This is a genomic window from Jujubicoccus corallicola (assembly GCF_047345645.1).
GTDB lineage: Bacteria > Pseudomonadota > Alphaproteobacteria > Rhodobacterales > Rhodobacteraceae > JBLEFH01.
The window spans coordinates 1-50132 of the sequence record NZ_JBLEFH010000012.1 but is presented as its reverse complement, the minus strand read 5'-3'; the positions used below and the strand labels follow the sequence as shown (position 1 = coordinate 50132).

Annotated in this window: 53 protein-coding genes and 1 tRNA gene; 31 read left to right on the top strand and 23 right to left on the bottom strand. The window is 57.4% G+C overall.

Annotation, left to right across the window (positions count from 1 at the left end):
• The 5 genes from vgrG to ACMA5I_RS15620 all read left to right on the top strand — a co-directional run.
• Positions 1-861 (top strand): type VI secretion system tip protein VgrG (vgrG, locus tag ACMA5I_RS15640; protein WP_525887217.1); only part of this gene is annotated, 861 nt, incomplete at its 5' end.
• Between the two features lie 7 nt (positions 862-868).
• Positions 869-1687 (top strand): hypothetical protein, encoded by an 819-nt coding sequence (locus ACMA5I_RS15635; protein WP_525887216.1) that lies wholly within the window; start codon positions 869-871, stop codon positions 1685-1687.
• 279 nt (positions 1688-1966) lie between these two features.
• Positions 1967-2542 (top strand): hypothetical protein, encoded by a 576-nt coding sequence (locus tag ACMA5I_RS15630; protein ID WP_525887215.1) that lies wholly within the window; start codon positions 1967-1969, stop codon positions 2540-2542.
• Between the two features lie 97 nt (positions 2543-2639).
• Entirely contained in the window at positions 2640-2936 is a 297-nt protein-coding gene (locus ACMA5I_RS15625) for a PAAR domain-containing protein (protein WP_525887214.1), read from the top strand.
• Positions 2937-3409: 473 nt separating this feature from the next.
• Entirely contained in the window at positions 3410-4537 is a 1128-nt protein-coding gene (locus ACMA5I_RS15620; protein WP_525887213.1) for a hypothetical protein, read from the top strand.
• Between the two features lie 145 nt (positions 4538-4682).
• Here ACMA5I_RS15620 and ACMA5I_RS15615 read toward each other — a convergent pair whose 3' ends face one another.
• A complete protein-coding gene (locus ACMA5I_RS15615) occupies positions 4683-6590 on the bottom strand; it encodes a TniQ family protein (protein ID WP_525887212.1) in 1908 nt (635 codons plus the stop codon).
• Positions 6587-6829, bottom strand: a complete 243-nt coding sequence (locus ACMA5I_RS15610; protein WP_525887211.1) for a hypothetical protein — start codon at positions 6827-6829, stop codon at positions 6587-6589. The genes ACMA5I_RS15615 and ACMA5I_RS15610 overlap by 4 nt, the downstream gene beginning before the upstream one ends.
• A 326-nt stretch (positions 6830-7155) precedes the next feature.
• On the opposite strand from ACMA5I_RS15610, the gene ACMA5I_RS15605 reads away from it, so the two are divergent.
• The gene (locus ACMA5I_RS15605) at positions 7156-7737 is read left to right on the top strand and encodes a poly-gamma-glutamate hydrolase family protein (protein ID WP_525887210.1); all 582 of its coding nucleotides are present in this window, start codon (positions 7156-7158) and stop codon (positions 7735-7737) included.
• Between the two features lie 41 nt (positions 7738-7778).
• On the opposite strand, the gene ACMA5I_RS15600 is transcribed toward ACMA5I_RS15605, so the two are convergent.
• The 3 genes from ACMA5I_RS15600 to ACMA5I_RS15590 all read right to left on the bottom strand — a co-directional run bounded on the left by ACMA5I_RS15600 (position 7779) and on the right by ACMA5I_RS15590 (position 10934).
• Positions 7779-9815 (bottom strand): TnsB C-terminal domain-containing protein, encoded by a 2037-nt coding sequence (locus tag ACMA5I_RS15600; protein WP_525887209.1) that lies wholly within the window; start codon positions 9813-9815, stop codon positions 7779-7781.
• Positions 9812-10591 (bottom strand): restriction endonuclease, encoded by a 780-nt coding sequence (locus tag ACMA5I_RS15595; RefSeq protein WP_525887208.1) that lies wholly within the window; start codon positions 10589-10591, stop codon positions 9812-9814. Before ACMA5I_RS15595 ends, ACMA5I_RS15600 begins: the two co-directional genes overlap by 4 nt.
• Positions 10592-10727: 136 nt before the next feature.
• Positions 10728-10934: a helix-turn-helix domain-containing protein gene (locus tag ACMA5I_RS15590; protein WP_525887219.1), complete on the bottom strand. Its 207-nt coding sequence runs from the start codon at positions 10932-10934 to the stop codon at positions 10728-10730.
• 318 nt (positions 10935-11252) lie between these two features.
• On the opposite strand from ACMA5I_RS15590, the gene ACMA5I_RS15585 reads away from it, so the two are divergent.
• From ACMA5I_RS15585 to ACMA5I_RS15560, 6 genes are all read left to right on the top strand, one after another.
• Positions 11253-11702, top strand: coding sequence for a helix-turn-helix domain-containing protein (locus tag ACMA5I_RS15585; protein WP_525887207.1), 450 nt, complete (start codon positions 11253-11255; stop codon positions 11700-11702).
• The gene (locus tag ACMA5I_RS15580; RefSeq protein WP_525887206.1) at positions 11675-12079 is read left to right on the top strand and encodes a hypothetical protein; all 405 of its coding nucleotides are present in this window, start codon (positions 11675-11677) and stop codon (positions 12077-12079) included. Before ACMA5I_RS15585 ends, ACMA5I_RS15580 begins: the two co-directional genes overlap by 28 nt.
• Before the next feature lie 161 nt (positions 12080-12240).
• A complete protein-coding gene (locus tag ACMA5I_RS15575; RefSeq protein ID WP_525887205.1) occupies positions 12241-14283 on the top strand; it encodes a PHP domain-containing protein in 2043 nt (680 codons plus the stop codon).
• A gap of 25 nt (positions 14284-14308) precedes the next feature.
• The gene (locus ACMA5I_RS15570) at positions 14309-14560 is read left to right on the top strand and encodes a hypothetical protein (protein ID WP_525887204.1); all 252 of its coding nucleotides are present in this window, start codon (positions 14309-14311) and stop codon (positions 14558-14560) included.
• Between the two features lie 873 nt (positions 14561-15433).
• Positions 15434-16321 (top strand): AAA family ATPase, encoded by an 888-nt coding sequence (locus ACMA5I_RS15565; RefSeq protein WP_525887203.1) that lies wholly within the window; start codon positions 15434-15436, stop codon positions 16319-16321.
• Entirely contained in the window at positions 16318-16929 is a 612-nt protein-coding gene (locus ACMA5I_RS15560) for an HNH endonuclease (RefSeq protein ID WP_525887202.1), read from the top strand. The genes ACMA5I_RS15565 and ACMA5I_RS15560 overlap by 4 nt, the downstream gene beginning before the upstream one ends.
• Before the next feature lie 319 nt (positions 16930-17248).
• On the opposite strand, the gene ACMA5I_RS15555 is transcribed toward ACMA5I_RS15560, so the two are convergent.
• From ACMA5I_RS15555 to lgt, 6 genes are all read right to left on the bottom strand, one after another.
• Positions 17249-17325 (bottom strand) — tRNA-Pro (locus ACMA5I_RS15555).
• Positions 17316-17960: a GNAT family N-acetyltransferase gene (locus ACMA5I_RS15550; protein ID WP_525887201.1), complete on the bottom strand. Its 645-nt coding sequence runs from the start codon at positions 17958-17960 to the stop codon at positions 17316-17318. Before ACMA5I_RS15550 ends, ACMA5I_RS15555 begins: the two co-directional genes overlap by 10 nt.
• The gene (gene leuB, locus ACMA5I_RS15545) at positions 17957-19060 is read right to left on the bottom strand and encodes a 3-isopropylmalate dehydrogenase (RefSeq protein WP_525887200.1); all 1104 of its coding nucleotides are present in this window, start codon (positions 19058-19060) and stop codon (positions 17957-17959) included. Before leuB ends, ACMA5I_RS15550 begins: the two co-directional genes overlap by 4 nt.
• Before the next feature lie 57 nt (positions 19061-19117).
• Positions 19118-19879 carry a peptidoglycan editing factor PgeF gene (gene pgeF / locus ACMA5I_RS15540; RefSeq protein WP_525887199.1) on the bottom strand — a complete coding sequence of 254 codons (762 nt, stop codon included), beginning with the start codon at positions 19877-19879 and terminating at the stop codon, positions 19118-19120.
• Entirely contained in the window at positions 19876-20931 is a 1056-nt protein-coding gene (locus ACMA5I_RS15535) for a class I SAM-dependent methyltransferase (protein WP_525887198.1), read from the bottom strand. The genes pgeF and ACMA5I_RS15535 overlap by 4 nt, the downstream gene beginning before the upstream one ends.
• Positions 20928-21821, bottom strand: coding sequence for a prolipoprotein diacylglyceryl transferase (gene lgt, locus ACMA5I_RS15530; protein WP_525887197.1), 894 nt, complete (start codon positions 21819-21821; stop codon positions 20928-20930). Before lgt ends, ACMA5I_RS15535 begins: the two co-directional genes overlap by 4 nt.
• Positions 21822-21904: 83 nt before the next feature.
• Here lgt and ACMA5I_RS15525 point away from each other — a divergent pair, with 83 nt between their 5' ends.
• Complete coding sequence (locus tag ACMA5I_RS15525; protein WP_525887196.1) at positions 21905-22147, top strand: accessory factor UbiK family protein; 243 nt, start codon at positions 21905-21907, stop codon at positions 22145-22147.
• Between the two features lie 13 nt (positions 22148-22160).
• Here the strand turns inward: ACMA5I_RS15525 and ACMA5I_RS15520 are convergent, their stop codons facing one another.
• On the bottom strand, positions 22161-22322 hold the full coding sequence (locus tag ACMA5I_RS15520; protein WP_525887195.1) for a hypothetical protein: 162 nt from the start codon (positions 22320-22322) through the stop codon (positions 22161-22163).
• Between the two features lie 24 nt (positions 22323-22346).
• Here ACMA5I_RS15520 and ACMA5I_RS15515 point away from each other — a divergent pair, with 24 nt between their 5' ends.
• The 5 genes from ACMA5I_RS15515 (at position 22347) to ACMA5I_RS15495 (ending at position 25717) form a co-directional block, all read left to right on the top strand.
• Positions 22347-22847: a type III secretion system chaperone family protein gene (locus ACMA5I_RS15515; protein WP_525887194.1), complete on the top strand. Its 501-nt coding sequence runs from the start codon at positions 22347-22349 to the stop codon at positions 22845-22847.
• Positions 22848-22914: 67 nt separating this feature from the next.
• Positions 22915-23748 (top strand): pyrroline-5-carboxylate reductase, encoded by an 834-nt coding sequence (gene proC, locus ACMA5I_RS15510; protein WP_525887193.1) that lies wholly within the window; start codon positions 22915-22917, stop codon positions 23746-23748.
• 106 nt (positions 23749-23854) lie between these two features.
• Positions 23855-24358: a TIGR01841 family phasin gene (gene phaP / locus ACMA5I_RS15505; protein ID WP_525887192.1), complete on the top strand. Its 504-nt coding sequence runs from the start codon at positions 23855-23857 to the stop codon at positions 24356-24358.
• 70 nt (positions 24359-24428) lie between these two features.
• Complete coding sequence (locus tag ACMA5I_RS15500; protein WP_525887191.1) at positions 24429-24767, top strand: tRNA-binding protein; 339 nt, start codon at positions 24429-24431, stop codon at positions 24765-24767.
• Positions 24767-25717 (top strand): 2-hydroxyacid dehydrogenase, encoded by a 951-nt coding sequence (locus tag ACMA5I_RS15495; protein ID WP_525887190.1) that lies wholly within the window; start codon positions 24767-24769, stop codon positions 25715-25717. The genes ACMA5I_RS15500 and ACMA5I_RS15495 overlap by 1 nt, the downstream gene beginning before the upstream one ends.
• A gap of 9 nt (positions 25718-25726) precedes the next feature.
• On the opposite strand, the gene ACMA5I_RS15490 is transcribed toward ACMA5I_RS15495, so the two are convergent.
• The gene (locus tag ACMA5I_RS15490; RefSeq protein ID WP_525887189.1) at positions 25727-26317 is read right to left on the bottom strand and encodes a thymidine kinase; all 591 of its coding nucleotides are present in this window, start codon (positions 26315-26317) and stop codon (positions 25727-25729) included.
• 170 nt (positions 26318-26487) lie between these two features.
• On the opposite strand from ACMA5I_RS15490, the gene ACMA5I_RS15485 reads away from it, so the two are divergent.
• Entirely contained in the window at positions 26488-26934 is a 447-nt protein-coding gene (locus tag ACMA5I_RS15485; protein WP_525887188.1) for a hypothetical protein, read from the top strand.
• A gap of 5 nt (positions 26935-26939) precedes the next feature.
• Here the strand turns inward: ACMA5I_RS15485 and carB are convergent, their stop codons facing one another.
• Positions 26940-30239 carry a carbamoyl-phosphate synthase large subunit gene (gene carB, locus ACMA5I_RS15480; protein WP_525887187.1) on the bottom strand — a complete coding sequence of 1100 codons (3300 nt, stop codon included), beginning with the start codon at positions 30237-30239 and terminating at the stop codon, positions 26940-26942.
• A gap of 144 nt (positions 30240-30383) precedes the next feature.
• Here carB and pabB point away from each other — a divergent pair, with 144 nt between their 5' ends.
• From pabB to ACMA5I_RS15460, 4 genes are all read left to right on the top strand, one after another.
• Positions 30384-31445, top strand: coding sequence for an aminodeoxychorismate synthase component I (gene pabB, locus ACMA5I_RS15475; protein WP_525887186.1), 1062 nt, complete (start codon positions 30384-30386; stop codon positions 31443-31445).
• Between the two features lie 67 nt (positions 31446-31512).
• Positions 31513-33288, top strand: coding sequence for an aspartate--tRNA ligase (gene aspS, locus ACMA5I_RS15470; RefSeq protein WP_525887185.1), 1776 nt, complete (start codon positions 31513-31515; stop codon positions 33286-33288).
• Entirely contained in the window at positions 33285-33941 is a 657-nt protein-coding gene (locus ACMA5I_RS15465; RefSeq protein WP_525887184.1) for a GNAT family N-acetyltransferase, read from the top strand. The genes aspS and ACMA5I_RS15465 overlap by 4 nt, the downstream gene beginning before the upstream one ends.
• A gap of 30 nt (positions 33942-33971) precedes the next feature.
• Entirely contained in the window at positions 33972-34658 is a 687-nt protein-coding gene (locus ACMA5I_RS15460; RefSeq protein WP_525887183.1) for an EI24 domain-containing protein, read from the top strand.
• Here the strand turns inward: ACMA5I_RS15460 and ACMA5I_RS15455 are convergent.
• Both ACMA5I_RS15455 and ACMA5I_RS15450 read right to left on the bottom strand, forming a co-directional pair.
• A complete protein-coding gene (locus tag ACMA5I_RS15455; protein ID WP_525887182.1) occupies positions 34655-35668 on the bottom strand; it encodes a glycosyltransferase family 2 protein in 1014 nt (337 codons plus the stop codon). The two genes, ACMA5I_RS15460 and ACMA5I_RS15455, sit on opposite strands and share 4 nt — an antisense overlap.
• 391 nt (positions 35669-36059) lie before the next feature.
• Positions 36060-36755 carry a response regulator gene (locus tag ACMA5I_RS15450; protein WP_525887181.1) on the bottom strand — a complete coding sequence of 232 codons (696 nt, stop codon included), beginning with the start codon at positions 36753-36755 and terminating at the stop codon, positions 36060-36062.
• A 143-nt stretch (positions 36756-36898) separates the two neighbouring features.
• Between ACMA5I_RS15450 and mce the strand changes: the two genes are divergently transcribed.
• Positions 36899-37303 carry a methylmalonyl-CoA epimerase gene (mce, locus tag ACMA5I_RS15445; RefSeq protein WP_525887218.1) on the top strand — a complete coding sequence of 135 codons (405 nt, stop codon included), beginning with the start codon at positions 36899-36901 and terminating at the stop codon, positions 37301-37303.
• Positions 37300-37566 (top strand): DUF1467 family protein, encoded by a 267-nt coding sequence (locus ACMA5I_RS15440; RefSeq protein WP_525887180.1) that lies wholly within the window; start codon positions 37300-37302, stop codon positions 37564-37566. The genes mce and ACMA5I_RS15440 overlap by 4 nt, the downstream gene beginning before the upstream one ends.
• 54 nt (positions 37567-37620) lie before the next feature.
• On the opposite strand, the gene ACMA5I_RS15435 is transcribed toward ACMA5I_RS15440, so the two are convergent.
• Positions 37621-38748 (bottom strand): lytic murein transglycosylase, encoded by a 1128-nt coding sequence (locus tag ACMA5I_RS15435; RefSeq protein WP_525887179.1) that lies wholly within the window; start codon positions 38746-38748, stop codon positions 37621-37623.
• Positions 38749-38963: 215 nt separating this feature from the next.
• Between ACMA5I_RS15435 and ACMA5I_RS15430 the strand changes: the two genes are divergently transcribed.
• From ACMA5I_RS15430 to ACMA5I_RS15405, 6 genes are all read left to right on the top strand, one after another.
• Positions 38964-39500: a fasciclin domain-containing protein gene (locus ACMA5I_RS15430; protein WP_525887178.1), complete on the top strand. Its 537-nt coding sequence runs from the start codon at positions 38964-38966 to the stop codon at positions 39498-39500.
• A gap of 242 nt (positions 39501-39742) precedes the next feature.
• Positions 39743-41077 carry a tyrosine-type recombinase/integrase gene (locus ACMA5I_RS15425; RefSeq protein WP_525887177.1) on the top strand — a complete coding sequence of 445 codons (1335 nt, stop codon included), beginning with the start codon at positions 39743-39745 and terminating at the stop codon, positions 41075-41077.
• Positions 41074-41988, top strand: a complete 915-nt coding sequence (locus ACMA5I_RS15420) for a hypothetical protein (protein WP_525887176.1) — start codon at positions 41074-41076, stop codon at positions 41986-41988. The genes ACMA5I_RS15425 and ACMA5I_RS15420 overlap by 4 nt, the downstream gene beginning before the upstream one ends.
• A 411-nt stretch (positions 41989-42399) precedes the next feature.
• Positions 42400-42645: a PC4/YdbC family ssDNA-binding protein gene (locus ACMA5I_RS15415; RefSeq protein ID WP_525887175.1), complete on the top strand. Its 246-nt coding sequence runs from the start codon at positions 42400-42402 to the stop codon at positions 42643-42645.
• Complete coding sequence (locus ACMA5I_RS15410) at positions 42642-43526, top strand: DUF7146 domain-containing protein (protein WP_525887174.1); 885 nt, start codon at positions 42642-42644, stop codon at positions 43524-43526. The genes ACMA5I_RS15415 and ACMA5I_RS15410 overlap by 4 nt, the downstream gene beginning before the upstream one ends.
• Complete coding sequence (locus ACMA5I_RS15405) at positions 43526-45037, top strand: DUF3987 domain-containing protein (protein ID WP_525887173.1); 1512 nt, start codon at positions 43526-43528, stop codon at positions 45035-45037. Before ACMA5I_RS15410 ends, ACMA5I_RS15405 begins: the two co-directional genes overlap by 1 nt.
• Positions 45038-45354: 317 nt before the next feature.
• On the opposite strand, the gene ACMA5I_RS15400 is transcribed toward ACMA5I_RS15405, so the two are convergent.
• From ACMA5I_RS15400 to ACMA5I_RS15375, 6 genes are all read right to left on the bottom strand, one after another.
• Positions 45355-45543 carry a hypothetical protein gene (locus ACMA5I_RS15400; protein WP_525887172.1) on the bottom strand — a complete coding sequence of 63 codons (189 nt, stop codon included), beginning with the start codon at positions 45541-45543 and terminating at the stop codon, positions 45355-45357.
• A gap of 187 nt (positions 45544-45730) precedes the next feature.
• Positions 45731-46642, bottom strand: coding sequence for a LysR substrate-binding domain-containing protein (locus tag ACMA5I_RS15395; RefSeq protein ID WP_525887171.1), 912 nt, complete (start codon positions 46640-46642; stop codon positions 45731-45733).
• Positions 46643-46729: 87 nt separating this feature from the next.
• Positions 46730-47686, bottom strand: a complete 957-nt coding sequence (locus tag ACMA5I_RS15390; protein WP_525887170.1) for an alpha/beta hydrolase — start codon at positions 47684-47686, stop codon at positions 46730-46732.
• Positions 47687-47742: 56 nt separating this feature from the next.
• Positions 47743-48204, bottom strand: coding sequence for a (R)-mandelonitrile lyase (locus ACMA5I_RS15385; protein ID WP_525887169.1), 462 nt, complete (start codon positions 48202-48204; stop codon positions 47743-47745).
• An 18-nt stretch (positions 48205-48222) separates the two neighbouring features.
• Positions 48223-48972 (bottom strand): carboxymuconolactone decarboxylase family protein, encoded by a 750-nt coding sequence (locus tag ACMA5I_RS15380; RefSeq protein WP_525887168.1) that lies wholly within the window; start codon positions 48970-48972, stop codon positions 48223-48225.
• 414 nt (positions 48973-49386) lie between these two features.
• Positions 49387-49926: a recombinase family protein gene (locus ACMA5I_RS15375; protein WP_525887167.1), complete on the bottom strand. Its 540-nt coding sequence runs from the start codon at positions 49924-49926 to the stop codon at positions 49387-49389.
• Between the last annotated feature and the right edge of the window lie 206 nt (positions 49927-50132).

Below are 50132 nucleotides of genomic sequence, written 5' to 3'. Positions count from 1 at the left end.
TGGGTGCGGGTGAGCCAGAACTGGGCCGGGGCTGGCTGGGGCGGTCAGGTGATCCCGCGCATCGGTATGGAGGTGATGGTGAGTTACCTCGACGGCGATCCGGATCGGCCCGTGGTGACGGGCGTGGTGCCGAACACATCCAAGCGCGTGCCTTATGAACTCCCAAAGCACAAAACTCGCATGGTCATGCGCTCACAGACGCATAAAGGTGATGGGTTTAATGAGCTACGGTTCGAAGATGAGGCGGGGCAAGAGGAGATCCGCATACACGCACAAAGAGACATGAATACAGTGGTGTTACATGATTTAACCGAAACCATTCAAGGTAATGCTCGACGAATCACTTATGGAAATACGACTGGCGAATTTTTAGGGGGTGCTCAACTGTCTTTTGCAAGTGGGGTTTCTCTCAACATAGGCCCTACGAGCTATTCGAGCATATTGAGACGAAGCGAAGGCAGCCTTATAGGTAAAAGTTCATCAAAATGGGGAAGTCAATTTCGTCCAGGGCTTGCATCCAACATGAAGAAGGGCGAGCTTTCAGTAAATATAGATAAAGCTGTATCTATTACATCAGGATCTAGCATTTCGCTACATTCCTCAAAGTCTGCCTCAATATTTTCTGCAGGACGCGTAGTTCTGGAGGCCCTTAAGGGTATGACCTTTAAGGTTGGTAAGATTTTTAGAGTTGATGCTGGTGAATACGGGATTATCAGAGCAGGGAGAGCAATTGAACTGCGAGCTGGTCACAGTAAAATCCGCTTGGATTCGGATGGACGAATTGAGATTGACGGAACGGATATCAAGATAAATGGGCAATCCGCGATCGCCGCAAAAGCACCGCGGATTGATCTGAACTAGGTGGTGAATGGAAAATAATATTGAACTTCAAAAAGTAGAAGAAGGGCAACAGCTTAACGGTGAAGAGCAGCAACGATTGGTAGACCTTTGTGCGATTCTAGATATTCCGATAGAAAGGACAACTCCAAATCCTGCAGCAGCTCTTGTAGCACTTGTCCACTTATTCGCACTTCCCTGTGTGGAGGATGAAGAAGAGTTTGATGAGTTTGGAAACGCCATACTAGATTATATTGATGATTATTTTGTTTTTCCTGAAAGGTGGCATGGTCTTCATCCCAGAAAGAGGACGCAAAATCGTCCTCATGATATGGGGGATGGAGCTTTTTATAACTCTGTGAAACATAGAATTAATCAAATGGATTGGTTTCCATGGATGTTTTTCGAGTTACGTAAATCTCCAGAAGAATTGGCGGATTTATTTGAAACTTTAGCTTGGATTGCAGTAGCGTTAAAAATTTTAGGTGGGGCGGCTGGATTAGATGCTGCAACATCCTTCGGCGCTGGCGTTGGACAGGGATTTGAAAAAAAATCCGTTCGAGCTGGTATTGAAAGAGCAGCTCAATCACTCATCGGGCAAAATGCTTTTTCACGTGGTATTTTATCCCGGCTTGGTAAAAGCCCTTTCTCCCCAGTGAGCATCGCTTTGGCTGTTGGCGGCGCAGCCGCTTACATGATTGTTATTGATATGATGGAAGACATAAGAGAGGTTATTGAATACAGATTTCAATCTGGTGAAGTTAGCGATGAGATATATAATAGAGTTTTTGGGGAATTCCATTTCGATGCCGCTGATATAAATAAGTATGGCCCATGGGAAGGTATTTAATATGATTTACTGGATTTTAAACTTATTATCCGTTTTCGTATCCATTATAATATTATCTCAATTTATTAGCCCTGATAACGATTATGTATTTTTGGCTGGATTTATTTTTTTCTTTATTATTAGGTGGTTTTTATTTTATTTGTATGAATTTTTTTTTCGTAAATAATATAGATATAGTTTATTTAATATGCTGATGTGTATTTTTAATAAATATTTCTGGATACTTATTGAATCTCCGAAGCTCGATAGCTGTCTCGAGCTGGGAGATCAATAATCAATATGATGTTACGAAAGAACCTAGTCGCTACGGCTGCTGCCCTTGTTGTCCTCTATGTCCTCTTCGGGCTGCTTGATTTTGGTCTTGCGGTTCTGAAAAGCAATCGCTGTGTAACGGCGAGTGAGCGTGCGGACATGAGCGAAGCACGTCAAAGTGTTCTATCTCTTATCGAAACCGGCAAGCCCGATGACCTGCATTTGGCCGCGCTTTCACTTTATTCCGAAGATTTGGTTGCTGACGCTCAAACACCTCTGGGCCTACGGGACCTTTGTTTGGCAGAGCAGATCCATAGATCAGCGGCTGAAATGGGTAGTGCGGAATCGCTTGATTGGCTGAAACAGTTCTACTCCGAAGTAAATTTTCCGATGATAGGAAATGGCGAAAGCTACAGGAATAATTGCGCGGCTGAAGCTTGGAACGCGTGGCAGATGGGGCAGCCAATACCATCTAGGCCATTCAGTTTCACACGCTACGCCTACTTCTGGAGTAGTTCTTGTAAAATGACTTATTTCGGGCGATCCGAAGCAGATAGAGTATTCCTCAACGGTGTGAGGTGCGCGCTAGGCAAACTCAGCTGATTATCAGCGGTATTAAAGCAAGACTTAGAGAATATAGGGTGATATTTTCTAAATTTTACGTTCCATCGGATTGTCTAAATTTACGTAGGTTGAGTTAATGCCCTCAGCATGCCGCAAAACAGACATTGGCGCAGGTCACGACAAATGTCCTGATACTGGCGCGATTTCGGGGAGTCCCGATGTCGAGATTAACGGTCTGTCAGCGCTACGTGTCGGCGATGCGCTTGAGAGGCATGGTTGCCCTAAGCACAAGTCGCATGGCAGGGCCGTTACAGAGGGATCGCCAACCGTATTTGTGAATGGCATCCCGCTTGCGCGGGTTGGGGATGCGATAGATTGCGGTGGTGAGGTGGCGCAAGGTTCGAGTGATGTGTTTGCGGATGATAACATCTGAAATTTCCAGGTGCGTAACGAGCATCTAAATTGCGTCCGAGTTATCTACGCCGAGCTGCGCGATGATGACAGGCATAGATTGTCTCAGTCGCGGCTGATGTCTGCGAGTCGCCCAGAGTGCTCGTGTGTCATATTCTCTGGTAGATGATCAAAGCTTTAGCCCTCTGCCATCATTGCTAGGCAGAAGCAGTGGTTTTTCGTTTGAACACCTCGGATGCCCACGGCGATGAGGCGAGCATCTTTAAGCGTATTTTCTCGGGAGCGGTTGGTCGGATCTCAGAACCAGTCTCCCTAATTAACAAATTTTCGCAGAAGAAAGCCCTGTTATTGACGATCTAGATTGCTTCGAAATGAAAATTTGCAAAACCGCAACTTATGAGGCAATCGGTTGCGGGCAAGTAATATAGGGTTGCCCAAGCCAGATGCGGCAATGGTTCTTGCATGAGGCAGCTATTAATTTCCTAGGAGATATCAATGAACCCCCACGAATTCCTACGATTGAACGCTGCATGCGCCGCTTCACCCACCCGGTTTTGTATATCGCTTGATGAGGGCGATCCTGATGATCCATTTTCAATCATTCTAAGCTATGATGGTCGCTTTGATCAGCCGTGGAGCCGTACGAATGCACCGCGAAAGATTGTCGCCATTGAAGTCTTGAAAGAAAGTTCGGGCACTGTGAGCTATGCCGCAATTTCGGACGAAGGCGATATTTATGTCATAGATGACACCGAGGTTCGCTATGAGAAAATTGCTGGAGCAGGTCTCTATAGCGAAGATTCAGTGGGCTACGGGCCTATTTCTGGTGCTGCCGGAGAAGGAAATCATATGTGGGTCTTCGGCTTCGGAGGTCAGTTTTATCGTTTGAATTCTGGGGGGTGGCAAAAGATCGACATTGAAGACGAAGCCGTAGCGCGATTTTCAATTGTTGGGGGCCAAGTTGACGCTTCGGGTTCGGGCTGGTTTTGCGGGTCCGTCACACCTCCGTTGCTGGTCGAGGATTACAAACCTGATCCAACTTTGAATGCGCAAATCGATGCCGCCGCCGCTGCAGGTGATCTTGAAAAAGTGATGAAGCTGATGGATCAACTCGGCAACCAAATGTCTGGAGGGTCAGATGGAGCGACCGAACCGCTCCTGCTCCGAAATGAAGCGGGTTCGGTAAATCGCGTATCAATAGATGAGGAATCCGTTCAATTACTCACGGACATATATGTAGAAAGCCCAAATCGCGTTTGGCTCATTGGCAGTGAAGGCGCTGTATTATTTGGCAATCTGGAATCCGGCTTCCGCATGGTTCCCTATGCCGAGCAGATAAATGATGTTCTCATTTCCATGGATCGCTTCAACGATCAGTATATCTTGGCTTCGGATTTTGGTCTATACACATTTGATGGCCATAAAATGGATCGTCTGAAACCTAAATTGCCGTCTTCAAGTGTGAATCAAAATACGCCCAACCCATTAAGCATCAAAAGTGTTGGCGAGGTTCTCATGTATTTTGACCAAAAGCACGGTGTCTGCCGCTGGGATGGCGAGACGTGGGATTGGATTGATATCCCAGATGCATTGTTGGAGCGAGATTTCAAAGGGCTTCCGTGAAAGTTGGAAATCCATCAGGTTCACTTTCTTTGTGTCCTTTGCTTCTCCGAAAATTAGGCTGCGAAGGTGTTTTGCATCGCCCTATCTCTTAGATGGCTTCATCATTGGAGCTCCCAATCTAGAACCAGAAACAGGTGACGATGTTTCAATATCCTGCATCGTCGCTATCCACTTCCCGCTGGATCGATTGCTTGATCGCCTTTTTACGCGCAGTCCGTTGCTGCGAGTCTGAGACGTTTAAGTGCGGTATGACCTCATCCTTCCTGTAGATCTTCCGCAACGCTAGGCCCTCATTAATCTCGCTCAAGCCCTTGCCTCGTACCACCCGCCTTATGTCTTTCGCGGACTGTCCATGTTTCCGCGCGATGGCTTCTGCTGTGCCATAAGCGGACTCGAAGCGCTGCAGCGATTCCGCGGTGATATAGTCGCGCGTGACACGGGTGTGGCTGTGCCGCATGCGCTGCAGGTCGATGTAGCCCGCGTCGATCAGCCAGTTCAGCGTCGCCGCATCGATGAAGAGCCGCCTTCGTGTCTCGGTTTTTGAATACCCATTGGGCGCGGTGGTTTCACGAAGGGCCAAGATATCGCCCGGGTCGACGAGCAGCGTATCGAGGCGCAGCGCCTTGCTGCGCCGAGCTTTTGCCTTGAGCGTTCCGTCCAGCAACAGGCGCACGATATCCGGCACGCTGCAGTTCGCTTTGCGGGTTGCAAGCTCGATCGTGCAGAGGTTTTGGGGCGTCTTAGACATGTGCGGCGCTTGTCCGCCAATCTGCGTGGGCAAGGCGTCGAGGTCAGGCCGATAGAATCCCTCGCGCTTCCAGCGGCCAGTGCCGTCGGCGGGTTCGAGAACGCCTGCGTTTTGCAGTTGCTTGAACATCGCAAAGCTGCATCCCAGGGCTGCGGCGGTTTGTGTTTGATCGAGATAGTTGTCCTTCTCGGCCTTCAACTCATCCACGAGCGCGCGGGTGAGCGGGGTTTTCAGAGTAAATGCGCCGGTCTCGTCGCGCGCCGCCAGCCCGCGCCGGATCAGAATTTCTTTGAGGAGCGAGTCGCGCATGCCGATCTGGCGGCAGGCAGTGCGGATCGAGAGCACACGCGGCCTGTCGATCATTTGGCCCAGAATGATCGTGCCGGGCCGATAAGGATAATTATCCAAAAAGTAATCCCGCACGATGTCGCGAAGCGGATCGAGATCGGCGCGCAGCTTGCCATCCGCCCCCAGAAGCCGTTGCACCTCCCCGTTGCTCGGATGGGGCTGATTGCCGCCCCGTTTGGGCGTTTCGCGGTTGAAGGTATCGAGCGCGGCGCGGATCGCTGGCGGACCGCGGCGCAGCACGTCAAAGCCCGTCGCCATCGCGTCACGCCGCGCCTCCGCGCTCAGCGATGAGGCGCGCTGATCACGGCCATACTCCATGAGCGTGCCAAAGGCTTCGCAGGCTTTGACGAAGCCGGGGAGGTCAAGTTGATCGCACCAGAGACCAGCAAGATCGCCATAGGCGCGGGCGGTGAGATAGTGATCGAGCGGATCCGCGGCTTTGACATCAATAGAGTGGGTTGGCTTCCCCTCGGGCGAGAGGCGGCGCAAAAAAGCGGTGCTATCGAACGGCGCGGCGCGCGTGGTTTTGGGCCGGTGGCTCTGCAAAAGGGTGCCATGGGCCGTGCAGCGCCGGATTTGCAGATACTGCCAGTGCAGGGGAAAGACCACCTGCCAGGTGGGGCCGCTCTCCAGCCCGTCCGCGAGACAGTGCGGGCAATAGCGGATCTCGCCGCGCCCCAGGGTCTCGGTGTTGAGCACCTCGCGGCCCACGAGATATTTCATGGTAGAGGTTTTGAGGATGGTCGTCCGGGCAAAGCTTGCGGCCGGCAGGCGCGCCAGGCGGCAAAGCTGCGCCACCGATGCCGGATCGCCGGTGGAGAGGGCGGGCAGATCGAGCCCGACATCCTGACTAAAACTCTCCATGTCGGGGGCAAGGTTCCGGGCGGCGAGGCGCGAGAGATAGGATGTCGGCGTCTCGCGAGGAGACGCCGACAGTGTCAGGGAGAGCGTGCTCAAAGCTCGGGGTCCCGGTCCAAAAGCGCGCGTACATCGAGCCGGTCGTAATCGTCGATCACGAAGGGATTGAGCCCGTCGATACAGCCGGAGCGCCGTGCGAAGGTCCCGGCAAAATGCGCGAGACCGACAGCATCACTGCCCTCCCGCAGCGCATCTTCAAGAGTGTCGATGGTGATCTCAATCGCAAGGCCGAACTCGCGATCTGCGGCGTAGATGAGGCGCAGCGCGATGTCGGTCATCTGTGAAGGCTCGGGAATAGTCACCCCGGCGGTCTCCGCCTAGACCGCGATCATGTCGCGGACCGCATCCACATCGGCAAGAGGCTTGAGCCGCGGCAGTGCCACAGGCAGAACCCGCCGCGCCAGCTGCGTGTCGTGATTGAGCAGTTCATGAGCACAGATGCATGAAAAAAATGTCTGAAGAGAAAGTAGCTTATAATTTTACGCCTATTATCCTGTAGGTTATTCGAGCGAACCTTTATTAGAAAATTTTGAAATGGCCTTTGATCGAATGAGGTCGCTGGCTATATTTTAGAAAGTATATTTTTCGAAGTGGAATTTTGATGATGGCCGACCGCTACAACTCTTTTTATGAGCTTTCCGCCAAAGAGAAGCTAGATATTGATTATAAAATCCGGGTTTCAGACTGTTCCTCAGACGTGTTGATATTGGCACCTCACGGAGGGTTTATAGAGCCAGGGACTTCTGAAATTGCTGAGAAGCTGGCGGGCGATAATTTCTCGTTCTACGCGTTTGAGTCTCTAAAGAGGAAACCTCACAGCCATTTTCATATAACCTCCCATCGTTTCGACGAACCAAAAGCGCTTTCGCTTGTCTGTCGATCTCTGATCGCGGTTGCGATTCATGGGAGAAGCAACGATGGGACCGAAGTGGTTTGGCTGGGTGGTTTGGCCACTGCACTGCGTGACGCCATCGGAGCCTCTCTGCGAAAAGCTGGCTTCTCGGCTGAGTTTAACCAACGGCTTGCGGGTCTTGAGCCTAACAATATTTGTAACCGTGCGCTCTCCGGTAAAGGAGTTCAACTCGAGCTTCCAAGATCGCTCCGCGATCGATTGATGGCAGATCCCAATCTTCTACAAGCCTTCGCAGATGCTGTTCGAACCGCTCTATATCAATCGATAGAATGAATATCTTGATCGCAAAAAAATCTCTAAGCTGACTTTTCTCCTTAGCAGCTGTTAGCCACCTCGCCTGTTACGGCGCTGTCTCCACCCGAGGCCGCCGAGCCTTCGGGGCCGATCTCAAGCCCGAGAAAGAGATGCCGCTCGGCGCGGTCAAGATCCGCAGCGCTAAGCTCTAACGGCATCACCTTGCGAAGGGCGCGCGCCTTTGCGTCGATGGCGCGGATCTTCTTGCGCGCCTCGGCAATGACGCTTTCGGAGAGGCGGGCCTCGTTGCGGTAGTGCGTGCGCAGCGCGCGCACGATCTGCTCCCACTCTTCAAGAGACAGCCCCCAGACCGCGGGGCTTACCGCGCGGGCGACATACCAGTCGGCGCCGATGAGCACCGAGACATACGTGATGTCGAGCGGGTCGAGCTTGATACGGATGTCTTTCTGGCGGCCATGCAAGAGAAGCGCCTGCAGCTCCGGGCATGTGTAGTTGATGTCGAAGGCGCGCACACCATGCCGGTCCAGCTTGCGCGTGACCTCATGGCCGAAGACGACCCGGGCCTGGTTCGCATCGGGCGGCGGCGTGACGCCTTGCGTGCGGGCGAGCCGTGCCCAGGCATTGGCCGGGGTCTCGCCCTTGAGCCCGCCATGGGGCGTGTTGTGGTAGATATCGACGATGAAGAGCGTGAAGATCTGTGCCAGTTCATCATCTGTGAGCGCGGCCACCGTCTCGGAGGGATAATCGCCGCGCGCGACCGGATTGCTGAAGGTGCGGCCGATCAGAAGCGGCACGAGCTGCATGCCAAGACTGCGAAAGAGCCGCTCGATCCGGGCGCGCAATTTTGGAACGCCCGCCACAGGGGCTTCAGAGGTGGCGCCGAGATCGGCAACAGCGGTTTTGAACCGGATGTCGACGAAGCTCGGCCCCTGATCCGAGCACACCGCGCCCGGTCCGCCATATTGGTCCCAGGGGGATGTGCAGCCTGCCGCCTCGGCAATGGCGCTCTTGTCGCGCGTGGCCAGCCTTAAGGTCTCGATCGCATTGGCTGTGTTGGGGCTTTTGGTAAGGCGAAAGCCCAGAATGCAGCGTGTTGCGCAGTCGATGATCACGCAGATCCAGCGCCGCCCGACATCGAGGCGGGCGCGCTGATCTTCGCTCAGATAGTCAAGCGCACCGCTTTCCCCGAGAAGCGTCATGAGATCGATCTCCCAGTCATCAATCTCAAGGCGCTGCAGCGCATGCTCTGCAGGAAGGCCATTCTCGTAAAAACTGAACTTGTGCCGCGCGACTTCAATACCCTCACGCTGCGCCAACACCTCAAACGGATCAAGGCAGGCGATCCGGCGGCGAATGGTCCGGCCGGAGGGTAGGATCAGGGGCGCCGCGCCCCGTGCGGCCCGCGCGCGGTTCTCATCCTCGAAGAGGTCTTTGGTGTGCGCGACCACCGACGTGATGCTCGGTCCGCCGCGCACCAGATAGGTGGAGATCCCTTCGGTGATCAGCCGCTCGGCCTCGGGGCAGAACGTTTTGGGCTGCAATGGATGCGCGCGCCGTTTGCGCAAAAGCGCGAGTGGCGTCGCACCGCCGCGCTCGTAACGCTTGGTCCAGCGCAGCAGGCTTTTGGGCGAGGGCGCGTCGCGCAACGTGGCTTTGCGTCCGGCCCGCGCGGGCGCGCGCCCGTGCTGACTGCGCAGCGCCGCGGCGTTTACGCGCTCGGTGAGCAAGGGCATGAAGCGCGCGATGGCACGCTCATTGCGCTTCACATCGCCCTTTTGAACGGCAGCGAGCAGTGTGCAGACCCAGCTTTCTTTCCAGAAGATCTCTTCACGCGGCGCGTCCGGCAGCGAAGCGACATAGCTCAGGTCATTGCGCAGGCGGCGCTGGACCGAGGATGAGGCAAAATACCCGCGTTTGAGCGCGACATCGGGCCCTGCCAGAAGCGCGATAAACGCCTCATGCGAGAACGGCAGAAGGATCTGCGGATCGTCGAGACGTTGCAGCACCAGGCCGCTCGCGTCTTGGCTCTGCGCATGATGATCTGCGCCGGAGATGCAGACACAATCGGTGTCAGACAGCAGGAAGCGCACACTCATGCCCGACCCTCCGCGATGATGGTGGAGGAGGGCAGGATCGCGCCCGGCGTGAGGGTGCGGGCGCGGCCCGCATAGATCGCCCGGAAGACGGCGCGAAAGCCGCGCCCTTCGAGCCCGCTTTGCAGGGCAAGCTCTGCGATCTTGGTCTGGGTTGTCAGATCTGCCAGTAAGGCTGTGATGGTCGCATCCGCCTCAGGATCCGCGGTCCGGCGGAACGCATGGAGCCGCTCGGCATTCTGCGCTGCGGCTCTGGTAAAGGAGCGATCCGTGATCAGCACGATCTCATGGGCGAAGCTGAGCGGCATGGCCGCGCGGACCAGCTGCAGCTCCTGGCGCAGATCTGTCCGCTCGGCGATCGCCCAAGGCTTCACCTCGATTGCGATCCGGTGCCCGCATCGCTGGGTCAGCAGAAAGTCAAAGACATGATTTCTCTTGCGACCGTCTGCGCGGGTATAAGCTACGGGCGCGGGCTGCTCGACAATGTTCAGCGTTTCGGGCCGCGCGAGCAGCAGATAGAGAGCCCGCTGTTCCAGCTTGCTCTCGCAAAACATATATCTGGGATGCGCTTCGGCGGGCGTTTGCACCGCGATCATGCTCCGTCCGCTCGCTTTTGAGCGCGCGGATGGCACGCGCGTCGCGCGGCTCTGCGCCGGCGGGCGGTAGCTGCGCGCGGTCTCGACAGGGTTTTGGGTGTGTTTGATCTCGTTGGTCATCTCTTTCGGCCCGGCGACGCGGCACAGAGCCGCCATCGCGCAAGGGCTCTCCTCCTTGCTCATGGAAAAAGGCGTCACGCGCCGCAGAATGCGGCACATGCGCTTGACTTTTGGGAGCTGACGCGGGAGGATTATGTATCGAAGCACAAAATCGATAGCGGCCTCAGAGCATCAGCTTTGGGGTCGTTTCCTTTCTAAGTCATGGCTTTACCTCCTGAGATGTCGTGTCATGATACCGATCCGGCCAAAGCGCCATTGGGCTTGTGTCCAATTTACGAGCGATCAAGCCTTCGATCAGACGGCTCGAGCGGTATCCTTGCGATACCATCGAGGCCATGCTCAAACTGCAGCCCGCTTCCTCGGCAATGCTGCTCAACGTGATCCGTCGCGTCTTCAGGGCCCGCATAATGCGGTCGTGGCGTTCTAGATCTACATGCGGTGTCTTACGCAACATATTGTGGGGCTGCCCGTCTGCTGAGTGGAACCTTAACCGAACGCTACATTTAGCGAGTGCAGCTTTCAACATATTTATTTCCTTTGGCGTTAGGATGCGCACTAATGCGCATTTTGAGGTTGCTGTTCTGTTGCATCAGTGCATTATCGTTTTCGCGCTTTGTCGTTTCGGCGCATTGGCGCTTTGGCGCGTTTACGTGGACGATGCTTGGCCGGTGAGAGGGTGCATGCACATTTCTTTGCCGGGCCAGAGATTTAAAATAGGATGAGCATGGCTGACAGAGATAGACCGCGCCAGTCAGAGACGGCTTCAGAGGATGATGTCTCAATCGGTGCGCGTCTTGCGCTCATTCGGGCCAGTCTGGGGATGACGCAAGTCAACTTTGCCAAAAGTATAGATGTCTCTCTGCGCTCCTATCATCACTATGAGAAGGGAACACGAAGCCTCTCGGCAGATATTTTACGAAAGCTCAGAGCCGAGTATGGTCTCAATATGAATTGGCTCTTGCTTGGACAGGGCTTGCCCTATGACGGAGAGGATACCGCGGCGGCGGTGGACTTCATCGAGGAATTGAACGCTTATTTGCTCGCCTCCCAAACAACGCTCTCCCCAGAGAGCCAAAAGCGCATTTTTGCAAAATGGCTAAAGTCACTTCGCGAGGGCTATCGCACGGATATGAGAGAGGTGAAAGCATGGGTCGATCTGCTGAGCGACGGATAGATCGCAGCTGGTCCTTCGGCGTCCCGGATGCGGTGGAGCTTCTGCGATTGGAAGAATGCTGGGAGCATGAATTTGCGCGGACCAAAATAGCTATGCGCGCGCTTCATCTATTCGCGGTATCCTATGGAGTATCTTACGTCAAATTTTGGTTCTTTGTGTCTCTTTCCGATGCCTATACCTATGAACTGATCATTTTTATCGTGTCCGCCATCCTTGTTCTGCCTTCACTTGGGTTGTTTTTGTTCCGCTGGCGGCAGCTCTGGACGCGTTACCGCGCGATCGCCAAATTGACGGGCCATCCCGGCACCGTCGAGGGGGCCGCGCGCAAGGATCGGATCGCACTCTTTCTGGAGTTTCGGCAAGCCTGTGGGCGGTGATGTCTGCTGGCCGCAGATGACACACGCTACTTCATGATTGGGCGATTAGGGCGGGAAGCAGACGTTCGCTGCACCGTGCACCATGTTCGGCGAAAGAATCAAAACAGACATTGAAACTTCATGTTATGAGCAGTTTGGCGGTACAATTCTGAGCTGCAGGTATGTATCATTCGATTATGAAAAAAATCGACCTGCATATTCACACTGTTGCTAGCGCCTCCGACGCACCCTTTGAGTTCGACCTAGATAAGTTGCTGAACTATGTCTTCGATGCGAAACTGGATGCAATCGCCATCACTAATCACAACCTCTTCAGAAAAGAGCAATTCTCAGAAATCGCTTCGAAGGTTGGCATTCCCTGTTTTCCTGGTATCGAGATTGACCTAGAGAAGGCACAAATCCTTCTCTATGCAAATGGTAGTGACCTAGATACGTTTTCAAGTCGGTGCGACCAGATCGAAAGTCACTTTAGCATCACCGACCTCTCGATAACCTTTGAGCAGCTACAAGCGATCTTCGGGGACCTATCCGATTACCTGATAATTCCTCATTACGACAAGAAACCCGCGATCCGACCTGAAACACTGAAAAAGTTTGGAGAATCCATAACTTCTGGAGAAGTAAGCAGTGCGAAAAAATTCATTTACAGCATGAAAGATCGAGAGCGGCTTGTTCCTGTTTACTTCAGCGATTGCCGGATTTCAGAGCGGTTGACGTCATTGCCCACACGTCAAACCTTTATCGACTGCGGACAGATAACTTTTGGTGCGATACGCACTTGTCTCGCTGACAAAACAAAAGTTGCGTTATCTGCCTCAGACGGAAATTCCTTGTTTCAGGTCTTCGAAGATGGCCAGATGCTGTCAACAGGACTGAACGTCGTCCTTGGAGAGCGTTCCTCGGGCAAATCACACACCTTGCGGCGTCTGGCCAATGCGTTTGAGCAAGTAAAGTTCATTGAGCAATTCTCAATCGTCTCAAGGGATGAGGAGGAAGACAAACGTAAGTTCAATGAGCATCTCAGCCGAGGGAATAGCTTGCATTCACGGGACTATCTGGCCACGTTGAGTGTGGTCGTCGACGACGTCCTCAATGTTGATCTCTCCGATGGTGAGCGGCGGATCGAGACATATCTGGAGTCTTTGCTGAGATACGCAAATGAAATTGACAAGCTGGACGCGTTTTCCCGAGCAGGTTTGTATCAAGAGGAGCCATTCGATGAAGTCGAGCAAACAGGCCTGGCCGACCTAATCAAGTCCACTAAGAACCTTGTTCGCAACGAAGAATTCCGAGATATCATCGAGCGACACCTGAAGCCAGACAGCCTAAGGGCTCTATACGTAGAGTTGATGCATCTGTACAAGCAACGTGATTTTGAGCTGCGAAAGAAGCAATGGGTCAACGAATTGATCAGGGAGATAAAGGGCAAGTTAAAGGTTAGAAGTGCGACACCGAGCGTTTCCGAAATCGATCTTTACCACACAGCGATGAACCGGAGAAAGGTGGCTAAGTTTAACCGCATTGTTCGACAAGCACGTAAGGAAAGGGAAATTTCCCGGAAGCCTCTAAGAGGCTTCGAAGTCGTTGCCTCGGTTGGCCCTTTTAGTGGCGCCGGAGAGCTGAAAGCGGTTAGCAAGTCGCAAGTAGCATTTAGTGAGGCTTTCAAGTCTTACGCTGATCCATACGCTTTTCTGCAAGCTTTGAAAAACATCGATGACCGGGTGCCCGCATCGGATTATCACAAGTACTTTGTGAATATTGACTATAAGATTCTGAATAAGGATGGGTTTCCTGCATCGGGAGGCCAACGCTCCGAATTCTTCTTACTTCAGGAAATCGAAGATGCGAAAGACTCTGATATTCTGCTGATCGATGAGCCTGAGTCTTCCTTCGACAATCTGTTTCTGAAGAATGAAGTCAACGCGATCATAAAGTCTCTGTCCCAGACCATGCCTGTTGTCGTTGTCACACACAACAACACCGTGGGAGCGTCGATACGGCCAGATTATGTCTTATGCACTACAAAAGAGATGGTCAATGGAAAGGCATCTTGGCGCATCTACTCGGGTTATCCCTCAAACCCGAAGCTTCATGCGGTTGATGGATCAACCATCAACACGCGTGATACGTTTCTAGACGCGTTGGAAGCAGGGAAAGACGCTTACAACGAAAGGCAAGCAGGCTATGAAAATATTCAAAATTGAAAATGGTACAGCTCAATTCTGGAGCGTGAAACAGCAGAAGAACTTGCCTATCGACCAGATCGATAAAGCAGAACTTCTGAGCCTGCTTGAGTTCTTCCTTGAGAATGATGCTGAGATGGACAAGATCGATGGAGAGAACCTTCAGAACCAGGCACAGCTCATAATCTACCGAAGCATTTTCGAGAAATTTGAGGTGCTTGACCGGAACAAGTCAAAGTTTAGAGATGAGAGCGACCGGCTGTACTTGGAAGAGCTCCAGAAATATCAACCAAAGTAACTGATTCGACCGAATGCAGCACAGAGACTGGTTTCGCTTCTTATGCTCGCAACAGCCCTGACAAGGGGCGGAAGGTCACGTAGGGCCCAATACACTAAAGAAAACAAGGATTTCCACGGAAACATAAGCCTCCCTGAAAAGCCTATGGTGTGTAAACTAAATTCATACAAACGATTAATCGAGTTGGCACTCGTGCTCGAAAGTAGGACGCATGACCTTTAGACTGGAACGCATTGAGGCAACTCAACGCAAACGAAGCCACGAGCTTGATAAACGGAAGGATCAGAAGGGCGGATGGTCAAATAGTGACCCGATCAGTTTTATTTTGGCTCCGCCGGAAGCTGCAAAATTCGGCGGTAACTGGTTTTCTGTGATCATTGGAAAGAATGGCGTCGGCAAGAGTCGCATACTTGCATCGATAGCTGAGGCCTTCTCAGTCGAAGCTGGGGAGTTTTCTAGGTCCAGAAACGACAGTATGGATTTGGATATCTCCTACTTCGCTAACGGCGAACGCCACAGTTTCGGATCAAGCCAAAGTTCTTCCAGCAGTAACAGAAGGTCCGGCTATGATAGCCATTTTTCGCCCTCTGGGCCATCTAGAGTGATCTGCAGCACGATGACGCCTTTCGACAAGTTTAGGCTGTCCAGAGATGTCATTAGAGACCGAATGCCTTCAGTACGAGAGGAGGAGCAACTCAGTGGCGAGACGTTCTACTCTTACACCGGGTTTCGTGATAGCAATGGTAGAACCAATTTTAGGTCCTCAGTTTTTCGATCTCTGAAGGGGATATTTTTGCGGAGCGATCACTCGCTCGACCGATTGCAAAAGCTAAGGAGGTATTCTTCTTCTTAGGGTACGAGCCGGAGATCGAGTTGCATTTCAGCTTAAACTCGCAATCCAGAAATTCGCGCCTCATTTACGAAATTCAAGCCGGACACGTTTCTATTGACACTTTAGAAACGTTTTCCTCAGGTTTCCGCCCATCCAAAATCCAGCTGTTATATGAGCGGGAACCAAACGCCACTGAGTTACTACAAGAGGCCCTGGTTCACGTCCTGAAGCATAGTGAAGGCCAAAAAGGAGGATCGTTCCGAGTATCCGTAAATGCAAGTCCAGAAGAAAGAACGCTTCTGTCGAATGCGTTTCTGTTGAGAGATCTGCGACTCATTAACTTCCGCGATGTGATGATAAACCGCGCGAAAGACCGAAGCATGATCAATATCTTGGACGCGAGTTCCGGTGAGATATCGATAGTCGCAGGTATGCTAGGGGTTGCCTCTAACATTGAGGACAACTCTTTGATTTTGATAGATGAACCGGAGATCAGTCTGCATCCTGAATGGCAAGAGCAGTATGTCGAGCTCCTCAGGAGCACGTTCTCTCCGTTCTCCGGTTGTCACTTCGTCATTGCCACTCACTCCCCGATAATACTCTCGGACATCGGTAGCGAGGGAAGCCACGTAGTCAGCCTTTCTGAGAATGAAATCTCGAAACAAAAAGCCGAAGTATACGCAGGTGCATCCGTGGATCAGTTGTTGGTCACAGCGTTCGGGGTCGTCGGGAACGAGAACCTTTTCCTAAAGCAAGAAGCGATCAAAACACTGAACCACTTAGTGCGAGGTTCCACCTCGGACGATAGCTTGTTGGAAAGGCTAAAGTTCCTTGAAAGCGCTAGGGTGGCAATTGGTGATGATACCGAGCTCGCCAAACTTATTGATGATTTGTTGGAAGCCGCTTCAGATGTTGGAAAATTCGGATGAAGAGGTCGGACGTTTTTTCTAATGCGACGTTAGCGGTTGTCGATAGTTTTGAGGCGAAGGCAAGAGCAGATCAACTGCCTGAATATTGGGAAAATGACCTAGTAAAGCCAGCACGTAGGGAAGCCAAAACATACTTCATTAGAAAACAAAATAGATGCTGTTGTTATTGTAAGCAGAAGACTTCCTCCAAGAATTTCAAAGTATGGGACGTTGAACACGTCCTCCCTAGAAGCTCAAATCCTGCCTTTATGTTTGAACCGCAAAATCTGGCTGTTTCTTGCCCAGACTGCAACACGGCGAAGAGCAACAAAGAGATCTCAAAATCTAAGAATTACAAGAGGTTCCCGAGATATTCCAACTCATATACAATCGTACACCCCCACTTTGACAGATATGAAGATAACATCCATGTGGTCGGATACATCTACACGCCCAAGACCCCCAAGGGTAAGGAGACGATTATTGCGTGTGACCTTCTTCGATTTGCGGAACGCTTTATTGATTGGGAGAACCCTGCACAGGTCGCTGAGTTAGATGCTGACCTTTCCGAGGTGGCGGCTGATAGCGAGAAGCTTAAGAAGCTTCTGACGTTTGCAGCAACGCTCTAAGTTCTTTGCCCTAGTTGGTATAGCAACTCATGATTCCAATAACGCACTCATTCCGGAAACTTAGTTGTTTCGCTCGTATTCGCAGATGCAGTCAATCTCAGAAAGACAGACTTCGATACCATCGCCGATATCGAGCAAGCGCAGCGAATATCTCATTCGACGGGCCGCGCCGCGGCATTGGGATTGTGTAGCGCATGTCGGCTCAGGGCCGAAAGCCGAAACCTCTAAAACCACCAATCGATGATGCCGCTCAATCGCCACTCTGAGGACAACTTCTGTCCAAAAAGGTCAAATAGAGTGTCAATTCACAGCGGGGAAATGGTCGGAGTGAGAGGATTCGAACCTCCGGCCCCTGCCTCCCGAAGACAGTGCTCTACCAGGCTGAGCTACACTCCGACTTGGGCGCTTGCGTAAACGGATTCTTCGGCGGGTGCAAGCGGGTTTCTCTCCCAAAACTGCGCCATGCGCAGATGGGCCGCGAAGCCGTAGTGGAACGGGCGGGCATAGGCGGGCAGGGCGCGGCGGTGACGGGTTTCGAAGCCGAGACGCTGGTAGAGGGCGGCGGCGCGCGGGTTTGTGTCGATCACATCAAGGGAGAGGCCGCGCAGGTTTTGGGCTTCGGCTTCGGTTTTCAGATAGGCGATCAGGGCGGCGCCGAGGCCGCGGCCCTGATGGGCGGGGTCGATGGAGAGGGACTCGATATAGAGCGTGTCCGGCTCGGGGTCGGCGTGGAGCAGCATGAGCCCGGCGGCGCGGTAGGGGCCGAGACGGAAGAGGCCGCCCATCATGGTTTCGTTGAAAAAGCCGTTGCCGTCATCGGCGGCGGATTTGCTGGCGCCGATGCCGACGAGGCGCTCGCCGAGATAGACGCCGGTCATGAAGCTGAGGTCGAAGACGTCAGCAAAATAGGCGCAGGCTTTGTCGCGCGGGCCGAGGAAGCCGAGCTTCGCGCCGAAGGCGGTGTAGAAGAGATCGACGGCGCGAGAGCGGTCCGCTTCAGCGACAGGGCCGATGCGGACCGGGGCGCTCACAGGCTGGCGTCGAGCGCTTTGAGGATCGCGTCGCCCATGCCGGTGGTCGTGACGGGTTCCGCGTCGCCCTTTTGCATGAGGTCCGGGGTGCGCACGCCGTTCGCGAGGACCTTTTCGACGGCGTCTTCGAGGCGCGTGGCCTCGTCGCCCGCATCGAAGGAATAGCGCAGCGCCATGGCGAAGGAGAGCACGCAGGCGCAGGGGTTGGCCTTGCCCTGGCCCGCAATGTCGGGCGCGGAGCCGTGGACCGGCTCGTAAAGGGCTTTCGGTTTGCCGTTCGCCATCGGCGCGCCGAGGGAGGCGGAGGGCAGCATGCCGAGCGAGCCCGTGAGCATGGCGGCGCAGTCCGAAAGGATGTCGCCGAAGAGATTGTCGGTCACGATCACGTCGAACTGTTTCGGGGCGCGGACAAGCTGCATCGCGCCATTGTCGGCATACATATGCGACAGTTCGACCTCGGGGTAATCCTTGGCCACTTCAATGACTTCCTCGCGCCAGAGGATGCCGCTTTCCATCACATTCGCCTTTTCCATGGAGCAGACGCGCTTGTTCCGGCGCATGGCCAGCTCAAAGGCGGTGCGAGCCACGCGGCGGATCTCGTCGGTCGTGTAACGCTGCGTGTTGACGCCGATGCGACCGCCCTGATTGTCGTCCATGATCCCGCGCGGCTCGCCGAAATAAACGCCGGAGGTCAGCTCGCGGACGATCACGAGGTCGAGGCCGGAGATGACGTCTTTTTTCAGCGAGGAGAAATCGGCCAGCGCGTCGAAGCACTGGGCGGGGCGCAGGTTGGCGAAGAGGTCCATTTCCTTGCGCAGACGCAGAAGGCCGCGCTCGGGTTTGACCGAGAAATCAAGCTGATCATATTGCGGGCCGCCAACCGCGCCGAGCAGGACCGCGTCCACCTCTTGCGCTTTCGCCATGGTCTCATCGGTGAGCGGCGTGCCGTGCTGGTCGTAGGAGGAGCCGCCGACGAGACCTTCGCTGATCTCGAAATCCATGCCGCGATTGGTCTCGAACCATGTGATGATGCGGCGGACCTCGGCCATGACTTCGGGGCCAATACCGTCGCCGGGCAGGATGAGAACAGAATGAGGCATGGGGCGCTCCCGTTTAGACGTTGTTTGCAAGGGTAATGGCGCGCGGGTTTCGCGGCGTCAAGATATTGGCTGCGCGCGGATCACCGAGATGAGGCGGCCATAATCCGGCTCGTTTTGGTGGGTCGTGCGGCGGTAGGAGAAGAATTTGCCGGGGTTGGAATAGGTGCATTCGCCGATCCACTCGGCATCCGCAATCTCTTCCTCGCGGCGGAGCGTGTCGAGGATGAAGCTCGGCAGGTTGAACATCAGCCGGTCGCCCTTGCCGCCGGAGAAGAAGCGGGCGTAGCTGGGGTCTTCATCCATGAAGCGCTCGCCGAAATCCGGGCCGACCTCATAGGCGTTCTGCGAGATGGTGGGGCCGAGAACGGCGCGGATGCGGGCGCGGTCCGCGCCGAGGTCTTCCATTCGGCGGATGGTCGCGCCGAGGACGCCGCCAAGCGCGCCTTTCCAACCCGCATGCGCCGCGCCGACGACGCCCGCTTCCGCGTCGGCAAAAAGGACCGGGCCACAATCGGCGGTGAGAATGCCGAGGGCGATGTCGGAGTTATTGGTCGCCATGGCGTCCGCTTCAGGCCGGTCCATGCCCGGCTCCGCGATCACGCAAATGTCGGAATGGATCTGGTGGACGGAGAGCAGATTTTCGGGCGTTACGCCAACCGCCTTCGCGACGCGCGCGCGGTTTTCATCGACATTGGTAGCCTCGTCCTGACTGCCGCGCCCGCAATTGAGTTCCGCATAAAGCCCGGTCGAGACCCCGCCTTGCCGGGTGAAAAAGCCGTGGATGACAGGCAGGTCGGCGGTGAGCTGGGTCAGGGTCATGCGATCTCTCCGGGATCAAATCCAATGGCGTCCGCGCCCTTCGGCAGAAGCGCGGCGGTTTTGAACAAGCTGCCCATCTCGTCCGGGTGGGTCAAGCGGCGGTGTGCCGCGATATGGGTTTCGAGAGCGGCGCCGTTGAGGGTTTTGGCGATGGCCTGCGCCCGCGCGGTGATGCCGAGCCGTTCGAGAAAGGTGCCTTGGGTTGTATAGGGCGCGCCGGGGGCGAGGGCGGCGAAATTGACATGGGCGGTGAGATCCGCTTCGCCGGGCGTCTCCAGTGGCGATTGTTTTTGATGCGCGCGGAGGGCTTGGAGCGTGTCGCCGCTCGCGTTCCGCCCGCCATAGTCGATGATCAGCGCTGCGCCGCCTTGCTGGTCGATCCGGCTTTGCAATCCACTCGCGATGGCCTCGGCGGCGGGGCAAAGCTCGACGATGCGGCCTTCGGGCAGATCACCGAAGCGCGCGAAGAGGGCTTGGTCCGGCGCGGCGGGCGCAAGGCCGAAGATGAGTTTGCCGTCTTGGGTCGAGATCATGCGCTCGGTGAACCCGACATCGGTCTTCACGAATTGGCGGATCGGGAGGCAGTCGAAAAACTCGTTGGCGATGAGGAAGAGCGGGCCGTCCGGGAGGGCGTCGGGATAGCCGACCCATTCCGGTGCGTAGCCCGCCAGCGCGTCCGCCTGCTTCGCGCGCAAGGCGGGGCTGGTCTCGACAAGGCAGAGCCGCGCGGCGGCGTGGAAGCCCGGCACGGCTTTGGTGGCCCGCAAAGCGTCCGCCATCAGGGTGCCGCGACCGGGGCCGAGTTCAGCGAGGATAAACGGCGACGGGCCGCCTTGGGCCTGCCATGTCGCCGCGAGCCAGAGGCCGATCATCTCGCCGAACATCTGACTGATTTCCGGCGCGGTGATGAAGTCGCCCGCAACGCCTAATGGGTCGCGGGTGGCGTAATAGCCGTGTTCGGGATGGGCGAGGCAGAGCGTCATGTAATCGGCCACGCTCATCGGGCCGGTTTGGGCGATTTGCCGCCGGATACGCTCTTCGAGCGGCGTCACAGCGCCTCGCGCCGGCGGGCGCGTGCGATGAGGATGATGCCGATGATGACCATGGGCAGCGAGAGCAGTTGCCCCATCGACAGGCCGAGATCGCCAAGGCGGATCACATAGCCCATCGGATTGTCCGGGCTGATGAATTGCAAATCCGCTTCGCGGAAATGCTCGACGAACATGCGGGCGAGCCCGTATCCGAGCAGGAAGATGCCGATGTTCAATCCGGGGCGGCGGAGCGAGCGGAAGCCCCAGACGGCGATGGCGAGGATGATGAAGAGCAGCAGGCCTTCCAGCGCCGCCTCGTAAAGCTGTGACGGGTGGCGGGCGCAGTGCGTGCCGTCCCCGCAAGGCGCGTTCGGGAAAACGACGCCCCAAACCGCGTCGGTCGGGCGGCCCCAAAGCTCGGCATTGATGAAATTGGCGAGACGGCCGAAGAAGAGCCCGATAGGGGCGGCCAGCGCCACCGCATCACCGATGCGGATCGGGTTTTCGCCAAGCTTGCGGGCGTAGATCAGCACCGCAACGATCACCCCGGCAAAGCCGCCATGGAAGGACATGCCGCCCTGCCAGATCTTCAGAGCGTCGAGCGGGTTGGCGAGGAAATAGCCCGGTTGATAGAACAGCACATAACCGAGCCGCCCGCCGAGGACGACGCCGAGGATCATCCAGGTCAGCAGATCATCAGCCTGCTGTTTGGTCAGCGGTGCGCGCCCGCCCCAGAGATCGTCCCGCCCGGCGAGATGGATAATGAGCCGCCAGCCGAGGACCAGCCCGACGATATAGGCGAGCGCATACCAGCGGATCGCGAAGGTAAAGGCACCGAGGTCCAGGGAGAAGAGGACCGGGTCGATATTCGGGAAGGGTATGGCCATCAGCATGGCTTCTCTTCGCCGCATCGCCGCATAAGGTCAAGCCTTTGCAATTCACGTCTCTGTCCCCATATAAGTCCCAGATGCTGGCGAGCGGCAAGGAGAGACAGATGCAGACCCAGAACAAGTTTTTCGATGATATGTCGAAGATGATGAACAGTGCCTTTGGCGTCGCGCAAGGGGCTAAGGATGAGGCGGAGACGGCGTTCAAAAGCTGGATCGACCGCTGGCTGGCGGAGCGCGATTTCGTGACCCGCGAAGAATTTGATGCGGTGCGCGCGATGGCGCAGAAGGCGCGTGAAGAGAATGAGGCGCTCAAGGCTCGTCTCGATGCGATGGAAAACAAGGGGTAAGCGGACCCCACCGTTAAGTTTGATGAAGGCCGGGCATGTCCCGGCCTTTGCCGTTCATAAAGCCGTAATAAAAAATATCTGGACAGGTGCGCAAAGCCGGGCCACCATATTTTGTAGCGGTCTGGTTCATCGCCGCGACCGCTCGTAGGAAACGCCCGATGGCGTGGATCGTCACTCGGGCACACCAATGAGGTGCAGCATGGCGCTGAGTGAGCAGTTTGACCCTTTCGATATCGACCCCATCAATGTTGCCGAGGATCTGGCGATTTCCCAAAGCTGGGATTTCGACCGTCTGGGCGATGAGCAGATCGCGCTCACCGTCACCGGCGACTGGCGCGACTATGAGATCAGCCTCGTCTGGTCCGCGCGCGAGGAAATGCTGCGTCTGGTCGCGACCTTCGATCTGCGCGTGGAAGAAGAGCGGGTCGATGCGCTCTATAAGATGATGGGGCTGGCGAATGACAAATGCTGGGCCGGGGCCTTCACCTATTGGCCGGAGCAGGAGCTGATGCTCTTCCGCTACGGGCTGTTCCTCTCGGGCGGCGCGACGGCGGGACCGGAGCAGATTGCCTCCATGCTCGCCAACGCGCGGGTCGCTTGCGACCGGTTCTACCCTGGCTTCCAACTCGTCGCCTGCGGCGATACGGACGCCGAAGAGGGGATGGAGATCTCGATGGCGGAAAGCTTCGGCCGCGCCTGACGCCCGCCCGATGCCTACGTGATTTCGACCCCACCCGTTGCAAGCGCGGGCAGGTCTTGCCACAGTCATGGGAACGCAAGAGAAGGAGCGTCCTATGATCCCCGACCGTATTTCTGAACATGGCCTGATCCTGATTGGCGCGGGCAAGATGGGCTCGGCCATGCTCGATGGCTGGCTCAAGGCGGGGCTGGATCCCCAAAAGGTCAATGTGATCGCGCCGCGCCCGTCGGACTGGGTGAAGGCGCAAGGGGTGCGGATCAATGACGAGATCACCCCCGGCACCGCCATCGCCGTTCTGGCGGTCAAGCCGCAGAAGATGGGCGAGATTATGGACCAGTTGGAGCCGCTGACGAATGGCGAGACGGTGTTCATCTCCGTCGCGGCCGGTCTGACGCTCGACTGGTTCACCACGCGCCTCGGCGATGTGCCTGTGGTGAAGGTCATGCCGAACACGCCGAGCGCGGTTGGCAAGGGCATGAGCCTGATCGTCGGCAATGACGCGGCGGGGCAGGCGGCAGTGAAGGAAGCCGATGCGCTGATGCAAGCGGTCGGCGAGACGGTGATCCTCGATGACGAGTCGCAAATGTCCGCCGCGATGGCGCTCTCGGGCTGCGGCCCGGCCTATGCGTTCCACCTGATGGAAGCGATGGAGGAGGCCGGGATCGCCAATGGTCTGCCGCCCGAGATGGCTCAGAAACTCGCGGTCGCGACGGTCAATGGAGCGGGGGCGCTGGCAAGTGATTCTCCCGAGAGTCCGCAGCAATTAAGAATTAACGTATGCTCTCCTGGAGGGGTCACGGCGGCGGCGATGGAGGTCCTGATGGATGAGCAGTCGGGCTTTAAATCATTGATGCAAAAGGCTGTTCAGGCCGCGCTGAAACGCGACAAAGAGCTTGGTTAAGGATCGGTAAAGTTTTAAATGTTGCACTGCACAAAAGGCTTGATTTTTGTGCAGTGCAACACTACCTTGTGGGTCAAGGCGAAACACCAACCTTTAGGAGGACATTATGTTCGATAGCAAAGCCTTCCCGTTCGATGTCACCAAGATGACCGAATATTTCAGCAACAACGACATGTTCAAAACATGGCAGAACATGAACGTGCCGGGCTACAAGCCGGAGCAGTTCATGGAAGCTCAGCGCAAGAACATGGAAGCTCTTGTTGAAGCCAACAAAGCTGCCGCTGCTGGCTATCAGGACCTCTTCCAGAAGCAAGTGAAGCTCTTCGAAGAGACCATGAAAGAAGCTCAGGACAAATTCGGCAAGTTCGACGCATCGCAGTCGCTGAACGCTGAAAAGCAAGCTGAAGCTATGCGCCTCGCTTTCGAAAAAGGCGTTGCCAACATGACCGAGCTTGCTGAGACCGCTCAGAAAGCCAACCGCGAAGCTTACGACATCGTGTCGGCTCGCGTTCAGGAATCGATCAACGAGATCCAGAAGACCGTTGGCGAAGCCACCAAAACCGCGCAAGCGAACACCGAAAAAGCTGTGAACGCTGCGACCAAGAAATAAGCCCAACCCGGCTTGATTTCTCAAAGACCGCCTGCGCAAATGCGTGGGCGGTTTTTTTATGGGAGCGAGCATGGCCGAGATTTCTTTCGACGATTTTCTGAAAGTGGATATCCGGGTCGGCAAGATCGTCCGGGCCGAGCCGTTCCCCGAAGCCCGCAAACCGGCGATCAAACTCTGGGTCGATTTCGGCGGCGAGATTGGGGAGAAGAAATCCTCCGCGCAGATCACCAAATATTATCAGCCCGAAGACCTCATTGGCCGTCAGGTCATGGCCGTGGTGAATTTCCCGCCGCGCCAGATCGGGCCGGTCATGTCCGAGGTGCTGGTTCTCGGCGTGCCGGATGAAGAGGGCGAGGTCGTGCTGCTGCGCCCGGATCAGGATGTGCCATTAGGGGGGAGGCTCTTTTGATGAAAGTTTTTGCCACACGCAAATTGCCCGACGCGGTAGAGGCCGCGCTGACGGAAGATTTCGACGCGACGCTGAACCCGGACGATCGGAAGATTTCCCGCGAGGAAATCATCGAGGCGCTTCAGAATTATGACGGGCTGCTCCCGTCCGTCTCCACCATCATCGACCGGGAGATGCTGGAGCAGGCCACGCGCTGCAAGATCATCGCGAATTTCGGCGTCGGCTATAACAATATCGACGTGGTCGCGGCGCATGAGCTGGGGATCTCCGTCAGCAACACGCCGGACGTTCTGACCGACGCAACGGCCGATATCGCGCTGCTGCTCATGCTCGACGTGACCCGCGGCGGCCAGCAAGCGGCGGCGATGCTCCGGCGCGGCGAGTGGTCCGGCTTCGCGCTCACCGACATGCTCGGCACGGGCCTTCAGGGCAAGACCCTCGGCATCATCGGCATGGGCGCGATCGGGCAAGCGGTCGCGCGGCGCGCGGCTTACGGGTTCGGCATGGATGTGATCTATTTCAACCGCTCGCCGGTGCGCAATCTGACGCTCCCGCAAGCGAAACCCGTGGGCCTCGACACGCTGTTCGAGACCTCCGATGTGATCTCGCTCCACATCCCCGGCGGCGAGTCGACGCGCGGCTTTGTCGATGCGGCGCGGTTCAAGCAGATGAAAAAGACCGCCTATCTCGTCAACACGGCGCGCGGCACGGTGGTTGATGAAACCGCCATGATCGAGGCGCTGCAATCGGGCGAGATCGCGGGCGCGGGACTTGATGTGTTTGAAAAGGAACCGCAAGTGCCCGAGGCGCTGATGCGGCTCGCCAATGTGAGCCTTCTGCCGCATCTGGGCAGCGCAACCGTGGACACGCGCACCGCCATGGGGATGCTCGCCGTCGACAATCTGCGCGCCTTTAAAGAGGATCGCCCGCTGCCGAGCCGCGTGGTTTAACCGCCCGGCCTAAGCGCGTCTTTCGCAGCCCGTCGCCTCGCGGTAGTGGCGGCGGCAGAGCGAGATATAGCGGTCATTCCCGCCGACCTCGATCTGGTTGCCTTCGGTCACAGCCTTGCCCTCGGCATCCACCCGGATCACCATCGTCGCCTTGCGCCCGCAATGGCAGATGGTGCGGACCTCCCGCATCTCGTCGGCCCAGGCAAGCAGCGCTGCGGAGCCGGGGAAGAGATTGCCCTGAAAATCGACCCGCAGCCCGTAAGCCATGACGGGCACGCCAAGATCATCGACCGCGCAAGCGAGCTGCCACGCCTGCTCCGCCGTCATCCATTGCGCCTCATCCACCATGACACATGCGCAAGGCCCGGCGGCCAGGCGCGCCCGGATTTTCTTGTAAAGGTCAGTGGATTGGTTATAGGTGTCCGCCTCCGCCGCGATCCCGATCCGGCTCGCAATCTTGCCCGTCCCGCCCCGATCATCGAAATCGGCGGTGAGCAAATAGGTCTCCATCCCCCGCTCGATATAGTTGTAGGAGGCTTGCAGCAGCAGGGTCGATTTCCCCGCATTCATGGTCGAGTAGTGGAAATAGAGCTTGGGCATGGAGTTTCAGCTACTCAACATATGTGCCACAAGCAAGGAGCTTATACAGGAGATTAAATTTGACAAACTGGAGCGATGTGGTCCAATCGCAAGTTCTAGAAAAGTCAGAGAGCCTTAGAGTGTTTCTGCAACATCTCGCAGATCACGGTGACAAGTGGCTAGCGCTTTTCATGACTGCAATGATTGTTTTCTATACTCGTCAGTCGGCGATAGCAAATCGCCTGCTCACTGAGAGAAAGAAGCTATCCTTCGAATTGAAAATAGACCGGGCCGCATCTGACTTTGAGTATGCGAACGTCCGGGTTCATGTGAGGAATTTTGAGGACGTTGATGCAGTTCTAGATTCAGTAACATTACAGTCGAAAGGGGCTAAATTATTGAGCTATCAGCAATGGGGCGGCAAAAAAGCTGATCTCGCAAAGGGAGGTTTTGATAAATTAAAAGAAAAAGGGATATCAGAGCTAGAAATTAACAAAACAATTCATCCGTCGATTGACCGTCGTCGAAGTATCGACGGTCAATCATCACACCAGTCTGTGCCATTTTGGATATTCGGAGAATTTAAGGACTCCGATTTAAAATTTAGTTGGCGCTGGGTCGACGCGGATCATAGATAGCAAAGTCACCCCTGCAACGCCCGCACGGCAATCTCACCCTCTTCCCGCGCGCGGATGGCCTGCGCTGCTGCCAAACTCGCCGCAAGGGTCGTGTAATAGGGGATCCGGTCGCTCAGGCAGACGGCGCGCATGGAGCGGCTGTCGTCGATGGCTTGCTGGCCTTCGGTGGTGTTCATGACGAGATCGACGCGGCCGTCTTTCATGAGGTCGACGATGTTCGGGCGGCCCTCGTAGACCTTGTTGACGATCTCCGTCTCGACCCCGTGTTCGCCGAGGAAATCGGCGGTGCCGCGGGTGGCGAGGATGTCAAAGCCCTGATCTTTCAGGATTTGCGCCGCCTCGACGAGGGCCGGGAGTTTGTCGCTTTCCTTGATCGACAGGAACGCCGTGCCGGAGGCGGGCAGGTCCACGCCCGCGCCCATTTGCGCCTTGAGGAAGGCGCGGGGGAAGGAGCGGTCCCAGCCCATCACTTCGCCGGTCGAGCGCATTTCCGGGCCGAGGAGCGGGTCCACGCCGGGGAAGCGGGCGAAGGGCAGCACGGCTTCTTTCACCGAGAACCACGGCATCGCGGGGTCGGCGAGGGTCAGCGGATCGGCGAGCGGGAGCTTGTCCTCGGGGGCCGCGTCGGCGGGGTAGGGCGCGCGCTCAGGGAAGGCGGAAAGCTTCTCGCCCGCCATCAGGCGCGCGGCGATGGAGGCCAGCGCGCTGTCGGTGGCTTTGGCGACGAAGGGTACGGTCCGCGACGCGCGCGGGTTCACTTCGAGGACGTAAATCGCGTCGTCCTTGATCGCGAATTGCACATTCATCAGCCCGACGACGCCAAGCTCCAGCGCCATGGCGCGGGTCTGGCGTTCCAGTTCCGCAATGGTGTCTTTGGAGAGCGTATGCGGCGGCAGGCAGCAGGCGCTGTCGCCCGAATGGACGCCCGCTTCCTCGATATGCTGCATGATCCCGGCGACATGGACGTTCTCACCATCGCAGAGCGCATCGACGTCGACCTCCACCGCGCCGGAAAGGTAACTGTCGAGAAGCACGGGGTTTTTGCCGGACACATTCACCGCGTCGCGGATATAGCGCTCCAGATGCGCGTCGTCGCGGACGATCTCCATCGCGCGGCCACCGAGCACGTAAGACGGGCGGATCACCAGCGGATAGCCGACTTCTTTGGCGATCTTCATGGCCTCTTCGTCGGAATGGGCGAGGCCGTTCACCGGCTGCTTCAGACCCAGTTTGTTCAGCATCTGCTGGAAGCGCTCGCGGTCTTCGGCGAGGTCAATCTTGTCCGGCTGCGTGCCGAGGATCGGGATGCCCGCCGCTTCGAGATCATTGGCGAGTTTCAGCGGCGTCTGGCCGCCGAACTGCACGATCACGCCGTGCAGCGTGCCGTTCTCCTGCTCAACCCGCAGGATTTCCATCACGCTTTCAAAGGTGAGTGGCTCGAAATAGAGGCGGTCCGAAGTGTCATAATCGGTCGACACCGTCTCCGGGTTGCAGTTGACCATGATCGTCTCATAGCCGGCGTCCGAGAGCGCGAAACAGGCGTGGCAGCAGCAATAGTCGAACTCGATCCCTTGCCCGATCCTGTTCGGGCCGCCGCCGAGGATCACCACTTTTTTGCGGTCAGACGGGCGGGCCTCGCATTCGGTGGTGCCCATGGCGTCGGCTTCATAGGTCGAATACATATAGGGCGTCTGCGCTTCGAATTCGGCGGCGCAGGTGTCGATCCGTTTGAAGACCGCGTTCACCTTCGCGATCCGGCGCATTGAGCGGATTTCGGCTTCGGATTTGCCCGACAGATCCGCGAGGCGCGCATCCGAGAAGCCCATCATCTTGAGGCGGCGCAGCTCGTCGGCATCGTCGGACAGACCCTCTGCGCGGATCAGCGCCTCCTCCTCCACGATCTCACGGATGCGGGCGAGGAACCACGGATCGAAGCTGGTGACGGCGTTGATTTCGGCGTCGGTCAGACCAAAGCGCATCGCCTCGGCAATCACGCGGATCCGGTCGGGCGTGGCTTTGGAGAGGGCGGCGATCACGGCGGGCTTGCCCTCATCGGCGGCCCCTTCAATCGCGATCTCATCGAGACCCGTCAGCCCGTTTTCCATCGAGCAGAGCGCCTTTTGCAGCGACTCGTGGAAGTTGCGGCCAATCGCCATCACCTCGCCGACGGATTTCATCGCGGTGGTCAGCTCCGGCTTCGCACCGGGGAATTTCTCAAACGCAAAGCGCGGGATTTTGGTCACGACATAGTCAATCGTCGGCTCGAAGCTCGCCGGGGTGACTTTTGTGATATCATTGTCGAGCTCATCGAGCGTATAGCCGACCGCCAGTTTCGCCGCGATTTTCGCAATCGGGAAGCCGGTCGCCTTGGAGGCCAGCGCCGACGAGCGGGAGACGCGAGGGTTCATCTCGATGACGACCATGCGGCCATCTTCGGGGTTTACCGCGAACTGGACATTGGAGCCGCCGGTCTCCACACCGATCTCGCGCAGGACCGCAATCGAGGCGTTCCGCATGATCTGATATTCGCGGTCGGTCAGCGTCAGCGCCGGGGCGACGGTGACGCTATCGCCCGTATGCACGCCCATCGGGTCCACGTTTTCGATGGAGCAGATGATGATGCAATTGTCCGCCTTGTCGCGGACGACCTCCATCTCATATTCTTTCCAGCCGAGCAGCGACTCGTCGATCAGGATCTGCGAGACGGGCGAAGCGTCGATGCCCGAGCGGCAGATGCGTTCGTAATCTTCGCGGTTATAGGCCACGCCGCCGCCGGTCCCGCCAAGGGTAAAGGCGGGGCGAATGATCGCGGGCAGGCCGACCGTGTCGAGCGCCGCCATCGCCTCATCCATGGAATTGGCAATCGTCGCCGCCGGGTTTTCCAGGCCCAGCCGGTCCATCGCCTCGCGGAACTGCGCGCGGTCCTCGGCCATCTCGATCGCCTTGCGATTCGCGCCGATGAGCTGGACGTTGAATTTCTCCAGGACACCCTGATCGTCGAGCGCCAGCGCAGTGTTGAGCGCGGTCTGCCCGCCCATGGTTGGCAAGAGCGCGTCCGGGCGTTCCTTCTCGATGATAGAGGCGACCACATCGGGGGTGATCGGCTCGATATAGGTCGCATCGGCGAGGCCCGGATCGGTCATGATCGTGGCGGGGTTGGAGTTGACGAGGACGACCCGGTAGCCTTCCTCGCGCAGCGCCTTACAGGCCTGCGCCCCGGAGTAATCGAATTCGCAGGCCTGCCCGATCACGATGGGGCCTGCCCCGATAATCATGATGGAGCTGATGTCGTCGCGTTTGGGCATGGGGCCTCCGGGCAAATGGTATGGACGCCGGGTCGGCGTCACCCGGCGGGTAAATCGCCCCGACTTATAGGGATGTGTGCCGCTCATGCAAGTGCCGATGATGGTGTTCTTGCGAGCAAGAGGCGAGCCCTGTATCGAGAGCCGATGCAGGATGTGCTTCTCGAGTTTGGCCCGGACGGCCCCGCCGGTTTCTCCGGTGCGCGGATCACAGCGGAGACGCCGGAGGATCTGCCCGCGCTCTTTGCAGCGGTCGAGGAGGCGCGGGCGCAGGGCAAATGGGTGGCGGGGCTGCTCTCCTACGAACTCGGATATTGCTTTGAGGATAGGCTGTTGCCGCTTTTGCCTGAGGTGCGCGATCTGCCGCTGGCGGATCTCGTCATCAGCTACGGGCCGGAGCCGCCAACCCGCGCTGCGCCGGGTGCGGTGCCGTCCTTGGAGCCGGAATGGAGCGGCGAGGAGTATGCGGCGCGGTTTGCGACACTTCACGACTATATCGGCGCGGGCGATATCTATCAGGCGAATCTGACCTTTCCGCTGACGGGCGGTTCGGGCGAGGCGGCGGCGCTCTATGAAACGCTGCGCCAGCATCAACCGGTGCCATACGCTGCGCTGATGGGGGAGGTGGCCTGCCTTTCGCCGGAATTGTTTTTCGAGATCGACGGCGGTGTGATCCGCACCCGCCCGATGAAAGGCACCGCGCCGCGTGGCGAAACGCCAGAGGCCGACCGCGCCGCGAAAGCGTGGCTGGCGGAGGACCCGAAGAACCGCGCCGAGAACCTCATGATCGTGGATCTTCTGCGCAACGATCTCTCGCGGATTGCGAAAAACGTCCTTGTTCCCAAGCTCTTCCATGTCGAGAGCTACACCACCGTCCACCAGATGGTCAGCGAGGTGACGGGCGAAATCGTCGACTGGCAATTCGAGCCTGTCCTGCGCGCGCTTTTCCCCTGCGGCTCCATCACCGGCGCGCCGAAGATCCGGGCGATGGAGATTATCCGCGACCTCGAATCCCGCCCGCGCGGCGCCTACTGCGGGGCCATGGGCTGGATCGCGCCGGATGGCCGCGCGCGGTTCAACGTCGCCATTCGCACCCTCCACGCCGGCGCGCAAACCCGGCTCGATGTGGGCGGCGGCGTCGTTTGGGACTCGACCGCCCAAGAAGAATACGCCGAAGCCCTGCTCAAGGCGCGTTTCGCAAGGGCCTGAGCCCGACATTCGCTTGACATTCCGGCCCTCCCGCGATGTATCGGGGCCAAGCAAAAAGGACCGATCCATGCATGAATTTCGCTCGCATACATGCGCTGACCTGAACAAAACCAATGTCGGAGACACTGTCCGCCTGTCGGGCTGGGTCCACCGCGTGCGCGACCATGGCGGTGTGCTCTTCATTGATTTGCGCGATCATTATGGCATGACGCAGGTGATCGCGGACAGCGACAGCCCGGTCTTTAACGAGCTGGAAAAAGTCCGCGCAGAATGGGTCATCCGCATCGACGGCGAGGTGAAGGCGCGGGACGAGAGCCTGATCAACAAGAAGATCCCGACCGGCGAGATTGAGGTCTATATCCGCGATATGGAAGTCCTCGGCGCGGCGGATGAATTGCCGCTCCCGGTCTTTGGCGAACTGGACTATCCCGAGGAAACGCGCCTCAAATACCGCTTCCTCGATCTGCGCCGCGAGACGCTCCACAACAATATGATGCTTCGCTCCAATGTCGTGCGCAGCCTGCGCAACCGCATGTGGGACTCCGGTTTCAACGAATTCCAGACGCCGATCATCACCGCGTCCAGCCCCGAAGGCGCGCGCGATTTCCTCGTGCCGAGCCGCCTGCATCCGGGCAAATTCTACGCCCTCCCGCAGGCGCCGCAGCAGTTCAAACAGCTCATCATGGTCTCGGGCTTCGACAAATATTTTCAGATCGCGCCCTGTTTCCGCGACGAAGACCCGCGCGCCGACCGCTCGCCGACGGATTTCTATCAGCTCGACATGGAAATGAGCTTCGTCACCCAAGAGGACGTGTTCGCCGCGATCCAGCCGGTCATTCAGGGCCTCTTTGAAGAGTTCGGCGGGGGCCGCAAGGTCGATGCCGACTGGCCGCTCATCCCCTATGCCGAGGCCATGCAGAAATACGGCTCCGACAAGCCGGACCTGCGCAACCCCATCGAAATGCAGGTCGTGTCCGAGCATTTCCGCGGCTCGGGCTTCGGCATCTTCGCCAAGCTGCTGGAGCAGGACGGCACCGAAATCCGCGCCATCCCGGCCCCGACCGGCGGCAGCCGCAAATTCGCCGACCGCATGAACGCCTTCGCCCAGAAAGAGGGCCTGCCGGGCATGGGCTATATTTTCTGGCGAAAGGGCGACAATGGCGAGACTGAAGCCGCTGGCCCGATTGCGAAAAACATCGGCCCGGAGCGGACCGAGGCGATCCGTCAGCAGCTTGGCCTTGGGGAGGGCGACGCGGCCTTCTTCCTTGGCGGTAAGCCGGAGGACTTCGAGGCCGTCGCGGGTCGCGCGCGCAACGAGATTGGCCGCGAGCTTGGCCTGACCGACGAGAACCAGTTCAAATTCGCCTGGATCGTCGATTTCCCGATGTATGAGAAGGATGACGAGGGCAAAATCGACTTCTCGCACAACCCGTTCTCCATGCCGCAGGGTGGGATGGGCGCGCTGAATGGCGATCCGCTGGAGGTGCTGGGCTATCAATATGACCTCGCCTGTAACGGGTATGAGCTGGTGTCCGGCGCGATCCGGAACCACGAGCCGGAGATCATGTTCAAGGCGTTTGAACTCGCTGGCTATGGCCGCGACGAGGTGGAGAAACGCTTTGGCGCGATGGTCAAGGCGTTCCATTACGGCGCGCCGCCGCATGGGGGCTGCGCCGCCGGGATCGACCGGATCGTGATGCTGCTCGCCGATGAGCAGAACATCCGCGAGGTCATCATGTTCCCGATGAACCAGCGCGCCGAGGACCTGATGATGAACGCGCCGAGCGTGCCGACCAATGAGCAGATGCGCGAGCTGGGTCTGCGCATGATCCCGAAAGAATGAGCCTAGAGGGCTACAGCGCGCCGCCTGTGCCGGGCGGCGTGATCGAGGGGGCGCATGTGACTTTGCGCCCCCTTGCTGTGTCCGATGCTGCCGAGATGTGGCCCGAGGTCGCGGGCCATGATGCGCTGTGGGACTATCTCGCAACGCCCGTGCCGCAGGATGAAGCGGCGTTTGCGGCGCATATCGCGGCGTTGGTGGAGAAGCCGGACGACGTGGCGATGGCGGTTCTGCGCGGTGGCAAGGTCGTCGGCCATTTCCTCTTCATGCGGCTGGATCGCCCCAACGGTGCCGGCGAAATCGGTTGGGTTCTGCTCGCGCCCAGCCTTCAGAAAACCACCGCGGCGAGCGAAGCATTTCACCTCGCGATCCGCCATCTCTTCGATCTCGGTTATCGCCGGGTGGAGTGGAAATGCAACGCCGCCAATCGCGGGTCACGCCGTGCGGCGCAACGGCTGGGCTTCTCCTATGAGGGCGTGTTCCGTCAGCATATGATCGCGAAGGGCGAGAACCGCGACTCTGCCTGGTTCGCGATCATCGACAGCGAATGGCCGGGGATCCGCGCCGCGCATGAGGGCTGGCTGGCAGACCCCGAAGCGGCGCGGCTCTCCGACCTGACCCGCCCGCTTTTGCATCAAACCGACCCGGCGCTTTAACCGCCGCCGCCAAGCCCCTATATCTGCGCCATGTTCTTGCTCGATTTCCAAAAGGCGCTCAGCCAGTTCTTCGATCCGCGCTTCCGCGCCGTGCTGTTCAAAGCCGTCGGCCTGACGCTGCTGCTGTTGATCGCCGTCTACATCATTTTCTGGTTCGTCGTCGGCGCGCTGGTCCCCGCCGCAATTGTTTTGCCCATGATCGGTGAAGTCACTTTTGTGGACACGCTCGCCTCCTTCGGCGCGGTGCTGGCGATGATGTTCGCGTCGATCTTCCTGATGGTTCCGGTGGCCACCGCCTTCGCGGGCTTCTTCCTCGACGACGTCGCCGAGGCCGTGGAGGCGCGCTACTACCCGAATTTGCCGAAGGTCCACCCGCTCCCGATGCGCGAGCAGTTGATGGACTCGCTGAAATTTTTGGGCGTCCTGATCGTCGCGAACCTCTTGGCACTGATTGTCTATTTCGCGATCCCGCCTTTCGCGCCCTTCGCCTTCTGGACGGTGAACGGCTATCTCCTCGGCCGCGAATATTTCACCCTGACCGCCATGCGCCGGATCGGCCGCGAAGGCGCGATGCAAATGTTCCGCCGTCATCTCATCCCGATCTGGATGGCGGGCGCGATGATGGCCGCGGCACTCTCCATCCCGGTGGTGAACCTGCTGATCCCGATCCTTGGCGTGGCCACCTTCACCCATATGTTCCACCGGGTGAAGCGTTAACCCTCGATCACCCGCCGCGCGCCCTCCGGCATTTTGAGGCCAAGCGCGCCGCGAAACGCGGCATTGGCGGCCTTCTTCTGGCCCAAACGATAATATTTCAGCGCCTTGCCAAGCGTATAGGCGAGGGCGGTCGGATAGCCGAGCGGGTTCTTCCGGCGCACGAAGCGCAGACGGCTTTTCGCCATGAAATAAGCCGCGAGTTCGGACGGCCCTTTCCCCACAATGGCCGAGCCGATGGTCGCACCGCCGTGGTGATGCACAATGCCGTCCTCGACGCGGATGAGGGGCAGATCGCCGCGACTGAGGCACCAGTCGATTTCCTCGAAAAACAGAAAATAATCCTCGGGCATATAGCCATGGGTGTCGATCATTTGGCGTGAGGCGACAATATTGGAGCCTGCGAAATAGTCGATCTCGTCCAACGTCGGCGCGGGCACATCCCGGCCCCGTTGCGCCAGTCTGTGGGGGTAGCAGTTCCCAAGCCACAGGTTCACGCGCCCGCCATCGGACTGAATCATCTGCGGCGGCTGCGTGTAGTAAACCCGCCCGCCCATGAAGCTGTAATGGCCGTTTGCATCGCGGCTCGCCGCCTCATAAGCCGCTGCCGTCTGGGTCTCCGCCATGGAGTCGGGGTTGAGGATCCAGAAATCATTGATCTCCGGCATGGCGTGAAGAAGCTTCAGCCCGAGATTGACGCCGCCCGCAAAGCCGAGATTTTTCGGCGAGTTAATCATGACGATCTCGCCTGAATCCACGCGGCCTTCCGGGCGCGCGATCTCTTTGAGCGGAACAGGCGCGGCGTCGCGCGGCGTGAAGGGCAGCCTATCGGGCTGCGTCCAGACGCGCGCACCCGTCGCCCAATCCCGGATAATCTGCGGGGTGTCGTCGCGGCAGGCATTGTTCACCACAACGATGCGTACATCCGCACCCTCTGACGCCAGCAGACTTTCCAGGCAATCCAGGATCATTTCGCCGGTGTTATAGGCCACCACCACCACGCCGATCGGCATAAATCGTCCTATCTCTAACTTTTCTTAAAGACTCGTCAGACCATCTAGTGAACGATGATCGCAAGCACAAAGGGAAAGCCCCGGAACACGCGAAACTGTGTAGAGTCGCGTGGTAAATAAAATTTTAACCAATTATTCGAGATTCCGCATTTACATGGACCCGACCAAAGGTCATGTTTTGGGGGAGTTAGGTTGTTATGACCTGCTTCAGAGCTGGTCTGTTTCGATCCACCCGAAATAGACACCACCTCACCCACCACGGTTCTGAAGCAGGTCATAACAACCTTAAATTGCCATGTAAATTCTTCCCGTCAAGAAGCAACGGCAAATTTAAATTTCACTTAAAATGCTACTAATTCGTGTTTCGGATGAAACGGTCGTTTTATTGCAACTATTCAGCGGGTTCGACCATCGGCAGGCGTTTGCTTATTTCTTTCAATAGGGTTTGACACGACATTTTATTTCTTTGAAACGCCGCTCTTTCCGCATGGGTTAACAGGTCTCTATCCCCAATAAGTTTGGCCAATGCTGCTGTAAATTGCCCGGCTTCGCGAATCTGTGCGGGGGCACCCGAATCAATTGCGGAGCGCAGAATTCTTTTCGCTTGCCGCAAATCGACGGCCACGGTGGTCGGGCAAGGCGTGATTTTCGTCTCTCGGCTGCGCTCGGGCGGGGTGCGGCCAACGAGCTGCCCGATCATCTGGCGAAAATGCGAGAGGGTGAGGTCCGCCTTCGCGACGACCGCATCGACGCCGGGGGTCTGCGCGGTTTCGGTCAAACGATCCGCGCTTGCGCCGCTGATCGCAACCAGTTTGGGGCGCGCCGCCGCCTGCTCGGCCAGAAGCGTGGCGATCTCCAGGCCGTCGCCATCGGGCAGACCGAGATCTGCAATCACCACATGAGGGCGAAAACTGCGCAGCGCTTTGCGGCCCGCTTCCAGCGTATTGACCTTGCACAAACGCGCGCCGCTTTTTAGCGCCATTTGATGGATGGTTTCGGCGTAACAACGGCTGTCCTCGACCAGCAGGATCGAAATGCCGTTGAGCGGGCGCGCCAGGGACGGACGCGGGAGAAGAGAATCGGACATGGTTAAACTCCGCACTAATGACTGTGCTTACGAAACCCGATTAAGGCTAACGGAAGGTGAATGTGCGAGAGGGAGACGCCACGCCGCTCTTGCGTCCGGCGCGGCGGCGCATCATCATGCAGCGCAGCAAAAAGGGGAACGAGATGATCGGACGATTGAACCATGTGGCGATTGCCGTGCCGGATCTGGACGCGGCGTCGGAGCAGTATAAAACCATGCTGGGCGCGGATGTGGGCGCGCCGCAGGACGAGCCCGATCATGGCGTAACCGTGGTGTTCATCACCCTGCCAAACACCAAAATCGAGCTGCTTTATCCGCTTGGTGAGGGCAGCCCGATCCAAGGGTTTCTCGACAAGAATCCGTCGGGCGGGATTCACCATGTCTGCTATGAGGTTGAGGATATCAAAGCGGCGGCGGACCATCTGGCGGCGCAGGGGGCGCGGGTGCTTGGCGATGGTGAGCCGAAGATCGGCGCCCATGGCAAGCCGGTGCTGTTCCTCCACCCCAAGGATTTCAACGGCACCTTGATCGAGCTGGAAGAAGTATGAGCATCACCTCCATCCTCGTCGTCTATGCCTGCATGTGGTTTCTGATGCTGCTGATCCTCGTGCCCATCGGGCTGCGGACGCAGGAGGAGGAGGGCGAGGTGGTGCCGGGCACGCATGGCTCGTCGCCGGCCAATATCCGCATGGGCCGCAAGATGCTTCAGGCGACGATCTGGGCGTTCATCCTGACGGCGATCATTGCCGGGGTGGTGATCTCCGGTCTGCTCACCGTCGAAAATCTGGATTTCTGGGGGCGGATGGACTGACCCTCTCGCCGCTTCGGGAAGACCGCGCCGGATGCTCTCCGGCGCGGTTTTGCTTTAAAGACTGCGCAGAAGGGCTTGAGACGGCTCGCCCGTTACCGGCAGACCTTGCGCGCGCTGATAGCCCTCAATCGCCGCCGTGGTGTTCGAACCGATCACGCCATCCGCGCCGCCCGTATCGAACCCGCGCTGTGTCAGGCGTTGCTGAAGGGCGATCCGGTCGTCCTTGGTGAGCCCGTATTGATCGGGCGGGAAGGGCGTGCGCAGCGGCCCGCCGCCTGCGATCCGGTCCGCCAGATGACCGACGCCAATCGCGTAGGCGTCTGAATTGTTGTAGCGTTTGATTGCGCGGAAATTCCCGGTCGTCGAGAAGCGCGGCCCGCCCGGCTCGGGCTGAAGCGATCCGCCCGCATCTTCCTGCCCCCAGCGAACGCCGCGCTGCCAGCCACTTCGTGAGAGATAATTGGCCGTGCTGGCGAGCGAGTCCGTCGGGTCCGCCGCCCAGATATCGCGCCGTCCATCACCGGTGAAATCCACGGCATATTCGGCAAAGGTGGTCGGGATGAACTGCGTATGGCCCATGGCCCCGGCCCAGCTTCCGGTCATGCGATCCGCGCTGATATCGCCCGCTTGGATAATACGAAGCGCCGCAAGGGTTTGCGCCTCGAAGAACTGTCCGCGCCGCCCGTCATAGGCCAGCGTGGAGGTCGCCGAGATGACCGGGATATTGCCCTGCCGCTCGCCATAGAAGCTCTCCAGCCCCCAGATCGCGGTGACGATATAGGGATCGACGCCGTAGCGCGCTTCAATCGCCGCGAGGGTGCCGCGATGGCGCGCATAAGCGGCGCGGCCCTTGGCGATGCGCTCATCCGAGGCGGCGATGGAGAGATAATCCTCAAGGCTGCGTTTGAACTCCGTCTGGTTGCGATCCCGGCTGACAACACCCGGCAGGAAACCCGCATTGCGGAACGCCGCATCGAAAGTGGACGATGAAATCCCGCTCGAGAGCGCCCGCCCGCGGAAGGACGCAACCCAAGCATCATAGCCCGCATTGGCCTGCGGCAGGAGATCGGGCGGAATGGCATTGTCCGGCGCGCTATAGCTTGGAACACGCGGCGCGGTGCTACAGGCGGCGAGGGAAGCCGCCCCGAGGCTCGCAAGAAGGAAACGTCTGCTGATGGTCATAATCTGCCCTGTTTGCTTGTGCTTTAGGGGCGAGAGTAACGGCTCTGGCGCGCGGCACAATGGGCTTTTGGTTTCATCAGAGAGAACAAAGAGACGGCCGCTGCGCTCTAACAAACCCTAAGCGTTGCGCGCTTTTCTCTTCACATAAACGTGAGCGGCGCAACTTGTCACCGGGTGCCCTCCGTAACTGCGAGTATCCAACAATGGAGGATGACATGAACCTGATTAAGATTGGTATCACCGCAGCTTTCGCATCGACCGCTGGCTTTGCTTTTGCTGATAACCATGAAAGCGACGCGGCGATGAGCGAAATGCCCGCGACCGTTGTCGATATCGTGGTGAATTCGGAAGATCACGAGACGCTGGAAGCCGCCGTGATCGCAGCGGATCTCGCCGAAGCTCTGTCGGGTGAAGGCCCGTTCACCGTCTTCGCGCCGACCGATGGTGCGTTCGAAGCGCTGCCCGAAGGCACGCTCGAAGAGGTGCTGATGCCCGAGAACCAAGAGCAACTGGTTCAGATCCTCGGCTGCCATGTCGTGGAAACCAAGGCTATGGCTGAAGCGGTTGTGCAGATGGTCAACGATGATGGCGGCGCGCATGACGTGACCACCATGGGCAACTGCGCCCTGACCCTGTCGCTCGACGGCGACATGGTGAAAATCAACGACGCCGTGACCGTCACCGCTGCCGATCTTGAGGCAGGGAACGGCGTCGTTCACGTAATCGACGGCGTGCTCCTGCCGGCGATGTAATCGCGTCTCCCACCAACGCGATAGCAAGAGGGCGTAGCGCAAGCTGCGCCCTTTTTCATGGGGGGTGATATGCGAGAAAGATGGTGGCGGAGACGAAGCCCGCCATTAAGCTGTCGCGCCCAAAGGCATGGCGCCGAATCTCAATATTTTATCAGTCAGTTACGGATTTATTCTGTTGCCAGGCATCGCACCCTGTCGCATTCTGGTGAAAATTTTTTGGCGGGTATTATGGCGGGTTTAAAATGCCGAAGGTAGCTAGAGAGCTTTCCGCACTTGAGGTGAAACGATTGCAGCACCCCGGAACCCGGGGCAATGCCAAATTCGCAGTAGGCGGCGTCTCGGGTTTGCTTTTACAGATTACTCCTAGCGGAGGACGCACGTGGCTGTTGCGGGCTTCTATTGGTGGCAAGCGCCGCGAAATCGGCCTTGGCGGCTTTCCGGACGTGACACTCGCCCAAGCGCGAGAGCGCGCTCGTGAAATGAAGGACCAAGTTCGTCGTGGCATTGACCCGGTGGAGGAACGGAAAGCCGCCAGAGCAAAACTTGAAGCGACGCGCCTCCGCGGCCTAACGTTCGCGGATGCTACCGACAAGGCGCTAGCTGCCAAGCTGGATGCTTTCAAAAACCCCAAGCACCGGCAACAATGGGAAAACACCCTACGCACCTATGCCATGCCGGAACTGGGTGGAATGCTGGTGGATGAAATCACCGTGCAAGACGTGCTGCGGGTTTTGGAACCGATCTGGCAAGTCAAGACCGAAACCGCCTCCCGCCTGCGCGGGCGCATTGAGGCTGTTCTTTCATGGGCTACCGTAGCCGGGCATAGAACAGGCGATAATCCTGCCCGGTGGGCAGGCAATCTCAAGGAGCTCCTGCCAGCGGCGTCCAAGGTCGCCAAGCAAGGCAATCATCCAGCCATCCAGATCGATGACGCGCCTCGCTGGTTCGCGGCAATTCAGAAGCGGGCGGGGGTTGGAGCACGTGCGTTGGAATTCGCGGCACTGACGGCCACCCGTTCACAGGAAGTCCGAGGAGCGCGCTGGGAAGAAATCGATATGGCTACGGGAATGTGGGTAATACCCGCTGAGCGTATGAAAATGACCCGTGAGCATCGGGTGCCGCTTGCAGCTGAGGGTATGGCACTACTTGAAGGGCTACCCAGGTTTGAGGGGAACCCACTCGTCTTTCCCGCACCTCGCGGAGGAGAGATGACAGACATGACAATGAGCGCTGCGATGAAGCGCGCACATGCCGCCGATGTAGCTGCCGGTGGTGGGGGGTTTTTAGATAGGGTCAGCAAACGACCGGCAGTTCCCCATGGACTACGCAGCACGTTTCGCGATTGGGTTGCTGAACGCACAGAGTTTCCCGGTGAAATGGCGGAAATTTCACTTGCACACAAGATCAGCAACGCAGTCGAAGCCTCATATCGGCGTGGGGACATGATCGAGAAGCGCCGGGCCATGATGGCAGCTTGGGCGAAATTTCTATCCGACAATTGCACGAGCCCACTCAACAGAAGGAGCCCGCTATGTTTCGATGTGAGGGTTACATCCGCCTCGACAGCATTCGAATGACTTTCGAGTTCATAAACCTTGAAGAGCCGGATCAAACAGCGCTGAGAGGTAAGGCTAAACAGAATAGACTGTTGGAAAAGCGTATCCAAGAACGCAACGCCTGGGAGCGGAAAAAGTTCGAGACATTTTCAAACTCCGAGGAAGTTGACGCAACCTTTCCATTGATCGACGCCCAAGATTGCGAATATCCGGAAGTTTTGCTCCCGTCTTTCGAGGAAGCAGAGCGCGAGATACCAGACAGCGAGGTTCCCCGTTCGAAGTTGAAAGCACTTTGCTCAAGTGCCTTCACCCGGTTTGTTTCTGAATGCAGCCTGCATCTGTGTGGGCCAGGCGGTACGGTAACTCCGGTCGATGGATCGATCATGCACCTTCATTATGTACCTCTAAATTGCGAGACATTTTCAGCACACCGAACAGCGGGGGGAAATGATGGAGTGGTCACAATACCTCCTAATATAGGCTGTCCTTGGTCCTTCGTGGATAAAAAGTACTACAGCGTCGATTGCAGGGGCAAACTCCGTGAGCTTTTGGAAGCCTCAGAAGAGTTGAGCAAGCGATCCGGCGGCCCAGTCCCCGAGGTGGAGATCTCACGGTTACAATACCTGGCAAAGCTGGCTCCGCTCGCACAGAGGCTATCACCCTTCGAAGGTCACGTTCTTGTAATTCCTGAAAGTGAGATCCCAGACCGCAAGGCTATTCGACAGCGCTTGGGTATCGCGCCGGACAGCAAAAAACATTCGGGACGACCTGCGAAGAAGCATCGGGCCGCTGCGACCTACAAAAAGCTGTTTCCAATCGGACATGAGGGCAAAACCCGAAAGCAAGTGCTTCGTGAAATCGAGAGGCACAGCGGAATCCTGGTCGCGTGGAGCACCTTGGAGCAAGGTCTCAAAGGTGAATCTGAGGAGTAAATGCGTCGAAAACGGCGTCGAAAACCCTCAGTGGAGTTTTCGACGTTTTCGACGGATGCCAAACGGCGCCCAGATGCGGCACTTCGTCGTTGATTGCAACAGACGGAGCACCTCGATGGCCGAAACATACCTTTCCGATGCACAAGTAGCTGCTCGCTACGGCGTTCACCGTTCGACCCCCTGGCGTTGGGCCAAAACAGATCCGTTTTTCCCGAAACCTGTGCCGTTGTCGCCGGGCTGTACACGTTGGAAGCTCTGCCAACTCGAAGCCTGGGAAGCCGAGAAAAAGCACCCCTCTATCTGACGACAACCGCCATCCGTCTGGTACACGGGCGGCGGTTATCATTTCAGTCTTCTCAACTCTGATTGGTAGCTCATGTCGCCCTTGCCAGCAAGGCAAAGGGAAAGAAGATGACATTCTTTGATACGACCGCCACGACGGTCACCCTCCACAAGAACAGCCGCGAAGAAATCCGGGTAAGCTTGGATCATTATATGGGCTGCCATCTGGTTAACCTGCGCGTCTGGTTTCGCGCTGATGACGGTACAATGCGCCCGACCAAGAAGGGGGGTGCACTGCGCGCGGAATGCCTTTCTGAGGTCTTGCAAGCACTGCATCATCTTGACGCTGTTATGACAGCCCGGGGGCTCTCATGATCAGCACCGCAGAACGTATCACGCGCAGCCTCGGTGGGCGCTGGCATGGCCGCTATGGCATTGCCCTCTGCCCAGCGCACCAGAACACCCGTACGCCAGCCTTGAGCCTCTCGAATGGCGACAATGGACAGCTCTTGGCCTACTGCCACGCCGGCTGCAGCTTCCGCTCAGTTGTTCTCGCCCTAAAGGGCTCAGGTATCACGACAAACAACTGCTACGATGCTCCCTATTTCGCTGCCTCCCCTCCCAGCCAAGAGGTATCAGCGGAAATCACGGTGAAAAAGCGTGAAGCGCAGGCCAAGTCTTGCTGGGAAGAGGCATTGCCAATTGCAGGCACACCGGCGGAACAGTACCTGCGCAACCGCGGGATCACCTGCAAATTGCCGCCCACTCTGCGCTATCGCCCCGCTTGTTGGCACGGCCCCAGCGCCCACCATCACCCTGCAATGATTTCTCTTATTGAGGGCGGTGGGACCGGAATACACCGCACTTACCTGCACCGGAATGGGCAGGCCAAGGCGACCGTTTCTCCTGCAAAGATGATGCTCGGGGCTGCTGCAGGTGGAGCAGTACGACTTTCGCAGGCACAGGGCCCGCTCATCGTAGCCGAAGGTATTGAAACCGCTCTCTCCTTGGCGTCCGGCTTGTTCCCTGAGGCTGGTGCAATCTGGGCGGCACTTTCCACTTCGGGCATGTCTGGCTTGACGCTTCCGATCCGTCCCGAAGAGATCGTTATCGCGACGGATGGAGATGATGCCGGTCAGCGCGCAGGAAACGACCTGGCTGAACGCGCCCACTCTGAGGGCTGGAAGGTCAGTCTTCTTCCAGCACCGAATGGCCGTGATTGGAATGACATCCTTCTGGCTCGGGAGTTGTCCTGATGAAAAAAGCCACACCCATTCCATTTGCACCCCTCTGGCCAGAACCGGACCTGCGTTACTTGCAGGATGATCTATCAGCCCCTCCTTCACTTCCTCTTGACGAGGTTGTCTCTCCGCGTTGGGCCTGCTGGCTGCGTCAGGCAGCTGAGGCAAAAGCGGCGCCACCAGACTACGTATTTGGCGCTCTACTGTCGGTAGCTGGGGCGCTTATCGGCAATACGCGCTGGGTAACTCCTTGGCCTGGATGGGCAGAACCGCCAGCTCTGTGGGCCGCCGTGATCGGAAACCCGTCGATGAATAAATCACCTGGCATTGACGCGATTTTGGGGCCACTGAAAAAAGTCGAGCGCGCTCAGCGCGCCGCGGTACAGACCGAACTCGAACAATGGCGGGAGAAGGCTGAGGTCTCGCAGTTGGTAAAGAATGCATGGAAGGAATCGGCAAAAGCTGCCGCAAAGGAAGGTTCGGACCCACCCGAAATGCCGCCAGGTGCGAACCCTGGACCGCAGCCGGTTATGCCTCGCCTCGCGATTTCAGACGCCACGGTTGAAAAACTTGCAGCAATCTTAGAAGCGCAGCCGCGCGGCGCATTGCTTGCGCGAGATGAACTCGCCGGGTGGCTGCAAAGCATGTCACGCTATTCGGGTGGTGGCTCAGATCGTCCATTTTGGCTGGAAGCCTACGGGGGACGTCCCTACTCTGTTGAGCGCATGGGTCGTGACCCAGTTTATGTTGAATGTCTGACAGTAGGCGTTCTGGGCGGCATTCAGCCTGATCGGTTAAAAAGCCTCCTCATGAATGCGGACGACGACGGTCTGCTTGCCCGTTTTCTTCCTATCTGGCCAAATCCGGCGCCCATACAACGTCCAAGCGAGCGGCATGACGAACGCTTTTTCGAAGCAGCCATTTACCAGCTTCTGTCATTGTCGATGATCTCCGACGATAACGGCCAGCCTCAACCTGACTTTCTGGCATTTTCTGAAGATGCCTGTGAAGCATTGGACGCTTTTCGTCAGCAGGTGCGCGCATGGGAGCACGGATCCGATGGCATTTTGCTTTCGTTCATCGGGAAGCTGCCTGGACTTTCCCTTCGCGTTTCACTGATACTCGCGATGTTGGACTGGGCCAGCGGTGATACGGCAGAGCCCAAGCAGATCAGCATAGGAATCTTTCAACGTGCGCAACATTTGATCCGAAAGTACTTCCTTCCAATGGCCCGCCGGGCCTATGCTGGGGCAGCCTGTGATGCGGGGGAGCGCGCAGGGCGCCGCCTGGTTGCACTCTTGCGTGAGACCGGCTGGCAGCAATTTTCGACGCGCGAGATCAGGCGGATGGAACGTGCGGGGCTGAGCACGATATCTGAAATCAATCAAGGCATCGTTGCACTTGAGGATGCTGACATAGTCCGAGCGCTGCCAATTCCAGCCTCAGCAAAAGGCGGCCGCCCCAGACGCCTCTACGATGTAAACCCGGTCCTAACTATGACCTCCCGCAAGAAACTGCGCGGCTAGTAAACTTGTCGGGCGCAGAGCACTGACCAAACTGACAATACTGACTAAACCATCAGCTCAGCGCGGCACTTGGGTATTGTCAGTTTCGTCAGTTTGGTCTCCGGGCCACCAGGCCGAAGAGCAGCCCGCAAGCATACCTATCAGCCGAATGCGGCCATCCTATTGTACATTATTTCCGAGAGGATCTACTGGCCAACCTGACGCCGGACGACACCCGCGAAAAACTCATGTAAAAATTATCAAATGTAAGCATTTTTCAGCCAAGTGCTAGTTCTCACTCTGATCGGCACCCGCTTGCATTAAGTTTCGGCACCCGGTCACATGTGTTTCAGCATCGGCAACAACCGTGATGCCGCCCCGGCAGTAGCGAAGGCGAGAAGCGCGGAGACCTCAACTATCGCAGCGGTTGTCGCCTTCGCGATTGAGATGCATTCGACATGTTGGGCGGGAAGCCGACATGCGGCGGCGCGGCGTTGCGACTGCAGAAATTCGGCGATAACCGCCATTCGTTCTCAGCGCAGCGAAATTCGCACCATCGCAGGCCCATCGGGCGGGAAGCGGACTCGCGGCGGTGAAGCTTGGAAGTCGTAGCATTATCGTAAAGCCGACATTTCAGACAGGAGGGGAGAATGACATTCAATTATATCAAAAAAGATTAATCATGCAGAAGCCAGGCTGTGGGATTGGATCGGACTAGCGCTCAGACGTCTTGACCTTATCATGGCGCAGCGCCTTGACGAAGGCCGCGAAGGCTGGTGAATGCTGGCGGCGGCTTGGGTAATAAAGGTGAAACCCTTCCCAAACCGGCGCGTAATCGGGCATGACGATCTGCAAACGACCGGCCTCGCAATCCGAGCGGGCCAGATCTTCGGGAACGAAGGCCAGTCCGAAGCCATCCCGCGCCGCGTCCAGGACGTCATAGATGTTGTTGAAAACCAGTCGGCCCTCGACCCGCACACTGATCTCGCGACCGTTTTCTTCCAGCTCCCACGGATAAAGACCGCCATGGGTCGAAAGGCGTAGATTGATGCAATCCTGCTCGGTCAAATCGGCTGGCCTTTCCGGCACCGGATGTGTGTCGAAATAGGAGGGCGCCCCGACGATAACGAAGCGGATATCAGGGCTGATCCGAGTGGCGATCATGTCGCGCGCCACTTGGGAGCCAAGCCTTACGCCTGCGTCGAAGCGCTCGGCTACGATATCCTGTAATCCGTAATCCACTGATATTTCGACATTCACCTCGGGATAGGCGCGTAGGAAATCGCGCAGTTTCGGCCACAGGAATTGCCGAATTTGGAAATCGCCGGCGGTGATACGAATCGTCCCAGCGACCTCGTCGCGCAGGGAACTTAGACCATCCAGCTCGCTGGCAATGTCTTCGAAATGCGGGCCGATGCGTTTCAGCAGACGCTCGCCAGCCTCGGTCGTTGAAACGCTGCGCGTTGTCCGTGTCAGCAGTCGAATGTCCAGCCGCTCTTCCAGCTGCCGCACAGTATGGCTGAGCGCGGATTGCGACACGCCCAATCGCGCAGCGGCCTTGGTAAAACTTTCTTCGCGCGCCACCTCGAGAAAGGCGATCAGATCGGTGATATCCTTGCGCTGCATTGATGAAATTCCCTCATGCCGGAATGCCGAGTATGTCATTTTGGTCATGAGGGAACAATCACCACCAGCGGTCAGGTGCCTGCTGGTTCAGGACAGCTTTTCTTCAAAGAACTGTCCCAGCTTGTCGAAAGGGATCAGGTCCAGATCGTCATAAAGATCGACATGACCGGCACCTTCGACACAGTGCAGTTCTTTCGGCTCGGCGGCACGGGTATAAGCATCCTCGCTAAATTCGCGCGAATGGGCCTGATCACCCGTGATGAACAACATCGGCCGTGGCGAGATCGTCTTGATATCATTGAACGGATAGAAGTTCATGAAGGTCATGTTGCTGGTCAGCGTCGGATGCGTCGTCCGGTCGGGCGACTGCCCATCGGGCGTCACATTGCCGCGTTCGGTGCGATAGAAATCATAGAACTCGTCACCGATCGCGTTGCCGGTCAATTCATGCGGTGTACCGCTGGTCAGTTCGGGCTCCGCGCCTTCGAATTCGGCATAGCGTTGCTGGGCGGCATCCGCGATCACCTGCTTGCGCTGTTCGACGCTTTGCGATTTCTGCAACGCGCTGCGGTTGGCCTGACCCATGTCATACATGCTGACAGTGGCAATCGCCTTGAGCCGCGGATCAATCTTGGCGGCGCTGATCAGGAAACCGCCACTGCCACAGATGCCGATGCCACCGATACGCACGCGATCAACAAAATCGCGGGTACCAAGGAAATCGACGGCGGCATTGAACGCCTCGGCATAAAGATCGGGCGAGACAAGATTGCCCGGCGCGCCCTCGCTTTCGCCCCAATAGGGCAGGTCAATCGACATGGCGACAAACCCCATCTCGGCCATCTTGGTCGCATAGAGATTGGCGCTTTGTTCCTTGACCGCGCCCATAGGGTGACCAACGACGATGGCCGGATGCTTTGCCGCCGCATCCATATCCTTGGGCGTAAACAGATTGCCGGCAACCTTGGTGCCGTAGAGCGTTTTGAAGCTGACCTTTTCGCGGGTCACGGCATCAGAGGTATAGAAGTTGTTTTGGTTCGTCATGGTGTTATCTTTCAAGCCTTTGAAAAACGCGGGTCTGTTCGACCCGCGTCCTGGGGTTATTGGCCCAGATATTGTTCGTCAGTAACCGGCTCCATCCACTCGACGGCGGTGTCGCCTTCGACCTGCTGAATGGCCAGATGGGTGATTGCGGTGGTATCCGTGGCCCCGTGCCAATGCCTGACACCGGGCGGGCACCAGACGACATCCCCGGCATTGATCACCTGACGTTCACCACCCTCTTCCTGCGTCCAGCCGGTGCCTGAAGTCACGACAAGCGTCTGACCATTCGGATGGGTGTGCCAGTTAGACCGCGCACCAGGCAGAAAGGTGACCTTGCCCGTGCTGAACGGGCGATTTTCGTTGGTGCCGAAGACAGGTTCGACCAAGGCAGTTCCGGTGAACAGATCTTCTGCGCCAATGGTGGCGGTTTGCGATCCGTTGCGTGTAATGCCGCCCTCCTGCGCGATGGCGGGGGCGGTCGCGACGCCGAGTGTTGCGGCTATGATAAGCGTTTTCATGTCAAAGATTCCTATCGATTACTGTTCGCGGCTGTCGAAGACGTCTTGAAAGACGGGCATTGCCGAAAAGACGTTTGGCCAATTGGCGTAGAAGGCCAGTTGTGTCAGCGCCTCGGATGCCTCCTCGCGCGTCAGGCCGTTATCCATGGCGCGGTTCAAGTGGAACGTGACCTGCTCGCTTTGACCGTTCGCGACCAGCGAACTGACCGTCACGAGGCTGCGGTCCCGCGGCTCCAGATCAGGGCGCTGCCAAAGGTCCAGAAAAAGCGGATCCTGCGTGAAATCGACGACGCCCTGCGAGGTCGGTCCATAGGTCTCCTGCACGTTGGACTGGCGCGCATCCTCGGTTTGCTGATCAAGCGGCAGCAGTTCAACATCCGCGCCGGGCAGGTCGGTCGTGGCGATACCGCGCTGATCGTAAAGGTCGGCGGCAGTTTCGGCGGCTGCGACGCCATTGTTCCAGCCGGAGTAAAAAGCCAGATGGGTGATGATTCCCGAGAGTTCCGACGGGGTAACACCATTATCCAGCGCGCGGGCGAATTCTTGCGGCTGCAGCTCGGTCTTACCGCCAGCGATCAGGGCCGCGACCGACACCACGCTGCGATCACGCGGCGACAGGCCGTCGCGCTGCCATAGATCGCCTTCGACGACATTGGCGTTGTAGGCGGCAAGCGCTGGCGCGGCGCGTTCAAGCAGGGAGACGGTCTGTGCAAGGCTTGCCGTGCCAGCCAGCGACAGGGCGACTGCAAAGGGTGCAAGTGTCTTCATTTCATACTCCTGTGTTTTCTAGACAGGAATATGGAGGGGGTTACGTTAGATGATTAGATAGATAATCGCGAATGGGCCTATGAGTGGTATTCATTAATCGCATTGCCAGCTACGCTAAATCGATCCAAATCACGTATTAAGGTGACATCCTTCAGTTGCAGACATTGGTTCACAGCCCAATAGCGGTCAGCCGCCTTTGTCCGTTCAACTAGCGCAACATTGCGTATAAATGACCGGTTTAGTAAATGCTGCATGATAGCGAGCGACCCTCGCACAGGTCGGCTATGGGCCGATTGCAATTTATCGTCCTATTCTGCCATTTCGCTACGTTCAATCTGACACGAGGATCGATCTTATTGGCAGCTCCATCCTCGTGCAGACTCTTCGTAAAGATCCTCCACGCCAGTTGAAGCCCTATGCGCGTCTGATTGTGTTTGCACTCACCTTGAAAAGCCGTGCCAGTTCAGCAATCCCACGCAGTTCCTCATCCCTCAATCGTCGCACTTCCTCGCGCTGCTCTAATGACAGGGCAGGGGGGCGCCCACTAATTCGGCCTCGACGTTTGGCGGCGGCGAGTCCTTCACGGGTGCGTTCGGAAATCCGTTCGCGCTCGAATTGCGCAATAGATGCGAAGACATGAAATATTAGCCGACCAGCGGGCGTGGTCGTGTCGATGTCCTCAGCAAGAGATTTGAAACCCGCACCTTTCGATCGAATGACATCGACTATTGCGAGAAGGTCCTGAAGTGATCGGCTCAGGCGATCGTATTTCGTCACAACAATAACATCGTCGGGACGAAGCTGGTCGAGCATGCGATCAAGCTCCGGGCGCTGACGCTTTGATCCGGAAATTTTATCCGACCAAACGCGTTCCACACCCGCCTCTTCGAGGGCGAGAATTTGGGCATCGAGATGCTGCTCTTCAGTTGAGACGCGAGCATAGCCTAAAATCATGCCAAAAACCTTCAACAACAAAACTAGTTTTGGCAGGGTATTTTGGAACTGTCAATGATGGGATCAATCAAACAATCCAAAAACGACCGATGCTGGTGAAAAACTCTGACCTTGATCGAGACCCAACCGACTGATTCACTTGCCTTATCGGCAGGGAGGATCAGGCGATGATGGGACGTCTGGAGGCGCAGGAGAACCTTTTTTAT

Bases quoted from the DNA above. Each gene is read 5' to 3' on its own strand.
- ACMA5I_RS15635 (WP_525887216.1), top strand. From the start codon at position 869: ATGGAAAATAATATTGAACTTCAAAAAGTAGAAGAAGGGCAACAGCTT.
- ACMA5I_RS15630 (WP_525887215.1), top strand. From the start codon at position 1,967: ATGATGTTACGAAAGAACCTAGTCGCTACGGCTGCTGCCCTTGTTGTC.
- ACMA5I_RS15625 (WP_525887214.1), top strand. From the start codon at position 2,640: ATGCCCTCAGCATGCCGCAAAACAGACATTGGCGCAGGTCACGACAAA.
- ACMA5I_RS15620 (WP_525887213.1), top strand. From the start codon at position 3,410: ATGAACCCCCACGAATTCCTACGATTGAACGCTGCATGCGCCGCTTCA.
- ACMA5I_RS15610 (WP_525887211.1), bottom strand. From the start codon at position 6,829: ATGACCGACATCGCGCTGCGCCTCATCTACGCCGCAGATCGCGAGTTC.
- ACMA5I_RS15605 (WP_525887210.1), top strand. From the start codon at position 7,156: ATGGCCGACCGCTACAACTCTTTTTATGAGCTTTCCGCCAAAGAGAAG.
- ACMA5I_RS15600 (WP_525887209.1), bottom strand. From the start codon at position 9,815: ATGAGTGTGCGCTTCCTGCTGTCTGACACCGATTGTGTCTGCATCTCC.
- ACMA5I_RS15595 (WP_525887208.1), bottom strand. From the start codon at position 10,591: ATGAGCAAGGAGGAGAGCCCTTGCGCGATGGCGGCTCTGTGCCGCGTC.
- ACMA5I_RS15590 (WP_525887219.1), bottom strand. From the start codon at position 10,934: ATGCGGGCCCTGAAGACGCGACGGATCACGTTGAGCAGCATTGCCGAG.
- ACMA5I_RS15585 (WP_525887207.1), top strand. From the start codon at position 11,253: ATGGCTGACAGAGATAGACCGCGCCAGTCAGAGACGGCTTCAGAGGAT.
- ACMA5I_RS15580 (WP_525887206.1), top strand. From the start codon at position 11,675: ATGGGTCGATCTGCTGAGCGACGGATAGATCGCAGCTGGTCCTTCGGC.
- ACMA5I_RS15575 (WP_525887205.1), top strand. From the start codon at position 12,241: ATGTATCATTCGATTATGAAAAAAATCGACCTGCATATTCACACTGTT.
- ACMA5I_RS15560 (WP_525887202.1), top strand. From the start codon at position 16,318: ATGAAGAGGTCGGACGTTTTTTCTAATGCGACGTTAGCGGTTGTCGAT.
- leuB (WP_525887200.1), bottom strand. From the start codon at position 19,060: ATGCCTCATTCTGTTCTCATCCTGCCCGGCGACGGTATTGGCCCCGAA.
- pgeF (WP_525887199.1), bottom strand. From the start codon at position 19,879: ATGACCCTGACCCAGCTCACCGCCGACCTGCCTGTCATCCACGGCTTT.
- lgt (WP_525887197.1), bottom strand. From the start codon at position 21,821: ATGCGGCGAAGAGAAGCCATGCTGATGGCCATACCCTTCCCGAATATC.
- ACMA5I_RS15525 (WP_525887196.1), top strand. From the start codon at position 21,905: ATGCAGACCCAGAACAAGTTTTTCGATGATATGTCGAAGATGATGAAC.
- ACMA5I_RS15515 (WP_525887194.1), top strand. From the start codon at position 22,347: ATGGCGCTGAGTGAGCAGTTTGACCCTTTCGATATCGACCCCATCAAT.
- proC (WP_525887193.1), top strand. From the start codon at position 22,915: ATGGGAACGCAAGAGAAGGAGCGTCCTATGATCCCCGACCGTATTTCT.
- phaP (WP_525887192.1), top strand. From the start codon at position 23,855: ATGTTCGATAGCAAAGCCTTCCCGTTCGATGTCACCAAGATGACCGAA.
- ACMA5I_RS15500 (WP_525887191.1), top strand. From the start codon at position 24,429: ATGGCCGAGATTTCTTTCGACGATTTTCTGAAAGTGGATATCCGGGTC.
- ACMA5I_RS15495 (WP_525887190.1), top strand. From the start codon at position 24,767: ATGAAAGTTTTTGCCACACGCAAATTGCCCGACGCGGTAGAGGCCGCG.
- ACMA5I_RS15490 (WP_525887189.1), bottom strand. From the start codon at position 26,317: ATGCCCAAGCTCTATTTCCACTACTCGACCATGAATGCGGGGAAATCG.
- ACMA5I_RS15485 (WP_525887188.1), top strand. From the start codon at position 26,488: ATGACTGCAATGATTGTTTTCTATACTCGTCAGTCGGCGATAGCAAAT.
- carB (WP_525887187.1), bottom strand. From the start codon at position 30,239: ATGCCCAAACGCGACGACATCAGCTCCATCATGATTATCGGGGCAGGC.
- pabB (WP_525887186.1), top strand. From the start codon at position 30,384: ATGCAGGATGTGCTTCTCGAGTTTGGCCCGGACGGCCCCGCCGGTTTC.
- aspS (WP_525887185.1), top strand. From the start codon at position 31,513: ATGCATGAATTTCGCTCGCATACATGCGCTGACCTGAACAAAACCAAT.
- ACMA5I_RS15465 (WP_525887184.1), top strand. From the start codon at position 33,285: ATGAGCCTAGAGGGCTACAGCGCGCCGCCTGTGCCGGGCGGCGTGATC.
- ACMA5I_RS15460 (WP_525887183.1), top strand. From the start codon at position 33,972: ATGTTCTTGCTCGATTTCCAAAAGGCGCTCAGCCAGTTCTTCGATCCG.
- ACMA5I_RS15455 (WP_525887182.1), bottom strand. From the start codon at position 35,668: ATGCCGATCGGCGTGGTGGTGGTGGCCTATAACACCGGCGAAATGATC.
- ACMA5I_RS15450 (WP_525887181.1), bottom strand. From the start codon at position 36,755: ATGTCCGATTCTCTTCTCCCGCGTCCGTCCCTGGCGCGCCCGCTCAAC.
- mce (WP_525887218.1), top strand. From the start codon at position 36,899: ATGATCGGACGATTGAACCATGTGGCGATTGCCGTGCCGGATCTGGAC.
- ACMA5I_RS15440 (WP_525887180.1), top strand. From the start codon at position 37,300: ATGAGCATCACCTCCATCCTCGTCGTCTATGCCTGCATGTGGTTTCTG.
- ACMA5I_RS15435 (WP_525887179.1), bottom strand. From the start codon at position 38,748: ATGACCATCAGCAGACGTTTCCTTCTTGCGAGCCTCGGGGCGGCTTCC.
- ACMA5I_RS15430 (WP_525887178.1), top strand. From the start codon at position 38,964: ATGAACCTGATTAAGATTGGTATCACCGCAGCTTTCGCATCGACCGCT.
- ACMA5I_RS15425 (WP_525887177.1), top strand. From the start codon at position 39,743: ATGCCGAAGGTAGCTAGAGAGCTTTCCGCACTTGAGGTGAAACGATTG.
- ACMA5I_RS15420 (WP_525887176.1), top strand. From the start codon at position 41,074: ATGACTTTCGAGTTCATAAACCTTGAAGAGCCGGATCAAACAGCGCTG.
- ACMA5I_RS15415 (WP_525887175.1), top strand. From the start codon at position 42,400: ATGACATTCTTTGATACGACCGCCACGACGGTCACCCTCCACAAGAAC.
- ACMA5I_RS15410 (WP_525887174.1), top strand. From the start codon at position 42,642: ATGATCAGCACCGCAGAACGTATCACGCGCAGCCTCGGTGGGCGCTGG.
- ACMA5I_RS15405 (WP_525887173.1), top strand. From the start codon at position 43,526: ATGAAAAAAGCCACACCCATTCCATTTGCACCCCTCTGGCCAGAACCG.
- ACMA5I_RS15400 (WP_525887172.1), bottom strand. From the start codon at position 45,543: ATGGCGGTTATCGCCGAATTTCTGCAGTCGCAACGCCGCGCCGCCGCA.
- ACMA5I_RS15395 (WP_525887171.1), bottom strand. From the start codon at position 46,642: ATGCAGCGCAAGGATATCACCGATCTGATCGCCTTTCTCGAGGTGGCG.
- ACMA5I_RS15390 (WP_525887170.1), bottom strand. From the start codon at position 47,686: ATGACGAACCAAAACAACTTCTATACCTCTGATGCCGTGACCCGCGAA.
- ACMA5I_RS15385 (WP_525887169.1), bottom strand. From the start codon at position 48,204: ATGAAAACGCTTATCATAGCCGCAACACTCGGCGTCGCGACCGCCCCC.
- ACMA5I_RS15380 (WP_525887168.1), bottom strand. From the start codon at position 48,972: ATGAAGACACTTGCACCCTTTGCAGTCGCCCTGTCGCTGGCTGGCACG.
- ACMA5I_RS15375 (WP_525887167.1), bottom strand. From the start codon at position 49,926: ATGATTTTAGGCTATGCTCGCGTCTCAACTGAAGAGCAGCATCTCGAT.